Source organism: Coprococcus sp. TM115-187 (assembly GCF_027679115.1).
GTDB lineage: Bacteria > Bacillota > Clostridia > Lachnospirales > Lachnospiraceae > Allocoprococcus > Allocoprococcus comes.
The window spans coordinates 1-57671 of the sequence record NZ_JAQEKS010000008.1; the positions used below are offsets into that span (position 1 = coordinate 1).

Genomic DNA, 57671 nt, shown 5'->3' on the forward strand with positions numbered 1-57671 from the left:
CAGAAAAAGAGCAAGCAGTCGCAGCATATTTAGCCGGCGAAGGTTCTCATATGGAAATTTGTCAAAAGTTCAAAATTCTTTCGACCAGTCAACTCAGAAGCTGGATTAAGAAGTATAATGGTCATGAGGAGCTAAAAGCTTCCAGAATGGGAGATACAGGCATCATGACCAAAGGAAGAAAAACGGCATTTAATGAACGGGTAGAAATTGCGGCATATTGCATTAGCCATGATCATAATTACACTGAAACATCTGAAAAATTTAAAGTTTCTTATCAGCAGGCACGAAACTATACGGTTAAATATGAAAACGGTGGAATTAATGCACTACAAGACAATCGTGGCAAAAGGAAATCAGAGAATTCTCTTTCAGAAATTGAAAAACTTTAAGCAGAATTGAAGATGGAAAAAGCCAAGCGGAAAAAAGCTGAAATGGAGACATCATTCCTAAAAAAAAAAAAACTCGACGAAATAGAGAGGAGGCGGGGTTAAGCCTGTTGAGGCAAGGGCAGATTTATCAGGCAATTAAAGAGGAAAACGAAACATACGGTTACCCAATCAGTGCACTTTGCAAACTTGGAAATGTAAGCAGATCTGCTTATTATAAATGGCTTCATAGAGAGATTCCAGCTAATGAAATTAAAAACTTGCGTATTTCAGATGCAATCGAAAAGATACACACGGATTCTCCTGACAAAGGCTATCGAAGAATACGAGATGATCTGGAACGCTATTATGGAATAAAGGTAAATGACAAACGGGTTCTTCGTATTTGCAGAAAGAAAAATATTAAATCCACAATTAAATATGCTAACAATGGATGCACACGTCAATCCGCAAATCCACAATACATAGCGGAAAATGTATTAAACCGAGAGTTTTTTGCAGATGCACCTAATCAGAAATGGCTTACAGATGTGACGGAATTTAAATATTACATCGGTTTGGAAAAACATAAGGTTTATCTTAGTGCAATACTAGATTTGTATGATAGACGGATTGTGTCCTATGTAATTCGAGATAACAATAATAACGCATTGGTCTTTGATACTTTCGACAATGCCATTGCCAGTAATCCAGATGCACGCCCGCTGTGTCATAGTGACAGAGGATTTCAATATACAAATCGAAGCTTCCATAATAAACTGGAAGCTGCCGGAATGACGCAAAGCATGTCCAGGGTTGCAAAATGTATTGATAATGGTCCGATGGAAGGATTCTGGGGGATTATAAAAAGAGAACGTTATTATGGGAAAAGATTTACGAGTCGTACAGCACTTGTGGGCATGATTGAAAGCTACATGGAATATTACAACAATAGACGATTACAAAGGAATCTTGGAGTTTTAGCCCCAATGGAAAAACATGAACAATATATATTAGCCGCATAAAAACTGCCACCAGTTTTTCATCTAGTGGCAGAAATAAATTTTATTTTTTTAATTGTCTACTTGACGGGAAGCAGTTCAGAATATCAGTAAGGTTTCTTTGCAACTATCTCGTATACATAGTTTCTTCTTCTTCTTCATCGCCACCAGGATTTATCGTGCCGAGCTGATTCCAGTCCAAAATAACGGAATCAGTAAACGCATTGATGACAAGACCGGTTAATGTATATTGTGATCTCTTTGCCATATCCATCACATCAGAAAAGCATACTTCTCTTTGCGAAAATTTCTTTCCATATTCCTTCATTTCCGCTCTACTTGTAAACACTGGAAGATAATATCTTTCTCCATTTTTCAGAATATCCAGCTGGTTTTTTTCACTAATATATGGAACCCATACTTTGCTGTTCTTCAAAGTCTCTATCATATTATTTTCTGCAGACCAACTTTTTTCTTTTTTATAAATGTTCAGTGTTTCCTCCAGGCTTTTAGGGCTGTCAGCTGATACAAAATCATTATTTTTTTTCGCCTGCTGCCAGGAGCTTCCATTATTAGTAGTTTCGGATGTGTGAATTTCTGTATATGTATTGTTCTGTGTTGTTCTGGCTGTGGTATTCCCGGTATTGTTCCCCGGTTTGTTTCCAACAGATATTTCCTGATACTGTTTCCATTTCTTATCAATTCGGATTGCACCAGCCAAAGAGAGTGCTAAGGCTATCACCCCAACGCCTACGGATCCGCCTGATATAATTGCCAGGAGTGCATATACCAATTCTGTTATAGCAACAATATACGCCATTTTTGTTGTTTTCTTTTTTATCAGGAGGATTCCTATAACAATACTAATTACCATAAACAGCATATTAAGCTTTACTGCCCATAGCTGGTTCACTTCCTCAAGGCTTCCTCCAGCCCGAAGTACGCTTTGACATACCTTTCCATACTCTGAACAAATCAATACCCCTGATCCAATAGATACCACCCCGGCCCAGGTGAAAAAAGAACGTATCTTTTTAAAATTAGGCAAAGCTGTAAATTCTTCCTTTGTAAGTCCCTTCGGAAGTGTATTAAGATCAATTTTTTCCGCCATTCTTATCTTCTCCTTTTATACTTTTTTATATTTGGTTTTTATTACTACTCTGTCTTCAGGACATATCTGACTTCTACACGTCTGGATGCTGCGGCATCTTCTTTTCCTTCTCCATCCAGAATCAGATTATTTGCTCCATTACCGACAACCTCGATAGCATTCGCAAGTTCCGGATAACCTGCTTTGATATAATCTGCAACAGTCTTTGCTCTTTCCTCCGAGAGTTTTAAATTGTAAGCCTCGTCTCCTGCTGAATCGGTATAACCCTCCACTACGATTGTCGATACCTTTCCATCTTCTATCGCACTGGATATTACCGGTACATAGGCTGCAAGGAATTGATCCAGATAAGCTTTTCCCTCTTCTGACAAATCTGCCTTATCCCAGGCAAAAAGCACATTATTATCCATCTGTACTGTTCCCGTCGACTCGTCTATCTTCGTAGAATCAAGTCCCTGCTCTTTGAAGGCTCCCATGAGTCCGCTTGAGACTGCTGTCTGGTTTTCTTTTAACTCTCCCAGCTTATCTTCACTCATACTGCTCACATCAGCATCTGTCTCTAAATTATCACTTAATTCACCATTCCAATATGCAGTGGAATCATAAACATAAGGATACCATTTTCCATCAACACAGATGGACAAGCCTCCATCCATTCCTCCATTTGGTCGGTTAGTAATCAGGAAAATCCCTGTGATTTTTCCACCTTCGCCTTCTTCAGATTCTCCAAGATCATAATTGTAACGATAGGTGCTGTCCCAGGTAAGAGTAAACTGATTGCCATCAATCTGTGTTTTTACATTCTCACCTGTTCTTCCATCTGCCCACTCAATATAAGAATCATAACCGTCTTCCGTATTCAAAGACAAATGAACTATCCCATCATATCCGGAACTAGAATTTTTGGCATATCCCCATTCATAAAGTCCTTCATTCTTTTTTTCTGCGTAAAGTATATCCGCAGATTTAAGTCTTGTACTTTTTCCGTCCTTAGACAAAATTAAATCCAGTCCATCGAAGCCATAAGAGTATTCAACCCAATCCTTGCGATCCTGTACATGATATCCCAGATTAGTTTCATCCTCATCATCCATAATCAAAGCTTCTAATCCCATATAGAGTTTGTCTCCTACTACTTCGTAGGCAAATGTGAAGAGAGTATTTACCGAATAAGAATATTCTCCATCCTCACTATATTTTTTTCTTTCGACAAAAGAGGCATGAATGTGATTATATTGCCAATATTCATGCAATGCGCCAATCTGCTGGTCTGTCAGACCTTCCTCTTCTTTCAGTTCTTTGTCTGTTTTTCCAGACAGGTCATAAATCAGGAAATCAGTGTCTGCATATATCTGTATCGGAAGAATCTGCACCTCATATTTTTCCGAATCCTCAAGCTGGAGAGTCATATAGTCATAATCATCCGCATGCTCATTCGCATAGGAACCATCTTCATCTTTATAGTTTTCTTCATTCCGATAGGTCCCGTAAAGCATATAAGCCTGCGGATCTGATCCTAAATCCACCAGCTCTGCATTTTTAGTTTGCTTACTACCACTACTATTACTGTCACTACTATACTTAATGCCAGCTCCACATGCTGTAAACACCATTGTGGACATCAAAAGGCTAAACAATATACAAAACTTTTTCATACCTTTCTTTTTTCCCCTTCACCTTACTCCGTATATACACTAAAGAACTGATCCGCCTGATCTACTACATTCAGATCTACTCCAATTATATTGACAGCTAACATATACCGTGAATCCTGCTCATTCACCAAAAACACAGTCACACCATAATACGAAACATCATAGTTCTTAAATGTATATTGTGCCGCATAATGTTTCTCACCCAAAAATGTGATTTCTTCCACATTATTTTGAAATTCAGTAACCTGTGCATCTTCTCCCATCAATTTTTTAGCATCATCCTCAGTCATCACTGAATTTTCCGCTATTTTCTTTTCTTCATCCCATGTAGCTGTTTTATCTAAAACCGCTGCATTTTGAATGTTCGTTTCAATATATGTATTCCCATCCTCCGCCGAAAAAACTACCGCACTTCCCATCGAAATTAAAGATTTTAAATAATCATAAGTGCCTTCTGAATTAGAAGATTCTACAATGTCCGCATCGTTTAGTGCGACATTGTTTCTATTTTCCAACGTATAAGTATCTGGGAGGGAAATTGCAAATCCAAAGGAAGGATTTTCATATCCCTGGGATACATACCGCCCAATCATATCATCACTTATTTTATCCTCTTCATCGGCAGAATCTGCTTCTGATTCATCACTTTTTTCTGCTTCTTTTTTTGCAGATCCCATCAATCCGCTATCTGATTTGGACGATGTATCGTCAGTTGTCATCTTAATTCCACCGCCGCATCCTGTTAATCCAGATAAGCTCAGGCAACCTGCCAGAACAAGTGCAAAAATCTTAACTTTTCGATTCCTCATACTCTCTCTTCCTTTCTTTTCCTGTTTCTCTTATGGTTGGAAATTTTCCCAGCCACTTTAATTAAATATCTTCATTTACAAGAAGTAACAGCCCCGGTATAAATCCGATCATAGTAGCCGCTATCTTTAATCCGTCACTGATTGGCTCTCGTCTTTCGATTCTTCCTAGAATTTTCTTTCTGATAGGAATACACCATAACAACGCAATTCCAAGCGTACAGATTCCCATTATAACTGTACATATATTCAAAGCCTTCCTTATTGTTTTAAGTTCCTTCTCATCCGGATAAGCCCCTTCTAAAACAGCAGGTCCTTCTTCTATATTCCTTTTATCTTCAGTGACATGTACAGAACTCCACTCATCCTCATCATCTAAATGCTTTCCATTCTCCTTACCATCATCTACGGAAACCCATCCTCCCGTCAGCTCGCTATCATCATCCGGCAGTTTCGGTTTTCCGGGTGGTTCAGGCTTCGGCAGTTCTGGTATACTTCCACCTGATTGTAATACCTCCAACGCCTGATACATTTCTCTGGCAGAAGAGAATCTGTCTTTTGGTGCATATGCACATGCTTTCAAAACGATATTCTGTAAATCCCTGCTTCCGTATTTTGGCCGTGGCAAAGGATCCCCTTTTTCTCTCCTTGCCTGTGCCAGTTCGATTTCATCATGAGTTGGTAAATGATCCGCATCAATAAACGGACGCTTACGGTTATTCAGCATCCAGTAAAGCACCAGTCCAAGACTGTAAATATCTACCTCTTTTCCGTATTCTTCTCTTTTAATCACTTCCGGCGCCATATAACGCTCTGATCCTACTGTCGTTGCCTGGGTCGTATGATCCATAGTTCTGGCAATTCCGAAATCACCTAATTTATAATCGCCAAATTCCGATACCATAATATTTTCCGGCTTAATATCTCTATGTACGATATTTTTAGAATCACAAAGCATCAGCGCCGAACAGATATCTTTTCCGACTTTTATAACCATTTCCTCAGGAATAATTCCTGCATACTGTTTGATCAATGTAGTCAATGGGGTCAGCAGTTCCATACGGATAAAAACATCCCATCCAATTCCGTCTTTATGCGGTTTTGCTTCAAAATCATCGCAGCTGACAATATTGGTCTGCCCTTTAAATGCCAGCATGATCTGATACTCATCTACGTATCTGTGAAGCATATTTTTATACTTATTTCTTACACTGACAAGATCATATCCATCTGTAAAATCAGCTTCAATGTCTTCTTCATTTTTTGGGAAAGAAATCACCTTTACAGCAGCATCTTCCATGACACCCGCCGAATTCCGCTGTGCCAGATACACACTGCCATAACCGCCTCGTCCCAGCCTTTTTACAATCTTCCATCCCTGCCAGGGCAGAGCTGGATATCTCTCCTCATCCATTTACATCTCCTGTAATTCTATCTGTTTATTTCCAAAACAATTGCTGTAATATTGTCCTTACCGCCTGCATCTAACGCTGCTGTGAGAATTGCATCGACACACTTCGCCGTACTTTGCGTTTGCTGCATCATGGTTTCCAGAAAATCTACCGGCACCATGTCACTCACGCCATCGCTACAGATAAGAAAACGATCTCCCCTTTTCGTCTGCAGGCAATCCATATAGGGGAGTACGCGCACTTCTTCCGGATTCATTCCCATATACTGGGTCAGATAAGGCTTTCGTCCTTGAATACCGTTTTCTTTCATATAGACTTCATCTGTCTGATCTTCGGAAATCTGCCGAAGCTTCCCATCTCGCAGGAGAAAACATCTGCTATCCCCCACATTTACAGTCCAAACCTGGTTTCCTGTAAAATACAGTCCTGCCAAAGTAGATCCCATCATCTCCGCATCCAAACGAAGGGTTTCCTTAAATATCCTGTCATTTACATGCGTACACATTTTTTCCAGATAGCCTTTTTTACCTGCAATATCATCTGCTTCTTCTGCATTCAAGTATTCCTCTGTTGCCTTTGCCCCCATATAGGAAGCAATTTCACCATATTCTCCGCCTCCCATGCCATCAAAAACAGCAAAGAATCTGTCCTTTTTTAGCGGAAAATTTTTCTCTAAAATACTTCCGAGTCCATTATTACAGCTTGCCATATAGCGTCCCGCAAAGAAAAAATTGTCCTCGTTATTTTTCCTGCGTCTGCCTGTATGACAGCTGCAGGCGGCGGAGATTCTCATTATGCTCCGATTACGTGCCAAATAAATGTCGCTGATCATACTATGAATCACTTTCTTTCTCAGCATCGTTTTCATCTGTTTCTTCTAATGCAGTTCGAAAAACCTGCATTTCTGCATCTACAAAACCTACGAAAGAAACGTTCTCGATATCCTCCTGCATAAAGAGAAACATGGTTTCCGAATCGATATACCCCTCCGGATAGGGAACTGCGATATAATCGTAGGTTTTTTCATCCCCTTCCATTTCAACCTCAACGCCTATTGTCATTAACTTTTTTGTCGCACCTTTTAAGGTTACAACACTTCCATTTGGTAGTAATTGCTTTGCCATTTTATTTTCCTTTCTCGTCCTAACCAACGGCCAGATCTGCTATAGTATTGCCAAGTTTTCCTGCTGACTTTATAGATTTAATCGTACCTGTGACGACGTCATATCCAAAATTAGCTACAGAGTTGGGGTCTATATTAAGTACAGTCTTAATAATTCCATCTTTGCTGAGATATTTAAGATCATTGTCGATAACGTCATCCATGTGAATTTCTCCCCATACCTTTGACGTTTCTGCGGTGCCGCTTGTTATAGTTTGAAGCTTACCAAAAGATTTTCCAAGTTTATCTACACCATTTAAGAAAGAAACAACGTCCAATCCTGTGTAGGCCCAGCTGCCCATTTTTTCTCCCAGCTTCTCATCTCCAAAGAGGATTTCTCCTGTCTCTCCACCTTTTTTTACAAGAAACTCCTTTAATGCATTTGTATTACCAACCTTGTTATAGTCACCGGTATAGGTGTATGTTGCATCCATCATGCCATTATAAATATCATTGCAGGCACTTAAAGTAATACAAGCAGCTACAGGAAGTGCTGCACCACCGGAGCCTGCTACCAGAGCTACCGCACCGGCAATTTTGACAACACCTGCACCAACTTTTACAGCAGATTTTCCATATTGAAGTGCCTTATAAACAAATCCTTTTTCATCATAGGATTTTTTTATTTTTGCAACAGTCTTCTTTCCTTTTTTTACAATTGCTTTCGACACTCCTGCCATATCTGCTTTCAAAGAATCCAAAAAACCGTCTTTTTTCTTTTTACTTTTTGCTTTTACTTTTTTAGATTTCTTTTCCCAATTTCTGTAATCCTCTATGACATCAGTCATCCCCTGTACCTGTCCGGGACTAATTCCCTCACCAGCTTCTCCTCCGAACACCTTAAAAAGAGACTGGTCTACCGACTGCATGGTTGTAGCACTGTTTTTCGCTGCTGCCGCCCCACTGGAAAGAAGCTCTGTAATACTTGCAAAGCTTTGCTGGGCGCTGCTTATTTTCCCTGCAAAATTATGTGCTAACAGTTCACTCCAATTATTGTTGGTGTCATTCAGAGTACCCGTAACCTTCGAAAACAGGGATTCATATTCTGCTGTCAGGCTCTGCATTTCACCAGCCTGCGCCAACAGGACTTCTGGATCTAATATAATTCTGGATGCCATTCTTCTCCTCCTGTCCCTACAATTTCATACTTGCCAGATCGATTACAGAAGAAAGATTGATATCTCCTGCTCCGATTGATTTATTAATTGGCATTACACCCTCCGGGATATTGCTTGTCGTAGTCCCACTTCCGATCGGCTGGATCGTAAGCATGGAGGCAATGATGCTCTCTACGCTGGTAAACATTTCTGATATATTTTTCTCATCTGTCGTAAAATTCTCTGCAACCACCTTCATGACATTTGCAAAATTTCCGGATTTTTCACTGATTTTCAAAATCTCCTGGGCATTCGAACGGGTATAGTCATTGATAGCATCCCTCTCTTTGCAATTCCAGTTGTTATGTTCCGTGATGGATGTCAAAATTCTTACTGCCTCTTCCACTTCTCCATAGGCATTTGCAATCGTCTGGGCGATTCCCGTAATTGTCTGTGGATTCACATCTATAATCATCTTCTCATCTCCTAGCATCCCCTGATAGAGTACGAACTTTCCTGATCTCTTGACACAAATTTTGTCCTGGCAGACTCCATATAGGATATAAATTCCTGTAAAAGCTCTTTCATCTGCCCTGCTTTTTGAATTCTCTCTGTCATAATATTAATATAAGCCGTGCTTGCCTCTCCCTCCCAGGAAGAAGCAATCTGTGTCATAAGCGTCTGTGTCCGTGCATTCAAAGAATCCAGTTCATTTATATAGGCTCGCATAGATGAAATATTGTTCTGCAATCCATCTGCGTCAATTCTAATATTAGCCATGTTGGATACCTCCACTCTAATTCATGTTTTGTGCTGCTGCCATAATCTCCTTGAGCATTTCATCCTTCGCCTTATAAACAGCAAGCACATGACGAATATAATTTGTCGTTTCCTCCAAATTACTATCAAGCCTTTGAATCTGGTTAATCAGTTCCTGGGATTTATCATAAATAGCCTGGGCTGTCTCACCTTTTGAATTTGCCCCTTCTGTCTGAGCTGCTCTCAGACTCTGCAATGCATTTTGCAGGATAGACTGTGCCCGCTCGATTTTCCTGATATCCTCTCCGGCTGCGACATCATCAATTGTTATTTTTCCATTTTCATCTTTGTATGCCATTCTCTCAGTCTCCCATCAGAATCTTTTTTGCCTGCTCACAAACGACATTTTTTTCAACCAGGTGAAGTATCGTTTCTTCTTTTTGTTCCGGAGCTATCTCATAGAAAGAACCACCTTTTTCTGCATAGAAATAGAGACAGGTATCCTTTCCGATATGAGTACCTTTCAGAATGATGCTCCTTTCTGCCTGGTCAATCGCAATGTATGCTTCTCTTTCCTCTGTATGCACATCTTCCTCCAAAAGAGAATACAGCATCTTTTCTATTCCTTCTTTGTCCTGTGCCCTGACACGGTACTCCTGCGCCCGGCACTCTACAGATGTAATCTGATTCTCCATATGATGAAATTTATAATGTACAGATGCTCCTGACTCTTCCCGTAAAATCAGCTCAGATTCATACATCCCCTGATAAACCGGCTGCAACATTTCTATACATGCCGGCTCTACTTCCAGATTGCCTAAGAAATCCTCCTCGGCATATCCCTTCCTTTCAAGACCATCCAGAATTTCCTGCGCTTTTATTTTCCCCCGCTTTCCAATATCCTGCATAGCGGCAATATAATCATAATCCAGATATTTTCCGCCACTTGCTTTTCCGATATAATAGATTTCTTCCGGAGATAGTATTAGTTCTTTCATTCTTTTCATCACTCATTTCTGTCTCAGCACATCTTTGTGCGAGGACGTATCCCCGCACAAATTGCCTTTTCTTACTGTCCCATAGATGCAGCAAGTCCTCCGTCAGTTTCTTCCATAGTATTGGCAGCTGTATCCAGCTTCTGTGCAAAGCTTTCCAGAAGTTCTCCAAAAGATGTAAACTGCGCATTGTAGCTTTCGAAATTTGATACAAAAGCTGTTGCAGCCTCACCTTCGAATACGCCACTCATGCTGTTTACAATTGTGCGCATGTTGCTGATACACTGTTCAAAATTAGCCTTTTCAGTGCGGATATTTGTTGCGTTACTTCTCATTTCCTCTGGAGTTACAATAATTTTCATTTGATTTCCACCTTTCCTTAATACATCATTTCTGACTTTTTTATCTTTAAAAACATACATCGTTTTTAAGATCGTTTTATTTCGTAATCTTTTTATTTTAGATACATTCTTCTATCTATATCCCTGTATTTCCAGGATATCTCCGTTCCATACACACTCTTCCAACAAAGAATTCTCTGCGTTTAATCTTCTTCCATTCCTCTGATCCACAAGACTGACCTGTTCCGGGTCAAAGCATGCCAAAGGATCCAATCCTTCCAGAGAATCTGAAATATCCTGCATCAAGTCTTTGATCTTCTGATTTACAGGAAGTTCCAAATCATATTCTTTTTTTTGCTTTATTCTTATTGTGACTATGATTCGATTCATCTTCCCATCCTCCTAACTATCTATGCACTTGATCTTCCTGCTGCCATTGCCTGCAAAAAAGATTCCAAAGCCTTTTTCTAGCTCTGCATTTCTTTGGCTTTGCGTAAAATTATTCTTATAAAAGCCTTCATAATGCACTGCCGTATCTGACAAAGCCAGAGCAACACCGGAAGATTTGAGGTCCACACCAAGCTGATCCTGCGTATAAAAATTGAAAAGATCACCCTGACGGATTCCACAGAGGACCAGCACACCATAACCTTTTGTCTTTGTCATAATCCTGTGTAACTGCAGCTGTATATCATCCGGTAACTTGCTGCATTCTTTGATGTCATCGATAAGCAGGATCATCCAAGGCTCTTCCGTGATTTCGGCCGCAGCTTCTTTTCTTTTTCGCATGCGATCTGTCAGTTCTTTGAAGATCTGGGAAAATAAATCCTGTACTTTCTCAGTTTCTGACAGTTGCGCATAAGCAGTTCCCCTCTCTTGCAAGTCAGCCAGAGATTTTCTCTCTGAGTCCAGGCAATATAAAAGTGTATTGCCATTCACTTCCAGTACCATCCGTCCTATTCTGCGAAGCATTGCGCTCTTTCCACATCCAACTCTTCCGGTAACTGCCATTGCCGTCGTTTCTCCAGGCATTACATGAACCGCTTCTATGCTTTCTGCATCCAGTCCAACGGCAATTCCCTGCTCGTTGCTACTGAGATCTGCCATACTTTTCACAGAAATGCTTTCTGGAAGAACCGGTATTCTCAAAGCAGGTTTTCCTTTCCAGGCTCTTGTCATGCCCTCTGCTTCTGCTTTCAAAGCCATTTCACGCTCTTTATCATTTTCTCCAGGTTCATACATTGCCTTCTGGAAATTGATCAGTTCCTGATTTACTTTGATCAGAGCATTACCTACTCTATCCGGCAATCTTGCCTCTCTCACCTGTCCTATTAAAGTGCTGTATTCACTTCGGTCAGACTGCATGAAAGAAATAGCCCCGGAAACATTTGCCGTCAGCTTATAAGGCACGCCTGTATTGTTCACACCTGTATAAACAAAATAGATTCCTTTTGATGGACCCTCGCTAAAAAGACGGACAAATACGTCTTTATAATCCTGGTTCGATTCCAGAATACCACTGAAGCGATCAATCAAAACAAAAACAGCCGGCATCTCTTCACTAACCAGTTCCCGGTAAGCTTTCAGAGAATCCACTCTCTCCTGATTGAAGATTTTTCTTCTCTCGTTCAGGAAACTGATCAGCATATTTATAAGCTTACCCAGCTTCTCTTCCTGTCCGGATCCCACAACGCCTCCCACCTGCGGGAAGGCCTCCATACCTGCCATATCCGCAATGATATAAAGATGCATATCCTGCGGAGAATACATACGGCATAAAGATGTTGCAATCGTCCGGAGCAATGATGTCTTTCCTGTCTGCGAGCTTCCAAAGACACCGAAATTGCCTTCCTTCAGGAAATCCATATACTGTATTCCCTGCACCTGAAGCTCCGGTCTGTCAAAAATACCTATCGGCACTGATAACCAAGGAGCATCTGTCATCTCCCATTTTTCTCCGTCAAAGCCACCCTCAACCGGCAGTTTCTTCCAGCTAAAGAGATCTGGAAGTTCTGTTTTCCACGGCGATGGCTGCTTCTCTATACCTGCCGCTTCTGCTGTTCTTGCTATATAAGCTATCACTGCCTCAATTTCTTTCTTATCCGAAACAAATCGGGTGTGGTTTTCTTCTACTGTTTTGATACGCGATCCATCTACTTCTACATAGCGCACTTCCAAAGCACCCTGCTCTTTATTTTCCTGATAAGGAGCTCCGGACCAGGCGGATTGGATCAACGCGAAAATTTCTGCCTTTTCGGAAGTTCCGACTCTTACATAAGCTCTTCCTGCCTGTGTAATCATCGCCGCATCCGGTTCATGAATCATCACCTTGCTGGCGGCAGCATTTTGCACCTTCATACAAATCTGATATTGGGTATTATTCCAGGTTCCCTCATCTACTGCATCTGCCGGACTTTGGGTAGCCAGAATCAGATGTACGCCCAGAGAACTTCCTTTTGCAGCTATGGAGTCAACTATTTTTTTGACAACCGGTCTTTCCTTGATCAGCTCTTTAAATTCATCAAATACGATCAGAAGTCTTGGCACCGCTCCTTTAAACTCACCCTTGTGATATCCTTTTATGTATTCCTTGATATCCTTTGCACCTACCGAAGCAAAAATGGCTTCTCTTCGCCTCAGCTCATGCTCCAGCGATTGAAAACATCTGTCAATCCCACTGCCAACATCCGTAATAATTCCACAAACATGTGGAAGCTTTTCAAGCGATGTTGCCGTACTTCCGCCTTTATAATCAATCACTACAAAAGAAACATCCTCCGGATGATAATTACATGCAATAGATAAAAGCCATGAAATAAGCAGTTCACTCTTTCCCGATCCTGTCATACCTGCGACAAGACCATGAGAGCAGTGTCTGTGAAGAGATAATGAAAACAGCTTGCCGCCTTCACCTTCCCCTAACGGCGCAGTGATATTCACAGCGCTATCATTCTTTTTCCATCTTTCCAGCACGTTCAGGTCGCGTACCTTGTTTGTATCCATGCATTGCAGAAAGGTAAGCGAAACCGGGATCTGTCCCTTGACAGCATCTTCAACCTCGATAGCCGACATCTGTCTGCAAAACGCATCAAACTTTCTCTGTGGAATCGGCTGATCCATGGTAAACCACATTTTCTCATCTGCTCTGTATTTATAAAAAGCGGTGGCCGTTCTGTCATCATACGGATCATCCACATTTACAATATACTGGCAGAAATTCGGCAGATAATACTGTTCATCATATAAAAAGATTGTTGATATCCCCATAGCAGGATCATTTTCGGAAAGCATTGATAAAAAGCACTCCGTTTTTTTCCTGGAAGCGAAAAGAAAAATATAATGTGGAATCGGACTCGTCCCATTTTTCCACTTCGCCTGAAAATCCGGATCCTTTCGTTCCGCAATGATACTGTTTACTTTCTCACGGAATTTAGCATAAGAATCTACATATCCTTTTTCACTATTCAGCGAAAGACTTGCAAGAGATTCTTCTGTAAGCGGATCAAAATTCAAATATCTGGTCTGCAATTCATCGTCCCAGATATGAGGAAGCCAGCGCAAAGATTTCCATTCTTCCTCTTCTTCCGGATCAAAAACGCCTACAATACGAACATCTCTGAAAAAGTGCAATGTAGAAAGCGAAACCAGTATATTCTTTAATAAGTCTGTCACCTTGCCCCTGTTTCCGATCACGCCTACAGAACTATACTTTAAAAGATCCAGTCTGGCAGGGACATCATCTACCAAATGAGTCTCCTGTATAATACGGTCTGTCAGCTCCTCCAGTTCATCCCTTTCCATATGGAAATCGTTGACATCTGTAGGCGGCTTTACATCTACACAAAGAGGGGCATACCCGGCGCCCATTCTGACCTGCAGAAAATCAGAGTCTGTCGCTGTTCTCTCCCATAAAGAAGTCGACATCTTATTCAGAATTGTTTCGCATATTTCCGGCGAAGGATTCTCCTGGTTTATGATTTCCTTTTGTTTTTTTCCGATAGCATGAATATGCGCTTTTTCTCCTGCAATATAGTCCGCATATTTCTGGAAACGTTCTTCCTCTTCGACCATAAGCATCTTACGCGCTTTTTTATTGCTATTTCCAATCAGGCTTCCAACAGGGGAAATCATCATTGCTGCACGCATAGCAAGCATAGCAGGAGAAAAACTCGACATTGCAAGCGAAGCTCCTGCCATGGCGCCACTACTTAAAAGTGGCAAAAAGTTGGCTTTCCTGATAGAAAATCTTTGTGGTTTATTAGGTAAATGCGACAATCTCACCTCATCCACAGGCAAGGATTCTCTGATTCTCGGCGAACGATGGTATACCGGATACCCTTTCTGCATAGAAACAATATTCGTCGCCATCCCAGGATGATTTATCTCTTTCTGATATTTGAGTTCCGGTGTTTCATGAAGATTATAAAAATATAAAGTGTTTTCTTTGCAAATAATACGCAAATCACAAATATCAATTTCATCACCGGATTTCAGCATTGCCTTTTTAAGGGGACTTCCATTCAGATAAGTGCCATATTTACTCCCTAAATCCTCTATTCGTATTTTTCCTCTTTCAGATGTAATGAGCAGGTGATTTCTGCTCACATAAGAATCATTTAACACAATATCATTTTTTTTAGATCTTCCGATATGAATCTGACACTCATAAGGAATCGGATATGATTCTGAATATTCTCCGGTATCCCTGGTAAACCTTACTTCTATTTTCGGAAATTCACAAATATTAACTAACTTAGCTTCTTCTTTCATTTCCTTTACTGACAAGGGGATTTTTTTTGCATTCAACTTCAGGATTTGTTTTTTTGCATGAAAACAGATCCCAAGTTGCCCGTCTACGCCAAGCTCTGACATCGGAAATGCATCTTTTTCACCAGATCCAATGGTATATTTTGTTCCTTCTTCAATATTCACCCGATATAAATGCTTTTCAGTGAAAATTGTAACTACATAACTCATACTGTTCCTCTGATTCCTTCCTCTAAACAAATGGTTTCCGACATCTTTTATATCAGATTCAACAGAACCTCCAGCCTCCTGTTTTTTGCAAACGCCGGTGTTCCGTCTTTCTTCATAATTTGCCAGACCATGGTATAGATACCTTCTATCGGTGGCGTTGCGAATTCCACTTTGACAGAGATTTTTTCCCCCGGCATAACATGCGCTTTAAGTGGTACGCATAATTCCTTTTTCACGTAAGAAAAGTTATCTCCGTTGATACACTCCAAATAATACTCATTCCAAATAGTCATTCCTGTATTTTGAATAATCCAGGTGTGAGAATACAAATTCCCTGCAATAATCGGGACAGAAAGTCGAGGTATTTCTTCTATTACATTATAATTTTCACCCCGGATTGCTTTATCCTCTTCAAAATCCATTACCATGAAATGCAATCCTATTCCCAATTTATCCGGGAAAACAATCTTTCCTTTGCTATCCTTCATTTTCCAGTTCATAACATAAGTTCCCGGTTTGTCCGGTGCATAAAATGATACACTTGGAGACACTTTATCTCCCGGGTAAACAAATTTCGGAATCTGAAGAATTCTGTTTTTTTCATCTAATTCCATCATAGACTGATTACATTCATAATATCGATTCTCCCATAGAGTATCCCCTACATTTTTGATTACCCATGTATGATTTATTTTTTCTCCCGGCGATACAATGCTCATATCCGGTGGATATTCATATTGAAATAATGCAGCATCTTTTATTGCTGCACCATTACTCTCCTCTTCTCCCTTAAGTTGCGCACTCTGTTCTTGATTATACAAATACTGTACGTAAATCTGATTAATTTCTTCCGGTAAAATAGCCAGTAGAACATAAAACGTCAGTACGTTCCCCCATTTTGTTTTCAACTGATTTGTCTCGTCATCAAACAAATATGATCTAAGCTTCCTCGAAATCTCGATTCCTTCTTTCTCTACAATCCGTAAAAAGCTTTCATTCATAACCTTTTCGGAAATCTGACCACTCAAAAGCTCATTCGCTTTTCCTTCTATCCTCGAGATAGTCCATGGTTGTTCAAATAAAAATGTGCGTAATGATGCAATATATCGGGCTTCTCCTTTACAATTCGAAAAAAATCTGCTTCTTCGTGCTTTATCATTCCAGATTTTAAAATTGATCCATCGTATTTCCATTGGAAGAAGTTCTTCAAAAAAATCTTTTTTCGAACGGTATTTGGGGGGAACATTCCACACAGATGGATTTTCTTTACATTTGCCCGGATAAAAAATCTCATAAACTTCTTTTAAATTCATTCCGGCTGTCCCTCCTTTATTCAAGCACCATTATTTTTCAACAAATATGTTGAATATGCATGTTTATTTTAACATTATAAGGTTGTATTTACATTGATTTTTAGGTTGTAATTTTTTCCAAAAAAATTCCTACAAACTGCTTAACTTCACAGTTCGTAGGAATTTCGTCTTTTATCTCTTTTTCATTGACCCTCGAGTGCGCTTCTATGATATGATGATACCATGGTCCAAAGTATAACAATTATTATTTCTTTACTTCCGGACTTCTTCCATACTTGCTTTACGGAAAAATTCCGCGAATATCAAATCATTACAAAGGAGATTTTTATCATGAGAGAAACTATTTTGGGCAATCATCTGCAAAAAATTCCTTCCATTGCAGTCGGATGCATGCGACTTTCTGAAAAATCGAAGAAGGAAATGAACCATTTCATTCACTCTGCATTGGAACAGGGCGCATATTTCTTCGATCATGCGGATATCTATGGCGGCGGTATGAGCGAGATTGTGTTCGGCGAAGCCTTTGCCGGCGATCCATCCCTGAAACGGGAAGATATTTACCTGCAGTCAAAATGCGGCATCCGGCAAGGTTATTATGATCTCTCAAAAGAGCACATTTTGAAATCTGTCGATGGTATTTTAAAACGGCTTCAGACAGATTATCTCGATCTTCTGCTGCTTCACCGTCCGGATGCACTCGTAGAACCGGAAGAGGTTGCTGCCGCATTTGATGTTCTGTTTGAGAGCGGAAAGGTCCGCCATTTTGGTGTTTCAAACCACAAACCGATGCAGATTGCACTGCTACAGAAGTATGTCTGCCAACCGCTCGTTGTCAACCAGGTTCAATTCAGCATTCCGGTTTCCAATCTTGTTGCAAATGGCATGGAAGTCAATATGGAAACCCCCGGTTCAATTGACCACGACGGAAGTCTGCTCGACTACTGCCGCCTCCACGATATCACCCTCCAGGCCTGGTCACCATTTCAGATGCCGGCATGGAAAGGATGCTTTCTCGGAAGTGACGAATACCCGGAACTGAATCAAAAGCTTCATGTACTGGCTGAAAAATATAATGTCAGCGACACTACCATTGCGGCTGCGTGGATTTTACGCCACCCGGCAAATATGCAAATCATTACCGGAACTACAAGCGAAAGCCGCCTGAAAGAAATTATCGCAGCATGTGAGATAACACTGACTCGTGAAGAATGGTATGAGCTGTACCTGGCTGCAGGTCATCCGCTTCCATAAGGATTTTTGGCATTATATTTCTGATTTTATATTCTTGCTGACTTATGCTATTACCCGCACCGTTGGTGCGGGTAATTCTATTTCCGGAATAAACAGACAGTTAGCAAACTGAAGCTGCTTTATCAGTTGGCCACGATTTTCTAAGTGCCACATAGGAAATCACAAAATTGGCAAACCAGCCAGCCGGTACAGCAAGCCAGACAAATTCGATACCAAAACGAGGTGCAAAAATCAAAGCAACTGCCAGGCGGATTGCAAGGTTTACCATATTGGCAACGAGAAACGGGCGCATAACACCAAGTCCACGGAGTACTCCATCTGTTGCCATCTTGATACCCATAAAAATGAAAAAGTAACCAAGCCATCTCATATAATCCCCGGACACCTGATATGCCAGGGCGGTTCCGTCTTTCCCCAGGAATAACGAGGAAATCTGGGTATGCAGCGTTTCAATGACTATAAAAGCAAGAACTGCAAAACATAAATCCAATACCAGTGCCGCATGATATCCTTTTTTGATACGTTCCATTTTCTTTGCGCCAAAATTCTGGGAAACATACGGTGAAACTGCATTTCCAATGGATACAAAAATCAGTGAAAAAACGTTCTCTACCCGCATCGTTGCCGAATAACCGGCAAGTGCCTGTGTACCGAATGGATTTACAACTGCCTGTACGATCATCATGCCAATTGACACTGTAGACTGCTGAAGAACAGATGGCACAGCGATCCGAAGCATGGAATGCAATTCCTTCCCGTCAAACCAGTCAAAATGACTTTTATATCGACGCATCCGGCTAAAGAAAATCAAAAGTGAAAACACTGCCGAAATCCCCTGCGCAATGAGGGTTGCAAGAGCTGCACCAAATACCCCCAAACCAAATCCGGCTACCATCCAGAGATCCATAAAAATATTCAAAATAGAAGAAAATATCAACAGTCCCAATGGAATCTTTGATTCACCGATCGAAGTAAACATCGTTGAAAGGATGTTATACATAAACAGAAACGGAAATCCCACAAAATAAACACGAAGGTATAGTACTGCTTCATCCAGTATATCAGCAGGTGTCTGTAATAAACTCATCATCGAATGGGAAAAACAAAAGCCAAATATACCCAGAAGTACGCTTAGAATCAGGAAGCTGATCAATGATGTTGACACAATTGTTTTCATTTTACTATAATCTCTGGCTCCAAAATAACGGCTCACGAGCACTCCTGCACCTACACCGGCACCCAATGCTATACAAATGAAGACATTCGTAAGTGCGGCGCAGGCACCGACTGCCGCCAGTGCAGACGAACCAACAAACTGACCTACGATAATAGAATCAGCCATATTATATACTTGTTGAAAAAAGCTGCCTAAAATCATAGGCATTGCAAAAACAGTTAATGCTTTAAGAGGTGCATCTGTAATTAAATATTCATCTTTTGACATCCTCCAGTTCCTCCTGCTGTTTATTTTTTTCGTACTTCCTCAATTCCTCCAGTGCCTCTCCACCCATAGGATACAAAGTCACAATATTAAAAATCGTCATAAGTCCGATTCCCACATCGCCAAGATCCCATACAATATGATAAGCCGCAATTCCTCCGATAAAGAGCATCACAAGTGCGAGGATTTTATATGCTGTCTGCCAGCACCACTTATCCCCTAAAAGATATGCCACATTTCCTCTTGCATAAAACAGGATTCCAAGAAACGTTGAAAAGCTGAAAAGGAACAACGTAACCGCAATAAAGATCACGCCAAATTTACCGAGATGATAATTCATTGCTGTCTGCAAAAGTTCCATTCCTTCCAGTCCTGCTATCATCTTTTCCGGCACAAGAAGCATGATCATCGCCGTACAGCTGCAGATCACAATTGTATCTATAAATACACCCAATGCCTGTATAAATCCTGCTTTTACAGGCGTATCACATTCTGCAGCCGCAGCTGCGCATGGTGCTGATCCCGAACCCGCTTCGTTGGAAAATAACCCTCTTTTTACACCATTCATAAGAACTGCTCCGAACCCTCCGGCTGCTGCCTGACGGATTCCAAACGCTTCCTGGATAATCCGCTCAAATACACCCGGAAGGCTTCGGATATTCAACAAGATAATGACTATCGTAATCACAAAATAGCAGACTGCCATGATTGGAACCAGAATATCCAACACCTTTACTGTGGCATTTTTTCGCAGTACGATCACTGCCGCAACGGCTACCAGAATCACCGTCGTAAAAATTGGCGGAATCCCAAATGCATTTTCAAAAGAAGATGCAACCGAATTACTGATCACCTGACTGATCCCGGCCCAGCAGATAAGCCCTGAGATTGCAAAGAGCACCGCAATGCAGACATGTTTCTTTGTCTTTCCTGTCCGTCTCTCTACATAATGATGCATATAATATGCCGGACCTCCGCGGTAGCCTCCGTAAAGCGGATCTTTCTCTTTATAAAGCTGTGCAAGCGTTGCCTCGATAAAAGCGGTTGAAGAACCGATGACTGCTGTGATCCACATCCAGAATACCGCACCGGCACCGCCTGCGGAAACGGCAGCGACTACTCCTACCAGATTTCCCATTCCGACTCTTGTTGCAGTTGAGACGATCAGTGTCTGAAAAGTCGACAGACTGCCATCTTCCTTCTTTTTCCCGGTAAGCGCGCGAACCATATCTCCAAAAAGACGAACCGGCAAAAATCTTGTTCTGATCGTAAAATAGATTCCTGTGGGAATCAGTAAAATAATAAGCAATGACACACCAAAAGAGGAGCCTCCCGGAAGTGGTATCCTGAAAAGATCTCCCCATAAAAATTGGTATACTGCCTGAATCCATGTAGTTATCATTTCTCTTGTTTCCTTTTCTTTAAATTATTGTTCTCGTTTATCTTATCACAAAGCTATTCTTTAAAATACAAAAAACACGGAAATATTCCGTGTTTTTTGTATTTACATCCTCTTTTTAGATTATTCTCCCCAGCGAAGTCCTTTTCCGGCTTCTACTGCCTTATCATAAATCACTTTTGCTGCTACCAGATCTTGCGCAGCAACTCCTACAGTTTCATATACGATAATTTCTTCGTCATTTTCACGTCCTTTGATCTTTCCATTGATCACATCTCCAAGACTTCCAAGCACATCCTCTTCTGTAATGATTCCGTCTGCGATCGGAATCAGAAGATCTCCCGTTTCTGAAAGTGCCGCCTCTTTTGAATCACAGATGATCTTAGATGCTCTCGGCAGAACTGCCGGATCCAGCTCATGCTTATGAGGTTCATAAGTACCTACGCAGCTGATAGTTGCACCAGCCTTTACCTTTGTTCCGTCAAACACCGGTTTTGCGGAAGGAGTCACAGTAATAATAAGATCTGCATCTTCGATACAGTCATCTGAATCCTTAGCCGGTATGATTGTTGCACCGTATTTAGCCAGTTCCTTCTGCATTTCTTCGGCAAATGCTTTGCATCTTTCTTCATTCAGGTCAAAGATCTTTACTTCTTCCAGCTTTCTGGCTGCAAACATTGCTTCAAGCTGAGCTGCTGCCTGTCCCCCTGTACCGATCATTGCACCTTTTTTACATTCCTTTTTTCCAAGCAGATCGAATGCTGCACCGGAAGAAGCCCCCGTACGAAGCTGTGTCACATAAGTTCCATCCAGCATCGCGATCACATATCCTGTCTTTCCATCGATCAGCATGGTCTGCGCCGGTGATGTCATCAGATTGTTATCGATATTGTGTGGAAAAATGTTGATCACCTTCATGGCTGCTGCATCTAATTCCGGAGCATAGGCCGGCATAAACAGAAATGCGCCGTCATATTTTCCATTGATGACTGTACGAAGCGGTGTATCTACCGTGCCATCGACAACCATCTTAAATGCCTGCTTATCCGCTTCGATCATATCTTTCATTGTAATTACACATTTAATATCCTCTTTTGAAAGCAATAACATACCCGTTCTCTCCTTATCCATACCAATACTTTTATTCGTGATGATATCCGTAGTCTGCATCCAGTGCCCATGGCTGCATTGCACCGCCTTCTTCTGCCGGTCTGCAGTTCTGTGCGTAAATATTTAAAACACCCTTCTGCTGCTTAAGCGGCGGACGTACCCAGGATTTTCTTCTTTCTGCCAAGACCTCATCGGATACGAGAAGATTGACGGTTCCCCCTGCAATGTCCATCTCAATTTCATCACCATTTTCGATCAGGGCGATCACACCGCCGTCGTAGGCTTCCGGAGAAACATGTCCGACGATTGCTCCGTAGTTGAATCCGGAGAAACGTGCATCTGTGATAAGCCCAACCTTTTTATCAAGTCCAAGTCCGATCAGAGCATCGATACTAAGCATCAGCTCTTTCATACCCGGTGCTCCTTTACATCCTTCATAGCGGATAACAAGAATGTCCCCCGCGACAATCTCGCCTGCCATAATGGCTTTATACGCATCCTGATCGCATTCATACACTTTTGCCGCACCCTTGATGTATTTTACTTCTTCATACACTGCTGTCGGACGTACGATCGCTCCTGCCGGAGAAATATTTCCCCGCATGATTTTAAGTCCCGGTTCTTTTGCTACAGGATCTTCCAGCGAATGAATGACTTTATTTGGCGCGCTTTTCACAGAATCGAGGAGTTCACCCCAAGTTGTATCCCCGTAAATCGTTGGCGCGTCGGTGTGGATTTTACCGGCAAGCTGCTTCATAACCTGCTTTACACCGCCGGCATAATGAAAATCTACAACTGTATACGGTCCGCTTGGAATCACTGCATTGATGCAGTAAATTTTCTTCGCATACTTTTCAAAATCTGCCAGTGTAAGCTTGATACCAAGTTCATATGCGTATGCCAGGATATGCAGTACCGCATTGGTTGATCCTGCAACTGCCATATCAAACATGATCGCATTTTCCAGAACATCTTTGGTAATCAGATCCTTTGGTGTCTTTCCGGATCTGGCAAGCTGTACCATATATTTTCCTGCTGTTCTTGCAGCACGAAGTCTTGCATTATCTGATGCAGGAATCGTAGATGTTCCCGGCATAACAAGGTTCAATACCTCACCTAACATCTGCATCGTGTTCGCTGTTCCCATAGAAGGGCATGCACCAAAAGACGGGCAGACACTTTCTTCCATTTCAAATAACTCAGCTTCGGAAGCACCTGAGAATCTTGCCGCATCCAGATCTGCCTCTACAACTGTCTTACCACAGTAATTTCCGGCCTGCATTGATCCCCCGGTCACTACCAGAGCCGGAATATCCAGTCTGCACGCTGCCAGATAACATCCGGCAATGATCAGATCACAGGATGCCACACAGCAGATCGCATCGAAATTATGTATTCTGGATACAAATTCGATGGACATTGCCACGATATCTCTTCCTACCTGCTCATACTTCATCTCATCCGCACCATTTGCCACATTTCCGCAAGTAGCCGGGATTCCAAATTCTACCGGGATTCCTCCTGCTGCCCAGATTCCCTCTTTTACAGCTTCTGTCACCTGACGAAGATGCGCAGTTCCGGGAGAACCTGCCATATAAGAATTCGGTATTCCGATATGCGGTTTCTGACGGATATCTTCATCCGAATATCCTGCCGCCTTCATCATAACACGGCGGTGTGCCGCTTCTGTTCCGTTCCAGTAATTGTATCCCATTATTCTTCTCCTTTAATTCATGATACATGTTAAAAGCCTTTGAATTTCATTCCCCTGCTTCTATGCTATTCCAGTTTCCGGTCATTGAAAAGTCTGTAAAACTGATATCAGACTTCACTTTTTCTTAATACATTGTTAACTCTTTGATTTGCGCTTATATTTTCACTTTTTCTTATGTTTGATTTTAAAAAAATTTATGTAACTGTTCAGAGCCAACCTCCAAAATGCTACGCATTTTGTCGGTGTGGCGTATCCGCCAAATAAAATTTCAAAAACAGTCTTAAAAATGCAAGCATTTTACACCTGTTTTATGAAATTTTGCTTGGCTCTGAACAGTTACAAATTTATAATAAAATCCCACGGATATTGATTATCTTCCTTATATTAAGTAAGATAGTAAAAGAGCATTGTTTATCAACACCACGGGAGGTTTCATCATGTCTAAATACGATGTGATTCTTGATGTCTATGAGAATCAGAGCATCTCAAAAGCTGCTCAAAAACACAACTACACACAATCAGCTGTCAGCCAGACCATTCGCAATTATGAAAAAGAGATTGGTCTTAAGCTGTTCAAGCGTTCAAAAAACGGAATGGAAGCGCTTCCCGGAACAGAACCCATCTTTGAGGAGCTTATGCATATCCGCTCCGCCAATACACGGATCAATCAGATTGTATCAAATATCAATAATCTGGACAGTGGCTTTATCCGCATCGGAACGGTGCAGAGCATTGCCTATAACTGGCTCCCCGGAGTACTGAAAAATTTTTCTGCCGAATACCCGAATATCACCTTTCGGCTCTATGTTGACGGATTTCAGAACCTGACGGAAAAGCTTCACAAAAAAGAACTGGACTGTATTTTTGTTTCGCAATATGTCGCAAAGGATTTCCCAAATCTTCCTGTCGGCACCGACGAACTGGTTCTGGTTACTTCCCTGGACCATCCTCTTGCCGATCAGCTGACGGTATCTTTTGCCGATATTGACGGACAGGATTTTGTTCTCTCCGCCGATGATTTTGATTATGAAACCGGAAAATTATTCCGATTAAACCATATCACGCCTAACGTAAGATTTCGGATCAATGAAGACTATACCGCGATTAAAATGGTGGAACAGGGCTTTGGCATCACTGTACTTCCCAAACTTCTGCTTCATAATATTCCATTCAACGTCTGTGTCCGTTCCTTTACCGAACACTTCCGCAGGAATCTGTCCGTAGCCTATCTGGATACACCTGAACTCTCTCCTGCACTTGATAAGTTTCTTACCTTTGTCACCAAATGGGCCAAAGAATGTAAGCTGATCTGATTTCCTGTCACACACAAAACGGTACAAAGTTCTTCTATGACTTTGTACCGTTTCTGCGCGTAATTTTATTTTGTTTATTTTCTCAGACCATCTCTGAGCGCATCCAGATTATTTCTCTATAATTCCGTATTTATAACCACTTTCTTTCATTAATTCAAGGTATGGTTTCGGATCAAAATATTCCGGTGCATAGACCCCAGCTTCTTTCCAGATTCCTCTTCCGATCAGCTCCAGTGCAAGTGCTGCTCCAAATCCTGTCTGGGCGGTAACAGCCTGGGTTCCCCATCTTTCGATAGACTCCTGATTATCAAATGGCTGATACAGGAAGTATTCTTTTTCCTTTCCGTCTTTCTTTCCGACACAATGTACTCCGACCAGCATTTTTCCGGTCATCTCATCTCCGATATCTTTTGGCTGCGGTGCACAGGCTGCAACCACATCTCTTGGAACTACTTTCACATCTCCTACCTGCACCGGCTTGATACTGCGAAGTCCAAGTTTATCAAGCACTTTGAGTGCAGTGATCAGATTTTCGTCAAGGCTGATCTTGAAGGTTGCCTTTTTTAATCCATACTGGCTTAAATAACGGGCCATCGTCACAACTTCCTCATGCTCTACCTTTACCAGAGTATTCTTTCCTACTCCTTCCGGCATCTCGTAAACTTCCTGGCCTGCAAATGCTTTTTCTACGATAAATCCACCCTTATCTTTATCATACTCCACATTCGGATTCATCACCTCATCCAGCACTGTCCACACGTTGAATCCAAACATGATATCATCCGGATCTGCACCAGGAACAGACAGATTTCCGCCGTCTTTTACATGAACTTCTGTGATCTCATCCAGAAGCTCTGTCGCTGCGTATTTTGCAAATACATTTACAACTCCCGGATCAATCCCCATACAGATTACAGCCATATTCCCCTGTTTCTTCCAGGCTTCATGACGGTCAAAATTGTATTTTGTCATCGGTTCTGTATAGCTGTTCTCGATTCCCAGACCATACGCCGGATCTTCCATAGGTACAGACCAGGTTCCCATACTTCCGTAGTCTGCACCTGTTTTAAACGCAGCGTCAAAAATCATATTACTTGCAAAAGGCGGTGCCGCATCCATCACAAAATCAATCTTATGTTCCCGGATCATTTCTGCCATTTCCTCTGTATTTGTCGCATCGATCTTAGAAGCTTCAAAACGGGTATCCCCCTTCATCATAGTAACAACTTCTTCTGCCCTTTTTAGATCATAGTCACAGACCAGAACATATTTCAGCCATTCCCCCTTCCGGTCTCTCCACTGCATTACTTTTAAAATACTTTCACCGACAGCACCGGCTCCCACAAGCATCATTCTCATCTTTTTTCCTCCTGCTTTTCCTTTTCTTCTGTCAAATTTTATTCAAAAAATGCCCTTTCCCTTCTTCCTCGGATATTACTTTTGTATGCCACCACGTACCCCTGCTAACAATCCCATCTCATATAAGTGCCCATATAAAAAGGACAGAAAAACAGACGCACGAAATAAATCGTTCATCTGTTTTCTCTGTCCTTTTACCAGTTGGTTCTAGCCTCGTAGGTGGTGCTCTCTTTGCACACTCTCCAAAGATTCGTCAGGTCGCCTTCCTTTTTGCCTGTCAGTTTCCACGAAAGGAAGATGTTACCTTACGCTTTGCTTCTTCGGCCCCTTGCGGTGTCTAGGGCGTCCCTCATCCGACATATTCTTGATAAATTTAAGTTTACCCTTTTTTATCTGTCCGGTCAAATCTTTTATTTCTTTCCTCCGAAAATAGCCCCCATGAAACGAACATAAGTATAAACAACAAGTGCTGCTGCAATAATTGTCTCGATCAGAACTACATACTGAAGGAATGGCATTGGATGTCCCATATTTGCTGCACATGCCATAGTTTGTTTACTTGCGATCGCACTGATAACAAATGGGAATGTGAAGGCTGCATAGTTTGGAAACACTGCCTTCCTGTGCGATCGTCAGAAATATTTTCAAATCATGAATATCCATCTATTTTCTCCCTCTTTTACTCATATTTCTATTATAACACACTTCGTTTGTTTTTCCTAACCACCCATTCAACACTTTTAACCGAAAATTAAATCCAGTTACAGTCTCCACCGGTAATTGCAAGACTCAGAAGTCCATCCATTTTCTCTACTTCTTCTTCACCGATGATCTTTTCCAGTAATTCTGCCGTGTCCAGAGCATCTTCCATGGATTCGTCTGGTCCGATCTCATAGTCGATCTCTGCCTCACATTCCGGACATGGGATCCGGTTCATTGTCTGTAAGGATAAGAAACGGTTCCCACATTTTTTACATTCATAAAATCCACACTCTTTTGTGCCATCTGGTACGTAGTACATCGTATTTTAACTTCCTCTCCACATTTTAGTTTTTATATACAAAACATTCTCTCTTTTGTATGATCTTCCACTGCCTAGTATACACTATCTGACATATAAAAGTATAGTGTTATCCAGTTCATGCCCAAGCAAAAAAAGGACCATTTCCCATTTCTCAGGGAAACAGTCCTTTCACTTATCTTCAATTATTCTTCGACTTTCACCGGATCTGTCACACTTACCTTATGATCGTACCAGACACCTTTTGTTCCGATCAGCGCAACGTCAAATTCTTTATCCAACGCCGGGACCGGAATATCAAAGCCATAGACTTCTTCAGTAGCACCATTGCTGTATGTCACCGTATCGGTTGTAGGCTCCAGCAGTTCTGTCCCATCTTTTTTCGCATCTTTTGCTTTCCCAACAAAAAGATTGACGATATGTTTAGAATGCAGGCTGACATGGATCGTCATTTTCCCGTCTTTTACTGTGAGTGTTCCTTTTCCGTCATTCGCTTCATTTACATGAAACATTCCGCTGTCAGTCTTGAACTCTGCTGTGTAGGTTCCGTCTTCAAGCTCACACTCTGTCTGTTCCTCTGTTTCCTCTTCTTTAGCAGAAGAGCTTTCTGCTGTCTTTGCTTTCGTATCTGATGTGTCTGATTTTGCACCGCATCCGCTCATCATTCCCACTGCCATTACAGCAGATAATACCAATACTAACAGTTTCTTTTTCATCTTATAAATCCCTCTTTTTTTATTTATTCTGCATCAATTGCAGCCTGTGTATGTGCCACATAAAGCTGCTGGATCGCATCGATCTCACCAAGACCTGCAATCTGTGTATCAATACTGTCAAATACTCCGGATGCTTCAAACTGGCTCTTCCAAGAATCGTCATCATCGCCTGCCATATCGTTGTTTGCATGATCTCCTGCTACAACCATCAGTGGACGAAGGATTACTTTCTTGTATCCTGCATTTTTGAGCTTTTCAATTACTGCTTCACAAGCGGTATCTTCCGGTTCGCCTTCTACGGTTCCGATAAATACATTCTCATAACCAAGCTGTTCCATCTGTGTCTGCATCTGAGAATAGCTGATCTTTGCTGTGTGTGAAGTTCCATGTCCCATAAATACAAATGCGGTTCCCTCTTCTTTTGCCGCATCCAGGCTGTCAAATCCAGCTGTCTTTACAGCTTCTGCTGTAATTGCTTCTGCAACAGCTGCTTTATCCTCATTGATCGCTGTTTCATCCGCTCCGACTTCACCGAGAAGTGGTTCTGCAATTTTTACAGATTCAAATTTATCTTTGTAGTTCTCAACTGCTTCTGTCAGTTCATCATACTCGGCACCATGCATCAGATGTGTCGGCTGTACGACCAGGTTCTTAACCCCGTTGTCGACTGCTCTTTCCAGTGCCTGATCCATATTGTCGATCTTCTCATCATCACGGGCCTGTACATGGTTGATGATGATCTGTGCTGTAAATGCTCTTCTTACAGACCAGTCCGGATATGCTGCCTGAAGTGCTTTTTCCACACCACCGATATCCTCTGCACGGCTGTCATTAAAAGATGTACCAAAGCTTACAACCAGAATTTCATTTTCTCCGATGTTATCTTCGTTCAGCGGATCATCTTTCGATGCATCGCCTGTATCCCTTCCAAAATAATCCGGATCAGCGTTCTCGCCTTCTACCAGTTCTTTCTGTGCATCAGTAAGCTTATCCCAGGCTTCTTTTGCAGCCTTACACTGTTCATCTGTCTTGTCTGTTCTTTCCTGTACATAAATGTCATCGATCAGCTTTGCCACTTTGTCTGCTGCCTCCTGATCGCTGTCTTCGGATGTTTCTTCTGTCTTTGTAGAAGAAGTGTCCTCTGTCTTCTTGCTTCCACATCCAGTCATCATAGACACCGTAAGTGCTGTTGCCAATAATGCTACTAATACTCGTTTCTTCATCTTGATCCTCCCTGACTTTTTTGTCATACTTTCAGGAATCGGAATGATATTCATTACACTTTACAGCATATTTTTTGTAAGCAAAAAAAATCCCCCGTATCTAAATTTAACGAGGGCGTACAAAAAAGAAACTGACATTTTGCCCTCTGCAAAATCAGTCTGAAGTTTCTATCTTTCGTACTGCCAGTTACTCGTGGCATGAACTTTCCGTTCCTGTACTGCGAAAGGCAGGTCTCCCGACTGATTGCTCAGACGCTTGTGGCTTTCCTTCCCGGTCTCCCAGTGGTATGACAGCCTAAGCTTGCAAATTACGGTGACGAGTTCATACAGGACTTGCACCTGTTTCCCTTTTCACCAATCCAGACGTTCCGTCTGATTGACACCTTACGCATCTGTATTTATTTTTCTGAAACAAGCCTATTCTAGCACAGGCGTATGAATAGTGTCAAGAAAGGCTTGTCTGCTTCAGCACCGGCATCCGGAAAATCTGCACGATCAGCGGAATCACCATAACAAACCACACAATCGGCTCCGCAATGATAACCCCCGTGTATCCAAGATGTGGAACCAGTGTAAATGCAATCACAATTTTCCCAACCATTTCAAGCATGCTTGAGACAATCGGAGTAATATGATCATCCAGCCCCTGCATCGCATTTCGCACAATACAGATCACCGCTGTCACATAGTAGAACAGTGTATCAAACTTCAGGTATCGGGTTGCATTTTCAATTACATTTTTATTATCTGTTCCGGTTACCAGATAGACAAGCTTATCTCCAATCGTATAGCTTGCAATAATAGCAAATGTACACCAGATACAGGTGTATAAAATAGAAAGCCAGATTCCTCTTTTAATCCGGTCTATCTTTCCCGCTCCCAGATTCTGCCCACAATAGGTTGCCATTGTATTTCCAAACACGCCAAACATAAGCATAAACATTTCTGTCAGCTTTCTTGCCGCTGTCTGCGCCACGATATAATCTCTTCCAAGTTTATTGATCGCTGTCTGCAAAGTCAGAGAACCAATATTGACCAGAGAACTCATAAACCCCATAGACAAACCGGCACTCAGCATATTTTTCACCATTGCAGAACTCGGGTTTTTAAAATCTTCCCGACCAAGCCTCAAAAGTTCATATCGCTTTATCATATAAATCCAGCAAACAATAAATGCAATCGACTGTGCAAGTACCGTTGCGATTGCCGCACCTTTTACACCACTTTTTAATATTACAACAAAGAATAAATCTCCGATAATATTTAAGATAACCGATATTGCCAGGATCACAAGTGGTGTCACGCTGTCTCCCAGTGAACGAAGCGCTGCCGCACAGGCATCATAAAGATAAGTTACCACAAGTCCCGCGATAATTATGAAAATATAACTTTTAGCTGTTTCCAGAAGGTTTGCAGGAACATTCAGCATTTTTAAGATCGGCTGCAAAAATAACAGACCGAATATTGTAAAAAATAACGCAATTCCTGTTCCTATAAGTAGTGACATGGCAAATGATTTTTTTACATCTTTATAGTCTTTTGCCCCGAATTTCTGTGCTGTGATGATTGCAAAACCTCCGGAAAGCCCTTGCAAAAATCCAATGATCAGATTGCTTAAGGTTGAGGTCGCGCCGACTGCTGCCAGCGCATCCTCCCCTAAAAAAGTTCCGACAATTCTGGTATCCACAAGACTGTATGTAAGTTGCAGAAGATTTGCGAAAAAGATCGGCAGCGCAAAAGCCAGTATCAGTGTGGATGGTTTTCCTTTTGTTAGATCTTTCATATTTTAAATTTCATCCTGTCTAATTTTTCTTGTCCATCAATCCGAACTGTATCGTAACGCAGGTCGCAATGATCAGTCCAAACATATAGAACGAATATTTCAGTACATTAAGCGGTGATACATCAGCAAGTGCCGTAATCATCAGCATACCACCATCATGTGGCATCAGTGCAATAAATGCGCAGGCAAAGATATCCACCAGACTGGCAAGTCTCTTCGGTGCGATCTTATATTTTTCCCCGATTTCTTTTGCAATCGGACAGGTAACAATGATTGCGATCGTATTATTTACCATAGCTGCGGAAAGGATACCTGACATCAGTCCGATTCCATATTCCGCACCACGTCTGCTCTTGATCTTGCTGCTGATCGCGCCCACCAGCCATTCAACACCGCCATATTCACGTACAAGACCGATGATACCGGATACAAGAATGGCAACGATACTGATGCTGAACATATCACTCATACCACTTCCAATTGCCTGGATCCATTCAAAAAATCCACAGCTTCCGACACAAAGTCCAATGATACCGGATGCAAGTATTCCGACAAAAAGGACTACCGCAACATTAACTCCCATAAGTGCCGCAATGAGAACTATGAAATACGGAAGAACTTCAATAATATTGTAACTTCCTGCTTCAATCGCCCCACTTCCTACTCCGCCAAAAATCGAGTACAGGATTATTGCCACAATTGCCGCCGGAAGAGCAATGAAAAAGTTCATTTTAAATTTGTCTTTCATCTCAGAACCACATCCTTCTGCTGCGGAAATAGTTGTATCTGAAATCATGGAAAGATTATCACCAAAATATGAGCCTCCGATCACTGCTGCACCGACGACTGCCACATTCAGGTGTGCACCCTGTGCTACATTAATAGCAATTGGCGCCATTGCAGCAATCGTTCCCATGGATGTCCCGATTGATGTAGAAATAAAACAACACATCAAAAATACGCCCGGAACCAACAGTTTCACAGGAATAAAATGCAGACAGAGATTTACAACTGAGTCTTTTCCTCCCATTGCCGCCGCTGCTCCCTGGAATCCGCCGGCCATCAGATAGATCAGAACAATCATCATAACTCCTGAATTTCCCATATTTGTCGTCATAATATTCAGTTTATCTGCCACATTCATTTTTCTGTTCAACAACAATGCTACTGCACAGCCTGCCAAAAGGGCCACGTGACGCGGAAATTTTCCAAATGGTTCCGTGACTCCCATTAGTGTAAATGTAATTCCACACCCTACATAACATGCAAGAAATACAATCAGCGGAAGAAATGCTGCTGCTCCAAGATTTTTCTTTTGTTTATCCATCTTACTTGTCCTCTCATCCTTTTTTTCTAATTTGCCAAATGTTTATCCAATGCATCCTTAAGCTGAGTCAGTGCCTGTTCCAAAGTCACACGCGGGCAGGCAACATTGAATCTCTCGAACTGAGCGGTCTCCAGTCCGAAGATAATTCCCGAATCCAGCCACAGTTTTGCCTCTTCAAGCATCAGATGTTCCAGTTCTTCATTACTAAAACCATAACCAGAAAAATCAACCCATACCAGATAGGTTCCTTCCGGCTCAACCATCGTTGCCTTTGGGAGGTTCTCTTTCACAAACCTGCTCATATACTGTACATTTTCATAAATGTACTGCACCAGTTCATCCACCCACTCGGCACCTTTGGTATAACATACTTTTACAGCAAGCTGTCCCATCAGACTTCCCTGACTGTAAGCTGCCTGTGTATTTGCCCACTGGTATTTTTTCCGTAATTCTTCATTTGGAATAATGATATTCGCCGGCTGAAGACCAGCTACATTAAAGGTCTTTCCAGGTGAGCTGTAAAGTGCAAGGATCTCGCGGTATTTTTCATCCAGATTCATGCAACTTGTGAAGGTATGTCCCGGGAAAATGAAATCACAATGCATTTCATCCACCATCCAGATTACATTGTATTTCAGACAGATTTCTGCAACTCTTTCCAGTTCTTCTCTTGTCCAGACCCTGCCGACCGGGTTGTGCGGATTACAGAAGATCAGCGCTTTTACGCCTTCCTCCTGAATCATTTTTTCCATCTTTTCAAAGTCGATGGAATAATGGTTATTCTCATAGCGAAGCTGGCAGTTCACCAGTCTTCTTCCGTCATTTTTTATTACTTCACTGAATGGATAGTAAACCGGCTGCATAACCATCATGGCATCTCCCTCTTCGGTAAATGCTCTTACGCTGGTTCCAAGTGCATAGACAATCCCAGCACCAAGTGTTACCCACTCCGGTTCGATCGTATATCCATAACGTGTGGAGAACCAATGGTTCATTGCTGCAAAATATTCATCCAGCGGATCCGTATAACCAAAGATTCCATGGTCAATTCTCTTGTGGAATTCATCCAGAATTTCATCCGGAAGACGAAAATCCATGTCTGCCACCCAGAGCGGAAGCAGATCATCTCTTCCCTTTCGTTTCATTCCAAAATCATATTTCAGGCAGTCCGTTCCATGTCTGTCGATTACTTCATCAAAATTGTACTTTCCCATCTTATGCCTTTCTCCTTGTCGCAAAATTCTCTCGTTTTTTATACCTCTTTTTGTTAGACATGTCAATGTTTTTTCTATAGAAGTATAAAATAGAATGTACACTGACCCAATAAAAATAGCTGTGGATTGAACCGACTTCCAATCGTTAGAATTTAGGTCTAACTTTTGGGGCAGGTTTCATCCACAGCCATTTTTCCTTATGATTCTTTTATTTTATCGTATGCAAATATATGCCATATACACTGCATACATTCCAAGCATCGTAGCGCCTTCTCTTCGGTCGATCATTTTTGAAGTCCATGCAAACACCAGAACAACAAGACTCATCGCAATCAGTACAACCGTATCAATGATATTATCGGTAAGAAATTTCACTGGACTGATGGCAGCTGCAACTCCAAGTACCAACAGGATATTGAAAATATTAGAACCGATCACATTTCCGAGTGCCATATCCACTTCATTCTTTCTTGCCGCAACAATCGATGTTACAAGTTCCGGAAGACTGGTTCCCATCGCAACGATGGTAAGTCCGATAAGTGTCTGACTGAGTCCGAATGCGCTTGCAAGTGCTGAAGCACTGTCTACAACAAAATCACCGCCAAATTTGATTGCGATCATGCCACCAACAATAAATAACGCACATTTCCAAAGTGGCAGGATCTGAATTTCTTCGTCTACTAATTCTCCCTCTTCGCGCATCATCTGACTTTCCTTGTGTGCTGCTCTTGCTTTCTTGGCAGAGCCAATCATCCAGATCAGATAAGCTGCAAAAATAAGGAGAAATACACCGCCATCTAAATGTCCTAAAAGCATCCCGACATATCCAAGCACCATCAGCAAGGCCGCACAGATAATTGATAATGGAAACTCTTTTTTCAATGTATCTTTTTTTATCGTAAGAGGTGCAAATAACGCACAGGCTCCACAAACAACCATCAAGTTGAAAATATTCGATCCGACAACATTACTTACCGCAAGTGAGTTATTTCCTGTCAGGGATGCCGTTACACTGACCGCACATTCCGGAAGGCTGGTTCCCATTGCAACGATGGTCATACCGATGATCATCGATGGAACATGAAGCTGCTTCGCAACAGAAGAACTTCCTTCTACAAAATAATCTGCTCCTTTCATCAATAGAGCAAACCCTATAATCAAAATAATGATTGATTTTATAAGTGCCATGACCAAAACCTCTCTTTTAAATACTTCCTACCAAATTGCAACTCCCACTATAAAACAAGAAAGTTGGACTGTCAACTCTAAAGGCAGGGATTCGTGATATTTCACAAATCCCTGCCTTTTACTTGTTCTACCGAATAAAATTTGTCGGAATCTTTGCTTCTTTTTCCGGAAGTCCAAACTGCTCTTTTCCAAGTGCAATACTCTTCATAAGGAAAGTCATATTTCTTGCAAGTGTACGCATCGTCTGCCTTCCTTCCTCATCCTTTTCGGCCTCTCCCGGTGCTGCCCCATGGATGCTGTTCCAGTACTGGCTGGATGCAACCGGCATTCCGGAAATGGTAAAATATTTATTCAGCTCATCAAATGTCGCAGAACATCCGCCACGTCTTGCACAGGCAACGCTTGCTCCCACTTTCATCGTTTTATCAAAATGACTGCTGTAGAACAGTCTGTCAAGACAGGCGATCAGAGTTGCATTTGCAGACGCATAGTACACCGGACTTGCGATTACAAGACCATCTGCTTCTTCAAACTTCGGAGCTAACTCATTCACTACATCGTCAAAAACACATTGTCCTTTTTCGTAGCAGGAACCACAGGCGATACAGCCACGGACTGTTTTGTTACCGATAACAGCTGTCTCAACTTCTACTCCGTTTTCTTTGAAAATATTCTCCATCTCTTTTAATGCAATGGCTGTGTTTCCGTTTGCTTTCGGGCTTCCGTTGATCATAAGTACTTTTAAATTTTCTTTCATGATAATGATTCTCCTTTTCTGACAATTTACTACTTCTATTCTATCACTTTTTTTGGGTTTTGCAGAAAATGTTGTCAGGCGAATAAGAAAATAAAACGAGACAAATCCAATTGTTGTGCAATGGAGAGAAGACTCAGAAATTGTGAAAGCCTTTGCTGACACAATTTTCACTCTCAGAGGCTTCTCGGAATGCCCTGCGCAACGGATTTGTCCCGTTTTATTTTCTTATTCGCCGTCAATCCTGACAACGCTTACTTTCCTTCCCCTTCCGGGAAAATAATCTTATTTACGAAGAAGAATACCACCATCGATACCCCTCCATTCAACACTGTCGTTCCAATATTGTATAACCATCCCGGCACAAACATCCCGGCTACCGCAACCCAGATACAGTTGATCGAGTTTACGATACAGGTAACAATACAGAATGCGATCAGATACCAGAATGCCTGATACCATACTTTTCCTTTACTGCGGAATACAAAATTTCTCTGGATCGGAAAGTTAATACACTCTCCGACTACCATCGCGATCATGTACGCACAAAAATAAGGAAGTCCGCCATGTGCGGCGTCATATCCGATGATGTTCCACTTGAAAGTCTCACCGAATAAAGTAATGTCAATTCCCGGAAATCCGAAATCTACTTTTGGAAGTCCTGCAAATGCCAACGGCAGGAACAACAAGAGTAAATATTTGAGCACTGTGATCAGGTTGCTGACGATCACGAACAGACCGCCCTCCCGGATCCATTTGGAGGCTCCGGGATGCTTGTCTGCGAAGTGCTGCCATGAATTTTTAATACTGTCTATCATATGCAGTCCTCTTTCATACATTCTTATTTTTTCTTTTTCGCAAGCTTTTCCTGTTTCTTCTTTTCATAATAGCCTTCTGCTTTTAAAATTTTTCTCTTTTTCACATCTTTCCAAAGAGCATAAGCCATCCAGAGAATTAAAACAGCAGCCAGAACATAAAGTACCTTTACGATCTTCTGAACCAGATTCGTCTGCTTTGTAATCGTCGGTCTTAATATATCCGTATTTCCTGTTTTTTCTGCATAATTCATGTTTGTCACACGAGCATTCAAATAAGTATAGATAATATGTTTTGCCGTTTCACGAAGTGCTTTCTGATAAGAAGCCGACTCTGTTTCTCCATTGATCGGACTCATCATATTCATCCAGATATCTCCACCTGCACGAAGCATCTGTCCACCGTTCATATATTCTGCATGGTCAGAAAAATCTGTGACAACCGTTCCTTTGAATCCCCATTCATCACGAAGAATTCCAGTCAAAAGTGCTTCACTTCCGCCAGCCCATACAGCTCCGATACGATTATAAGAAGTCATAAGTCCGGTTGCGCCATAATCTTCAACCAGGATTCTGAATGGCTTCAGATAAACCTCACGTAATGCCTGCTCTGGCATCCACAGATATACAGAATCACGGTAAATTCCGGACTCTCCATCATTACAGATAAAGTGTTTTATATACACATACATACCTGCACTCATAACACCTTTTACTTCATTTCCGGACATCAAGCCAGAAAGTATTGAATCCTCTGAAAAATATTCATAGTTTCTACCATTAAGTGGAGAACGATGGATATTAACGGATGGACCATATAAACCACCATATCCAAAGGCTGCTCCTTCCTGTCCCATCTGTAATCCCTGATTAAATGCCAGATCTTTATTCCATGTCTGTGCCAGTACTGTTGCATTTGCGAAACCAGTTCCTGATGCATTCATTCCCTGTGTAAACGATCCAACCTGGTTCGGTCCGTCAAAATCCAACGCAATTGGCTTTCCAACACTTTCAAATGCCCCTGTATTTACATATGCATAATTTACAGCTGTCTGCATTTCTTTGATTGTCAACTGATCCAATACATCTTCCCACTTTGGATCATCATAATCAGATCCAAGTTCTATTCCAAGCTCTGTAAGCTTACCGTTTTCTTCTACCTTCAGATTATTCTTTGCACCTGTTGTGATCGGCTCATCATTTTCATCGATCCAGTCATTTGCCATCTCATCGGTATACAGATTCAGTTTTTTGACATTTTCTGCCATTTCCCTTGTTTTGGTATTTTCTTTTGGATATGTTCCTGCAAAATCCGAACGTGTTAAATATATAATTCCTGATTCACTTTCCGAACCATCCAGACTGACTCCGTCTACTGCGTCTGCACCGGTAAATTTATTCGATACCGTATTTCCGGTTGTTCCGTCTTCCTGATATTGAATGTTATCCTTAAGATCAATATTAAACTGATTTTTTACAGTATGGGAATCTGTTCTGATAGAAAAAGTATAGGTACCCTCATCCAGCTCATACCCCGCAAAACCATTCTTATTATTATCATAAGCATCATAACTTGCCATATCCTCTGCTGATACAGTTACAACAACTTCTTCTGATTCTCCCGGTCCAAGTAATTTTGTTTTTGCATAATCACCAAGCTCTACCGCGCTTTTTTCGATTCCGCCCTTCTCATATGGAGCTGTATAATAGAATTCTACAACATCTTTTCCTGCTTTATCTCCTGTATTTGTCACTTTTACTGTAGCCGATACTGATCCATCTTTAGCTATCTCTACGCTGTGATCTTTCAGCTCCCAGTCAAAAGTTGTATAAGAAAGACCATATCCAAACGGATACTGTACAACCCCTTCGTATCCTTTTCCATGATCATTCTCTACTTGGTTCCAATAGCCTTCTGCATCTGCAGTTTCATACCATTTGTATCCAACATAAATTCCTTCCGCATAATCTTCATAGGATACCTGATCATACTGAAATTCTTCTCCAAGGTTACCATTACTGGTTCCATTATACGGATAAAGTCCTTTTCCATTAGAATAACTTCCTACACCATTTTCCCCAGCATTTGCATAACTGGCTGCTGTATTAAAATCATAAGCCCATGTATCCGCTGTATGTCCACTCGGGTTTACATCTCCCCACAGGATTTCCGGCAGTACACTCGCTGCATACTGTCCTGTATATCCGGCGAGCAGGCATGCATCAATTCCATCAATCGTTTCAATCTGTCCAAGCGTCATTACATTTCCGGTATTTAACACAACGATCACATGTTCAAAATTCGCTCCTGCATAAGTAAGTAATGCTTCTTCTTCCGTTGATAAATCTAAAGAAGTTCTGGTATCGTCTACAACAACTTCTCCATCCTTTTTATTGATCTTATACTGCTTCTGCGGATTATCATTACTCTCACCAGTCGGGCGACCAATTACAACAATTGCTGTATCTGAATAATCCTTTGCATTTTGCAATAATTCTTCTGTATAGGATTCTCCATCATTGATATCCGGCTCATATAGACGGCTGAAATCTTTCGGCCAGCTTGACAGTGCATTTTTGTACTCTCTTTCACCACAGAAATCCTGATACATTTTTTCCAGTTCTTCATTATATTCAATTCCATAATTTTTAAGCGCTGTAAGAATTGTTTCATCAGTACTTATAATCTGTCCAGAGCCAGAGCCACCTCCAAGCCACTGTGTAGAAGCCCAGCCAAATACATTGACCTTGTTTACATCTTTCGCTAATGGCAATGTTTCATTTTCATTTTTCAGAAGTACTGCTCCTTCCCGTTCGATATCCATAGACAAATCTTTCCCTTGATTTAAGATATCCTGCGTCTTTTTTTCTGTAATATCAATATCCATATCACCCATAAATCCCTGGAGCATTCCATTAAAAGGCATTGTAATCTGTGGAATTACAATAGCTGCTCCCAGAAAAATCACTCCAAATGCCATTCCAAAAGAATGTCTCACAAAATGCGGTTTTCTTTTTCTTTCCGCTTTTCGCTGTTTTCTTTCTTCTTTCGTTTTCATAACCTCTTTCCTCCGTTTTATTTATCTTATGTTCTTATCCTATCACATCATTTCTCCCCTGGTAAAAATCTGCATAATCTGCACTTTTTCCGCACAAACGGTTTCTGTGCTATAACTTTTTCACAAAATAAGCGCCATGTTTTTATGCATTTTCACATAACCATGACGCTTTTTTACAAAATCTTTTTAATTCTCTTTTTTATTTTCTTTCATCGGAATCAGAATTTTCAGGTCAAACCAATGATCCTTCGTATCAATACTGACCGCACCTTCATATTTATTGACCGTATACTTAATACTCTTCAGTCCATATCCATGAGATGATTTTTCTTTTTTGGTTGTGATCAGCGAACCTTCTTTATACTGCAATTCCTCTTCATAATAATTCTCAAACCGGAGAATCAGAAAACTTTTCTGCCTTGATACCGTCACATGAATCAGGCGTTTCTCCTTTTCCGGGATCTTCATTTCGCACTCGATCGCATTGTCAAGTGCATTCCCGAAAATGCTGCAGATATCCATGACATCCATAAAATCCAGAAGTGTTCCGTCTGCCACACAGGTGAATATAATCCCATGCTTGTTGCAGTACAGGCTTTTCGTTGTAAGTACCGTATCCAGAACTTTATTTCCCGTCTTGTTCTGCGCTTCATACTGGCGGATTTCCTCCTCCATCCGGTTCAGGAATTCTTCTCTTTTCTTCGGATCTTCCTCACTTCTGAGTACTGCGATCTGGTGTTTCAGATCATGATATTTGTAATTGATCAGGTCAATGCTTTCTCTGGACTGCTTATACTGCACATACTGGTTCTGAAGGACATTCTGCACTGCTTCCAGCTCCTTTTTCACACGCAGTTCCCCACACTGGATCAGATGCGCATACAGAATCGCAATTCCTCCGATATCGACTAAAGTTCGGATATTTCCGATTTCAAAAGAATACGTTCCGGAAAATGGTGTATTACTTGTCAGGAAACTCAAATTACTCACTGCAAATACCGCAATAGCAATCAGCTGTGCAGAAAACAATTCTTTCGGACTGATATTCATTTTCCCGTCTTTCGGCAGATGTGTCTGCATGATTTTCAGCAAAACAAATGCAATGCATCCATAAATTCCAATCAACAGTAATGCCCTGATCCAAAGTGCCGGCATCTGTCCCTTCCAGATAAAACACACGACCTGCCATTCGATTGATGCCAGGAACTCCGCCACTACAAACGCGATCATCCCAAAGTAAATTGCATCTGTACTGCCAATATCACAGCATCCATAAATAAATCCGATCATCAAAATTACCGCAATGACCATACACGGAATCCAGAAATAAATCATCAGATTCCCTGTCACAACAAGGAACACGCTCTGAACCACCAGTGCCCCTGCCATCAGCGGAATCGTCTTCTTAGCCATTCTTTTCTTCAGTGGCAGAATGAAAATCATACATGCCAGCCACTCCGCAAGTGCCGTATAAAACCGTGGGATATCCGGCATTATCGTATCCATCATTTTACAATCTCTCCCCAGTATTTTGTCAGTTCTTCCATAAATTCTTTTTTCCGGGCACGGCTCAGCACCAGCTGTTCCCCTTTTACCGTCGCACATCCATCCTGGATCCCGTCCACATGCTGCAGGTTGATCAGATAGCCTTTATTTCCACGGCAGAAATTCATCCCCTTCAGTTTTTCTTCCATTTCCTTCATCGTTCCGCTGGTCTCGTAATCTCCCAGGATCGTATGCAAGATCAGAGTATGTCCCTGACTTTCGATATAGTAAATATTAGCGATATTGACGCGCACGGCACCGCCTTTGATATTCACCATGATCACTTTCTGTTCTCTCTTCTTCATTCGTCCGATCGCCCGGTTCAGACGCTGGGAAAAGGCAAAATAAGAAACCGGCTTCAACACGTAATCCAGGGCATCCACTGCATATCCACGGATCGCATACTGTGCCATGTTCGTGATAAAAATAATGACAACCTCGGTATCCATCTTGCGGATTTCTTCTGCCGCAGACATACCATCCATGAATTTCATTTCCACATCCATCAGGATCAGGTCGTACTGTGACTGATATTTGTGTACGATCTGGTCTCCATCTGTGTAAACTGTAATATCAAACAATTCTCCGTTCTCTTTTTCATACTGATGCAGAAAACCCTGTAACTGCTGCGCATACAGTGCTTCATCTTCTACGATTGCAATCTTTATCATTGGTTTCCCTTCTCCTTTCCCATTAAATACGCCAAAGGGGGACTTGCACTTAAAATTATTTTAGTACAAGTCCCTGTCTATTTCTACTTTTTTCTTTTAGTCTCGCTTTACTGCTGCCCGGATCAGATGCCCTGTTCCCTTAATCCGGTGTCCGTTCGCCATTTCGGTCAACGCTTCTGCCATTTCCATCGTCACAAATCCACCGGTCATCTTTGCGTATCCACGGATCGGCATATTATAGTTAAACAGTACATTTAAGTTTGGTTTACCCTGCCATTCGCTGATCTTCAGCAGGATTCTCAGTACACCATAGAACAGCTTTCCAAAAATCCCTTTTCCATAATACAGTTGGCACACAGCATCGTTCATTCGGATCTCGCCGCTCCAGCTTCCATCCGGAATCTCTCTTCCGTAAAGACGGGTAAATTCTTCATCCGAAATGTCTTTGATCTGTCCACTGAAATATTCCGGCATTTCTTCTTTTTTGTAGCCGCCATTTTCTACAGTTCCCACTACATCCAAAGTATCTTCCAGAAGCATATGTTCAGCGTTCTCACCGATCATGATCTGATAAGTTCCGGATTCAATTTCCCAACTGTCCGTTCTGGTATCATAGAACCGGAAGCTATTATCATCAAATAAAATCTGGACTTCTTTTTCCTCTCCCGGTTCCAGTTCCACTCGCCTGAAACCTTTCAGCTCGCGGACCGGACGGAAAATGGTATCGGATTGCTTTCCTACATAAAGTTGTGTGATCTCAGTTCCTGCCACATTTCCTGTATTCTTAACAATAAATTTCACGCCTTCGGAAGATACCTTCAGATCCTTATACTCAAAATTCGTGTAGCTGAGTCCAAATCCAAATGGGAACCGTGTCATTTTTCCAATCGTTGTATAATAACGGTATCCCACATAAAGGGATTCTCTGTATTCACTGCTCCGTTCCTTGCTCGGATAATAAGCATATGCCGGCGTATCTTTGTAATGAAGCGGATAAGTCTCATTCAGCTTTCCGGACGGATTTACCTTACCTGTCAGCACATTCATCATCGCAGAGGCGCCTGCCTGTCCACCCAGATATCCATGTACGATTCCTTTTACATATGAGTACCATGGCATTTCAATTGCAGATCCTGCGGAAAGAACAACAATTACATTAGAATTGACCGTCGTTATTTCATCCAGAAGCGTATCCTGCGCATATGGCATATCCATATGGGTACGGTCAAGTCCTTCCGATTCACTGATCTCATCCAATCCACCGAAGAAGAGAACCACATCTGCCTTTCTTGCCGCTTCAATTGCTGCTTTCATCAGCTTTTTATTCGGTTTCCTATTACGGATATACCCCTGCTCGTAAGCAATGACATCCACGCCGCTCTCACCGATCACGTCCATGATTGCCTCCGGCTGTTTGGTCGGATTCACAAGGGAAGAACCTGCTCCCTGATATCTTGGTGTCTTTGCAAAATCTCCGATCACGGCAACTTTTGTCCCCGGTTTTAATGGAAGGATCTGATCCTCATTTTTCAGAAGAACAATGCTTTCCTCCGCTGCTTTTCTTGCGAGCTTATGATGTGCTTCTATATCAAACTGCTTTCCTTTTGCATCCTCAGTTGCCTGATGGGTTGCAAAGATTACATTTAACAGCTCATCCAGTCTCTGGTCCAGCACAGATTCTTCCAGATCTCCGTTCTCCACTGCACGGATAATGTCACGCATACCGGATTTCCCGGTTCCCGGCATTTCCAGATGACTTCCGTTCTTTACACCCAGCGCATGATCGTTGCTTCCACCCCAGTCAGAAACTACAAAGCCATCAAATCCCCATTCATCCACAAGGATTTCCTGTAGCATATGGCTGTTTTCATTTGCATAAATACCATTCACTTCATTATAAGAAGACATGATCGATTTTGATTTTCCTTCTTTGACTGCAATCTCAAATCCGGTGGTATAGATTTCACGGAATGTTCTTTCATCAACTACAGAATTATTCGCCATACGGCGAAGCTCCTGGCTGTTTGCCGCAAAGTGCTTTGGACATGCGGCGATTCCTTTACTCTGGATTCCACGCACATAGGCTGCTGCCATCTTTCCTGCGTGATACGGATCCTCTGAAAAATATTCAAAGTTTCTTCCGCACAGTGGACTTCTCTTGATATTCAGTCCCGGTCCAAGGATCACATTGACTCCCATGGTAACTGCTTCTTCCGCAAGTGCCTCTCCGATTTCTTCTCCAAGTGCCTCATCCCAGCTGTTTGCAACGCCTGCTGCCGTCGGGAAACAGGTCGCCGGAAGGCTGGCGTTTAATCCAAGATGATCCCCTGCTCCTGCCTGCCTTCTCAGCCCGTGAGGCCCGTCTGACATTGTCATCGATGGAATTCCATATTTTTCAAAATCTACCGTCTCCCATGTATTTTTACCTGACATCATCCGTGCTTTTTCTGCTAATGTCATTTGTTTTATGATATTCTCATACTTCATTTTCATTTTGAAACCACCTTATTTATTCTATCTCTGTTTCTTTTCCTGCTGAAAATAGCATAACACAGAAAGCAGGCTGTAAAAGCCTGCTTGCATAAATGGTTGAAAATTCTTCACGAACTGCATTTTTAATTACATTTTTCAGTTATAACTTTTTTATATTTTGCTTTACTGCGCAGTTGAAAAATGATAATATTTATCAACATAATACATTTAACCGGGAAGCCGGGGGACGTGCTGCACCCGCTCCGAGCCTGTCGGAGGTGGTGCTAATGAGTACATATGAAGAATTACAACTCATCGTATCCGTTGCGGTACTTATTGTTGCAATACTTAATTATACACATAAAAAGTAGCCGTCCTAAACTTTTGGCGAGTTGACGACTACTTTCTAAACTAGATTATTTTCGCCGGAGTGGGTAAATTGCGGTTACCTTCCGACTTTCCTGTTAAGTGTATTATAAAGCACATATATAAATTTGTCAAATACACAAAAATAGTGCAATAGCAATGCTACTACACTATACACTAAAGTGGAGAATACGAGATTCGAACTCGTGACCTCCTGCTTGCAAGGCAGGCGCTCTCCCAACTGAGCTAATCCCCCATATGACGTTTGCGACTTAATTAAAATATCACAAACGTCCCTCTTTGTCAACTGTATCTGCTGATTTTATAACAGCTGTATCATTTCTACAGCTGTGTTTATTTTGCTCAAATATTCTCTACTATTTCTTTTCCGTATTTTTATACGCCGTCTCATAGAACACTTCCTGTGAATCCAGCTTTTCTTCATTGATATCACGATCTACATAATCGCCGTCTGCAGTCAGTTCTTTTCCTTTTTCATCATCCTTCATCATGGTGTCAAACATCCAGTCCAGTCTTTCACGCAACGTATCATCCAGAACCGGAGCTGCAACCTCCACACGTCGGAGCGTATTTCTCGTCATATAATCAGCTGATGCAATATACACTTTTTCTCTGTCCGGCGTTCCGAAACAATAAATACGGGAATGCTCCAGAAATCTTCCAACAATGCTGATTACTTTAATATTTTCTGTGTATCCTTTGATACCAGGAATCATACAGCAGATTCCACGGACGATCATTTCAATCTTCACACCCACCTGTGATGCTTCCACAAGCTTCTCAATGATCACTTTATCAGTCAGTGAATTGATCTTGATTCCGACATACGCATCTTTCCCGTTCTTTGCGTGACGTATTTCCTCATCGATCATATCGAGTACTTTATTCTGGAGACATTTCGGTGCAACCAGCAGGATGTGCGTTTCCTCTATCGTCTCACCGCGCAGCAGACATGCAAATACTTCTGCCGCTTCTTTTCCGATTTCCTGCTTTGCTGTGATCAGTGACAGGTCTGTATATAAAGTAGAAGTCTTTTCATTATAGTTACCGGTTCCGATCTGAGTAATATATTCCAGACCTTTATCTGTCTTTCTGGTGATCAGGCAAAGTTTTGAATGTACCTTGAATCCATTCAGACCATAAATTACACGGCATCCGGCTTCTTCCAGCTTTCTGGAATATTCAATGTTACTTTCTTCATCAAATCTTGCACGGAGTTCAACCAGTACCACCACTTCTTTGCCATTTTCCGCTGCCTCAACCAAAGCATCTACGATCTGGCTTCGAACTGCCAGACGGTACAAGGTCATCTTGATGGACACTACAGAATCGTCTCTTGCCGCTTCATAAAGCAGGTTGGTAAATGATTTAATATTTTCAAATGGATAAGATAACAGAACATCTTTCTGCTCAATCTGTGCGATCAGACTTTCTTTTTCTTTCAGCTGCGGTGTCATTCGCGGACTCCTCTTCTGATAGAACAGCTTTTCCTTTTCTGCTCCTTGCATTCTCAGATAATTCTGGATTGCAAATACAAATGATAAATCAAGTGGTACTCTCGACATAAATACGTGGTTTTTATCCATATGAATATATTTGCAGATCTCTGCGATCAGCTTTTTGTTGATCTTTCTGGAGAATTCCATGCGGACAGGATTCATACGTTTTCTCTGCTTTACCAGATTTTCCATGGCATCTCTGTAATCCATATCTTCATCATAAATGGTTTCTGTATCAATATCCGCATTTCTCGTAATTCTCAGGAGAGATTTTTCTTTGATTTCATATTTTTTAAATAATTTCGGCAAAAAATGAAGAATCAGTTCTTCCGAGAGCATAAAGGTTCCCGGTCTGGTCGGAATGTCGATCAGACGCTTAAATACATTGTTACTGCACGGAATGATCGCCGTTTTTGTCTTTCCACCCTTCGTTGCAAGCAGTGCAACCGCATAGATCTCTTTATTCTGTAAGAATGGAAACGGCTGCTGTTTGCTGATGATATTCGCAGACAGATATGGTGCAATTTCATTATCAAAGTAAGTTTCCAGTAATTCCCCTTCTTTTCCTGAAAGCTTGTTGAAATTGATAATCCGGATTCCCTGCGGCTCCAATTCTCCCATTAACTGCTCGTAAATAACTGCTTTCTTTATATCAAGCTCTCTTGTTGCATCAATGATCGCTTTTACCTGCTCTTTGCTGGTCATATTGGTTTTATTCTCACGGACTACTTCCGATGATTCCATCTGATCCATCAGTGTACCTACCCGCACCATATAAAATTCATCCAGATTAGATTGATAAATAGACGCAAAAGTAAGTCGTTCTGCTAAAGGTACTCTCGGATTCCCTGCTTCATTTAATACTCTCTCATTAAATTTTAACCATGACAGTTCCCTGTTCATCATATATGGTTCTGGTTTTAACTGCTTCTTTTTCATTTGTCTACTTATCTCCTTTTGCTAATTTGAATATTTTATAGCTACGCTTAAGAATTAATTATACATCTGAATACACTTTCATATCTACCTTCTTAAAGAACTGTTTTTGTAAAATCCATGTAAAATGATGCTTATACCAACTGACTTCCATATAATTCTCGGTCGGTAATCTTTGGTCATCTTCATTTCAATACTTTGCGATATCCTAAATATCCTGAAATCACACCGAACAGAATTCCTCCAAGAACATCTGTCGGATAGTGTACATACAGATATAACCTCGATATTGCGATCAGACATGCCAGCACAAGCGCAAATTTCCAAAGCTTCTTTTCACCTGCCAGGTACAAAGCTGTTACCGAAGCAAACGAAGCTGCCGTATGTCCGGACGGAAAAGAATAATCATGAAGCTTTGCTACCAGAAGGTGTACACCTGTATTCACATCATATGGTCTTGTCCGTGCTACAAGATTTTTCAAGACAATATTGCAAAGTAATACATCTACTACTAAAGCAACCACCATAACCGCACCGCTTTTTCTCGTTTTAGGAATCAGAAGCAATACTATGCTCAACACAATCCATATAATTCCTGCATCCCCAAGTCTTGTGATAAATACCATGATTTTATCCAGAAAAGGCGTATGCAACGTCTGGATCCAATCCAAAATACTTAATTCAATGTTCATAAATTTCCTCCTGCTTTCTTCATCAGTATTTTTACTTTTCTATAGAATAACATAGATTACAGTTTATATGAATTTTTAGAATTACAAATTTTTTACAAACAATCTTTTGAAAAATGACGGTTACACAGGGCGTAACTTCAATCGTCCCGGATTTCAGGCAATGCTTGCAGAAGCCGAAGCCTGGAAAATCGGCACAATTATCGTCAAGGATATGAGCCGTTTCTGCAGAAACTATCTTGAGGTCGGCTTTTATACTGAGATTCTGTTCCCCAAGAAGCAGATACGCTTTATTGCAATCAATAACAGCGTGGACAGTGACAAGCCGCAGGATAACGACTTCACCCCATTCCTCAACATAATGAACGAGTGGTATGCCAAGGACACCAGCAACAAAATAAGCCGAGCAAGAAGCGGTGGAAAAAGCCGACACCGTAACGACAAAGCTGAAGAACGATTCCAAATCTCCACAGACCGGCGATTCCAGCAATTTTGCTTTGTGGCTTGCCTTGCTGTTTATCAGCGGCGGTGCTGCCATTGGTACAACGGTTGTCAGCAGAAAGAAAAAGTACAACAAATAATTGAATAGCGTTCCCTTGCTCCATCTTCCGAGCAAGACAAAAGCGTCGTAGCAATACGGCGCTTTTTTGTTACCCGGAAGTGACAAACAGCGGCTTTTGAATGGTTGGCGGTAAAGGATACCGCCGTCAAAACAAAGCCGCTCATATCGAAAGAAAACGCCCAAAATCGCCCCGAAACCATACAACGGGAAACGGTTTTGGGCATTTCTGCGTTTCGGGAACAAATCGGCAATTAGGCAGCACAAAGGAGGTGTCCTCTATGCCCCGTATGCCGAAATACCTCAAGGAAGAATGGGCGTTCTTTCTTGATGAGCGTGGCAGGAAGAAATATAGTAAGTGAATTTTGATGCCAAAAAAGAAACTCAATCTATTTGCCAGTAAATGCAATTATCACCGCCTCATAAGGACGCAATATATTTCCTTCTCTGTCGTCCTCATAATTCCGGATCCAGACTTCCCCGGCTTTCCACTCATCAAGCAATGGGCAGCTAACTTCCTCATCCGTAAAGTTTGTACATACCAGCATCTTTGTATGCTCATCTGTTCTCGTATAGGCGAAAATTCTCTCATCTTCCGGCAGAAGAAGTTCAAATTTTCCATTCACGAATACTGGATTTTCTTTTCTTAAACGAATCAGCTTCTGATAATAGTAAAATACCGAATTTTCATCTTCCAGTGCCTCTTTGGCATTGATTCTGGTATAATTTGGATTCACGGCAAACCATGGTTCTCCTGTTGTGAATCCTCCGTTCTCATCCCCGCTCCACTGCATCGGAGTACGGGCATTATCACGGCTTCTTGCGTAGATAGACTGCATGATTTCTTCTGGCTGATATCCTTTTTCCAGACGCTCTTTGTACATATTCAATGTCTCAATATCTTCATATTCCTCAATGCTGTCAAACTGCACATTCGTCATTCCCAGCTCTTCTCCCTGGTAAATGTAAGGAGTTCCCTGCATTCCATGAAGCATTGTCGCCAGCATTGTTGCCGACTCTTTTCTGTATTTTCCGTCATTTCCCCAACGCGACACAATTCTAGGAAGATCATGGTTATTCATGAACAGACTGTTCCATCCTGTCTGATATAAAGTATTCTGCCACTTTGCAAGGCATTTTTTCAGCTTAACCAGATTCAATGGAATCGTATCCCATTTTTCTTTTCCTTCTTCCTGATCAAGCATAATGTGCTCAAACTGAAAAACCATAGAAAATTCACTGCCATCTGGATTACTATATTTCTTTGCAATTTCCGGTGTTGCTCCCCAGGCTTCTCCAACAGTGATCATATCCCCCTTCTGAAATGTTTCTCTGCTTAGTTCACGCAGAAATTCATGCAGCTTTGGTCCATTATTTGTGATCTTAAGATCTGGCTCTTTTGCAATCTGATCGATTACATCCAGACGAAATCCGCCTGCCCCTTTTTCCATCCACCAGAGAATCATATCATAGAGCTCTCTTCTCACTTTCGGATTCTCCCAGTTCAGATCCGGCTGTTTCACTGAAAATTGATGAAAATAATACTGTCCCAATTCTGGAACCCACTCCCATGCCGGTCCACCGAATACAGAATTCATATCGTTTGGATAAACGTCTTCTTCTCCGTCACGCCACACATAATAATCATGATACGGATTGTCTTTACTTTTCTTTGCTTCCAAAAACCATCTGTGTTCATCTGAAGTATGATTCAATACAAGATCCATCATAATTCGGATTCCGCGTTTCTTTGCCTCCACAAATAACTGTTCCATATCTTCCATTGTTCCGAACATTGGCTCAATATCCTGATAATCTGAAATATCATATCCATTGTCATCCTGTGGAGAACGATACACCGGCGAGAGCCAGATTGCATCTATTCCAAGTTTTTTCAAATAATCCAGTCTGCTGATAATTCCTGGAATATCACCTATTCCATCTCCGTCCGAATCTTGAAAGCTTTTCGGATAAATCTGATATACGACTGCATTTTTCCACCATTTATTCTTATTTTCCATACCCAATTTCGATATCTCTCCGGCAGATTATCTGGTTCTACCGGGACATCCTCTCCTTTCTTTACATGCTCTCTAAATTCTACGAATGAGTGTTCCGTTCACACCAAGTATCTCTCCATCAAATTTTCGGGCAAAAAGAATTTTTCCATTTCCTTTTACTTTTATTTCTTCCTCCGATGCATTTAATAGAACCTCAATTTTATTACCTTCTTCATCTAATTTTATGTATTCTACACATCGATCATTTTTGTACGTATCCGGAAAATGGAAATGCGGGCTTCTGCACATTTCCTCGTTTCTTCTAAGCATGATCAGTTTCCGCATCATTGCAATTTTTTCCTGATTCTCTTTGCTTTCGATCTCGCTCCATGGCATACATCTTCTGCAATCCGGGTCATGTGCACCTTCCATCGCAATCTCTGTTCCGTAGTAAATACAAGGACTTCCCGGAAGTGTGAAGAGAATTGCAAGCTGCTGATAGAATTTATCCAGATTATGAAAACGGTTCATAAGTCTCTCTGTATCGTGGGAATCCAGCAGATTGAAGAGTACATCGTTATTCTGCTGCATATACATAGTATAACAACGATTTACCATATATTCAAATTCCTCTTTTTTCATCGTTTTATCTAGAAAAAAGTCATGGATTCCACTGAGCAGCGGGTAATTCATAACGGAATCATATTCATCTCCTTGCAGCCACTGGCTTGCATCGTGCCAGATTTCTCCCAACAGATAAATGTCCGGTTTTATCGTTTTTAAATGTTCTCGCATCCGCTTTAAGAACCGATGTGATACTTCATTTCCCACATCAAAACGGATTCCGTCTATATCAAATTTTTGAATCCATTCCTCGCAGACCTTACAAAAATACTCAATTACTTCTTCATTATTCGTATTTAATTTTGGCATCGTATCTGCAAATGCAAAAGAGTAAAAGCGCCTGTCTCTTGTGTCTGCTCGTTTTCCGATCTCTTCCCAGTCTTCTATCATAAACCAGTCCGCATAACGGGAATCTTTCCCATGCTCCAGTACATCCATCCACGGCGCGAATTTTCTTCCGCAGTGATTAAATACTGCGTCAACCATAATACGGATTCCTTTTTCGTGCGCTTCCCTGCAAAGTGCTTTCATCATTTCTTCATTGCCGAAAGCCGGATCAATCTTTGTATAATCTGTAGTATCATATTTGTGGTTAGATTCTGCTTCCATGATCGGATTCAGATAAATTCCGGTAATTCCCAGCTCCTGAAGATACTGTAGTCTCTGACGGATTCCCTCCAGATTTCCTCCGAATTTTTCCTGATTTGTCACTGTTCCGTGATTTCTCCACGGTGTGATATCATTTCCATTCTTTTCCGGTGTCCCATTGCAGAACCTGTCCGGGAAAATCTGATACCAGATCGTATCATTCACCCATGCAGGTGTGCGGTTTATATCTGCTGGATTCATCCATGGTACAATAAAACACTGCTGCATACGGCCATCCATCTGAAGCTGTTCTTCTGTCAGGAAACCGTCTTCAAAATAATACCAGACTTCCTCTTCTGTTCTCAGCTCAAAATAATATTTGCATCTTTTATATGCAGGAAGAAGCGTTGTTGTCCACCAGATTTGATAAGGCAGACGTTTTTTATAAATAATTTCCTCTCTTTTTCCTGTCCATTTTTCATTTCCACCCAGAATCCCGGCCTCATAAGGATCTCCGTAATGGATAAACACCTGTTTTACATCATACCCGGTCTTAATATTTACAATCAGTCTGTCCTCATCCAGAGGATAACTCATCTGCCCTGATGTTTTATGATATACACCGGTAAATTCCATCTTATTCTTCCTCCAATTTTTCATAAACACGCAGGATTTCCCCTACACTCCACGCCTGTGCAAAACATCCTTTTGAAGAAACCGGAATCTCTCCATCATAAATTTCAGGGAGCTGGCCAATACATCCTTCACGCATTGCACTTTCCAACACTTCCAACTGCTTTGCCACAATCTCTTTTGCTTCTCTTGAATCTTTATTTACTTTTAGATAGGCGAGATAATATCCACCCATCGGAAAAGTCCAGACGGTTCCCTGATGATAAGCAAGATCTCTTTTTATCATCTCTCCGCCGTAGCTTGCATGAAATTCCTCGTCTTTTGGATCTAATGTCCGAAGTCCATAAGGCGTATACAACCTTTCAAACACTGTATCTACAATCTGTCTTTCTTTCTCTTCGTCCAGCATAGTAAACGGCATAGACACCGCCCATATCTGATTACAGCGAATTTGTGTATCTGCCTTTGTTTCTGAGATTACATCCTTCAGGCAGTGTTTTTCCTCCATCCAGAATTCTCGTGCAAAAGATTCTTTCACTTTCTGTGCGAGTTCTCCATATTTCTGCTTTTCATTTTTCTTCAAAACTTCTGAAAACTTTTGCATGATACAAAGCGCATTATACCAGTAAGCATTGATCTCCACCGGTTTCCCATGTCTTGGTGTCGGAAGGATTTCTCCCACACGTACATCCATCCATGTCACCTGATCCTGCCCCGCTCCGGCACTGATAAGACCATCTTCTTCCATATGGATATTGAAATTTGTTCCTCTCTCATAACCGGAAATAATCCTTTGCATTACCGGATACATTTCCTCTACAAATTTGATGTCCTGAGTTTTTTCATAATATAACCACACGCAGTTGATAAATAATAGTGCCGCATCTACAGTATTATAAAGTGGCTCATTCTCCCCCTCCGGGAACAGATTTGGCATCAATCCATCTTTTTCATAAAATGCAAATGTCCGCAAGATTGATTTTGCACTTTCAACTCTTCCTGTGGAGATGCAGATTCCCGGAAGTGCAATCATTGTATCTCTTCCCCAGTCTTCGAAAAATGGAAAGCCGGCAAGGATGGTCAATCCATCCGTAGACTCTCTTTTTGAAAGGAACTTGTCTGCACTACAAACCAGTGTCTGTGCCAGTTTATTTTTCAAACCTGAAGTCTTTATAAGCTTCTCTTGATGATGGTTCTGTTCTTCTTTCATTTTATCAAATATTTTTTTTGCGTCTATACCTTTCAGACTTTCCATCGAATAAATCACTGTTAAATCTGTCTCTTCCCCTGGATTTACTCGTTTTTTAATCTGATAAACTGCGCCTGCTGTTCCATTTTCCCGTCTTCCATCACATTCATCGTAGCTATAAAAATACGTCTCTTTCTTTTCTGTGAATCCTTCTACTTCTCCATTTGTTTCAAAGAAAAGAGCATACTTTCCATCGGTAATCTTTTGCTCTTGTCTTGAAAATATCTTATCTTCTTTCAAATCTTCCCCTTTGGGTTCAAATTGAAAAAACGGAGTTACACAGAGAGCGGCCTCTTTCTGACCACGGTTTTTCAGATGATAATTCACTGCAATCTGATTGCTGCCCTGTGCCATCACAATCTCTTTTTCTATCTCTATTCCGTTTATCAGATAACGCCACGAAGGAAGAATTTCAAAAGAAAATTCTGTAAGATAACGGTATCCTTCTTCTTTTGTTCCATCTGCAAATTCCTGGGTTGAAAGAACATATTTTGATTCTCCGATATCCAATTCTTCCTTCATCCGATGAATCATATTTATCCTATGATTTGGAGCTTTCGTACATGACATGAATACCGAATGGTCATTTCTTGCCACAGCTCCGGTCATCGTAAGCGAAGAAAAACCTCCCAGACCATTAGTTAAAAGATAGCAGTTTTCAAGTCCTCTCTCCAACGTTTTCCAATCCTGTCTGCCATAGATCCACTTCATGCATTACTCCTCCTTAATCATTATTTACGTCCAAGTATCAACACGCTCTGCGGTGCAGCTTCTATCTGTCTGTCTGCACAGATTCCTTTTTCCCAACACCAGCTATCATCTGCATCGCTTAAGATTTCCCAGCCGTCATCCAAATATTTCACTTTATAACTACTTTTTTTTGCATTGTAAATTATCTTCACCTGACTCCATCTTGATGCTTCATCATTGAGCACAGTAAAACCTACTACGTCTTTTTCTTTCCACATATCCGTGATTTGTTTATAACTGTCTTTTGATTTGTCACAAAGTCCGGAGAGCTGTTTTCGAAGTGCAATCAATCCCTGATAATAATGAACCAGTTCCCTATTTTCCCATGCCTTTTCCCAGTTGATACGATTCAGGGAAATCGGAGCCTTAAAGGTATTATCCTGTCCATCTTTTGTACGGGCAAATTCTTCTCCTGATAAGAAAAACAATGTTCCCTGACAAGTCATATAAACTGCCGCTGCCATTTTATTCAGCCTCATACATTCATTTTCCTCTACGACTGTCTCTTTTAATTTATCCCATAATGTATGATTGTCGTGTGCCGATACATAAGTAACAATCTGCGAAGGTGCTTTCACATTTTCAAAACCTTCTGCTTGATAAGGATTTGCACACCACGCTGTCACACTTGCAAGCATTTCATCTTCTTTTCCTTCTGCGCCGTTTATAAACCCTGCTTTCTTTGCACGTAGTGCAGAACCTTTGATTCCATCTCGGGTACTGTCACAAAAAGCCCCGATATTTTCATCCAAAAGTCCGATATTTTCTTTTGCTGCCAGTTTTTTATTGCCTTCTACAGCTGTCTTATCCGCCGCCCATGGCTCTCCGTAAATGATCTTCTTTCCTTTTCCGTATCTCTGATCCAGTTCACTTCGGATCCGGTTCATCAGATCTACATCCAGAAGTCCCATCAGGTCAAAGCGGAATCCGTCAATATGATATTCCTCTGTCCAGTAAAGCACTGATTCCAGAATATATTTCGCACACATCTCTCTTTCGCTTGCAACATCATTTCCACATGCAGAACCATCGGAGATCTTCCCATCCGGAAATACCCGGTAAAAATACCAAGGTACAGTTCTCTGAAACCAGGAGTCCAGTGAATAAGTATGGTTGTAGACAACATCCATGATTACACCAAAACCAGCTTCATGAATTGCCTGGATCATTTCTTTCATTTCCCGAATTCTAACTTCACCATGTCTGGCATCTGTCGCATAGGAGCCCTCCGGCACATTGTAATTGACTGGATCGTACCCCCAATTGAATTCAGTATCTTCCCCTGCTTCATTTACAGAACCATAGTCATACATCGGCATGATCTGAATGTGTGTCACCCCGAGTTCTTTTAAATAATCCAGACCGGTCGGATGAATCCCATCCTTATTCAAAGTCGTATGTCTGCACGTAAATGCTTTGTATTTCCCACGATATTCTTCCGGAAAACCACCCGCCTTATCCCATGAAAATTCTTTTACGTGAAGTTCATATACGATTCTCTCCGGTCCTTCTTCTGGTGTCTGATCTTTTTCCCATCCTTTTGGATTGGTCTTTTTCAGATTCACTGCCATGCTGCGCAATCCGTTAACTCCGCATGCCTTTGCATATGGGTCTGCTGATTGGACTTCTTCGCCATTGCGTGTAATCAGATAATCATAATAAACACCGTGAAGTTCTTCTTTGCTCTCCCAACTCCACACACCCTTTTCTTCTTTTTTCATCGGAATCTGCTTGTATGCATTTCCTCCATCTCCTGTCTGATACAGGTTTAAACTAATGCATTCCGCCTGTGGTGACCACAGGCGGAATGTCGTTCCTTCTTCTGTACATTCTACGCCAAGATTATTTTCCTCATAAATATAATTTTCAAGAAACTCTTTTGTAGAATAATATTTTTTTAATTCTATTTTATCTTTCATCATCTTTCTTATCCTTTCACTGCACCTGATACTCCATCTACATAGTATCTCTGCATGAACAAGAACAGAATCGCAATCGGAATTGAAATCAGAACTGCCCCAGCTGCAAAACTGGTGTACCAACTGTCAATATATTCTTTTTCCAACATTTTCCAAAGTCCAATTGCAATCGTATACTGGTCTGAGTTTGCTCTGCAGATTACCTTTGCAAAAATGAAATCGAGCCACGGAGCCATGAAAGATGTCAGCACTGTATATACAATGATCGGCTTACTAAGTGGCAGTGTGATCTTGCTGAAAATCTGCCATCTGGTACATCCATCCAAAAGTGCAGCTTCATCAATTGCAACCGGAATTGTATCAAAGAATCCTTTTGCAATCTGGAAACCCAGTCCTGCACCACCGGAATAACATAAGATCAGAGCCAGTTTAATCAGGTTTCCTTCTGTAAGTCCCATCGCCTTTAAGATAAAGTACACAGCGATCATGGACATAAATCCCGGGAACAATCCCAAAATCATTGCCATGTTCATATATGGTTTTCTCATTTTAAATTTCAGTCTGGACAAACAGTAGGAAACTGCCAGCACATAAAATGCTGATAAAATGCAGGAACAAATTGCAATAAACAATGTGTTCATAAACATCTGCGGGAAATTCAAAATGGATGTATCAGTAAACAGTTTTATATAGTTGTCAAGCGTAAATGCTTTCGGGAAGAAGGTTGATACGTAAGAGCCTTTTTCCGCACGGAAGCTCGTCAGAATTACCCATGCAATTGGGAAAAGCCAGATAATTGCCAACACCGCAAGAACAATATGTACGATCGTATTGTTGATCATTTTCTTCTTTTTTGCAGATTGTAATTTCTTTCCTGCCATGATTAAAATCCTCCTTCTTCTTTATAGGATTTACTGTTACGGTATGTAAGAAGGCAACCGATTGCCAGAATGATAAAGGTCATAATTCCGATTACCGCACCAATGTTATAGTACTGTTTATCAATTGTCAGTTTGTAAAGCCATGTAACCAGAAGGTCTGTCTTACCTGCAGTTGAAGAAAGGTTTGTTACCGGATCTCCTCCTGAAAGAAGATAAATGACATTGAAGTTATTGACATTTCCCGTAAAGGTTACGATCAGATACGGTGTTGTCACATACAACATATATGGCAACGTGATCTTTGTAAATGTCTGGAATGCATTTGCTCCATCCACTTTTGCGGCTTCATAAAGTTCTCCCGGGATGTTCTGAAGTACACCTGTCAGCTGAAGCAGTGTATACGGTACTCCTACCCAGACATTGATGATGATAACAGTCACTCTCGCCCATGTCGCATCTGTAAAAAACGGAAGGCTTGCATCCCTTGCGATCAATCCAATATTTCTGAGAAGTACGTTGACCGCTCCTTCCGGCTGCAACATGGTACGCATGATCAAAAGAGATACAAACATCGGCACTGCACAGGAA

At 41.4% G+C, this 57671-nt stretch carries 46 protein-coding genes, 1 tRNA gene, 1 pseudogene and 1 riboswitch (1 of these 49 running past the window's edge); of the genes and pseudogenes, 5 read left to right on the plus strand and 43 right to left on the minus strand.

The features are described 5' to 3' along the window. The coding region (locus PGW42_RS07425) for a helix-turn-helix domain-containing protein (RefSeq protein WP_270235128.1) at positions 1-389 on the plus strand (389 nt) is incomplete at its 5' end. Positions 390-496: 107 nt separating this feature from the next. Next, on the plus strand, positions 497-1390 hold the full coding sequence (locus tag PGW42_RS07430; protein ID WP_270235129.1) for an IS3 family transposase: 894 nt from the start codon (positions 497-499) through the stop codon (positions 1388-1390). Positions 1391-1493: 103 nt separating this feature from the next. Here the strand turns inward: PGW42_RS07430 and PGW42_RS07435 are convergent, their stop codons facing one another. From PGW42_RS07435 to PGW42_RS07505, 15 genes are all read right to left on the minus strand, one after another. Beyond that, a complete protein-coding gene (locus PGW42_RS07435) occupies positions 1494-2477 on the minus strand; it encodes an SseB family protein (RefSeq protein ID WP_270202978.1) in 984 nt (327 codons plus the stop codon). 44 nt (positions 2478-2521) lie between these two features. Then, on the minus strand, positions 2522-4132 hold the full coding sequence (locus tag PGW42_RS07440) for an OmpA family protein (RefSeq protein WP_270202977.1): 1611 nt from the start codon (positions 4130-4132) through the stop codon (positions 2522-2524). Positions 4133-4155: 23 nt separating this feature from the next. Continuing rightward, a complete protein-coding gene (locus PGW42_RS07445; RefSeq protein ID WP_227084667.1) occupies positions 4156-4941 on the minus strand; it encodes a hypothetical protein in 786 nt (261 codons plus the stop codon). 61 nt (positions 4942-5002) lie between these two features. After that, positions 5003-6352, minus strand: a complete 1350-nt coding sequence (locus PGW42_RS07450; RefSeq protein ID WP_270202976.1) for a serine/threonine-protein kinase — start codon at positions 6350-6352, stop codon at positions 5003-5005. Positions 6353-6369: 17 nt separating this feature from the next. Further along, on the minus strand, positions 6370-7059 hold the full coding sequence (locus PGW42_RS07455; protein WP_270202975.1) for a PP2C family protein-serine/threonine phosphatase: 690 nt from the start codon (positions 7057-7059) through the stop codon (positions 6370-6372). A 124-nt stretch (positions 7060-7183) separates the two neighbouring features. Continuing rightward, the gene (locus PGW42_RS07460) at positions 7184-7474 is read right to left on the minus strand and encodes a DUF4176 domain-containing protein (protein WP_227084665.1); all 291 of its coding nucleotides are present in this window, start codon (positions 7472-7474) and stop codon (positions 7184-7186) included. Between the two features lie 19 nt (positions 7475-7493). Next, positions 7494-8630 (minus strand): WXG100 family type VII secretion target, encoded by a 1137-nt coding sequence (locus PGW42_RS07465; protein WP_270202974.1) that lies wholly within the window; start codon positions 8628-8630, stop codon positions 7494-7496. Positions 8631-8646: 16 nt separating this feature from the next. Beyond that, positions 8647-9084 carry a hypothetical protein gene (locus PGW42_RS07470; protein ID WP_270202973.1) on the minus strand — a complete coding sequence of 146 codons (438 nt, stop codon included), beginning with the start codon at positions 9082-9084 and terminating at the stop codon, positions 8647-8649. 11 nt (positions 9085-9095) lie between these two features. Beyond that, the gene (locus PGW42_RS07475) at positions 9096-9389 is read right to left on the minus strand and encodes a WXG100 family type VII secretion target (protein ID WP_270202972.1); all 294 of its coding nucleotides are present in this window, start codon (positions 9387-9389) and stop codon (positions 9096-9098) included. A gap of 16 nt (positions 9390-9405) precedes the next feature. After that, positions 9406-9726, minus strand: coding sequence for a hypothetical protein (locus tag PGW42_RS07480; protein ID WP_008368736.1), 321 nt, complete (start codon positions 9724-9726; stop codon positions 9406-9408). A 4-nt stretch (positions 9727-9730) separates the two neighbouring features. Continuing rightward, the gene (locus tag PGW42_RS07485; protein WP_270202971.1) at positions 9731-10366 is read right to left on the minus strand and encodes a hypothetical protein; all 636 of its coding nucleotides are present in this window, start codon (positions 10364-10366) and stop codon (positions 9731-9733) included. Between the two features lie 71 nt (positions 10367-10437). Next, entirely contained in the window at positions 10438-10725 is a 288-nt protein-coding gene (locus tag PGW42_RS07490; protein WP_270202970.1) for a WXG100 family type VII secretion target, read from the minus strand. A 111-nt stretch (positions 10726-10836) separates the two neighbouring features. Further along, entirely contained in the window at positions 10837-11094 is a 258-nt protein-coding gene (locus tag PGW42_RS07495) for an EsaB/YukD family protein (protein ID WP_270202969.1), read from the minus strand. A gap of 12 nt (positions 11095-11106) precedes the next feature. Beyond that, the gene (essC, locus tag PGW42_RS07500; protein WP_270202968.1) at positions 11107-15681 is read right to left on the minus strand and encodes a type VII secretion protein EssC; all 4575 of its coding nucleotides are present in this window, start codon (positions 15679-15681) and stop codon (positions 11107-11109) included. Positions 15682-15728: 47 nt separating this feature from the next. Further along, the gene (locus PGW42_RS07505; protein WP_270202967.1) at positions 15729-16994 is read right to left on the minus strand and encodes an NBR1-Ig-like domain-containing protein; all 1266 of its coding nucleotides are present in this window, start codon (positions 16992-16994) and stop codon (positions 15729-15731) included. 330 nt (positions 16995-17324) lie between these two features. Between PGW42_RS07505 and PGW42_RS07510 the strand changes: the two genes are divergently transcribed. Then, entirely contained in the window at positions 17325-18245 is a 921-nt protein-coding gene (locus PGW42_RS07510) for an aldo/keto reductase (protein WP_270202966.1), read from the plus strand. Between the two features lie 100 nt (positions 18246-18345). Here PGW42_RS07510 and PGW42_RS07515 read toward each other — a convergent pair whose 3' ends face one another. The 4 genes from PGW42_RS07515 to ilvD form a co-directional block, all read right to left on the minus strand. After that, positions 18346-19689, minus strand: a complete 1344-nt coding sequence (locus PGW42_RS07515; protein ID WP_270202965.1) for an MATE family efflux transporter — start codon at positions 19687-19689, stop codon at positions 18346-18348. Continuing rightward, complete coding sequence (locus PGW42_RS07520; protein ID WP_270202964.1) at positions 19676-21088, minus strand: alanine/glycine:cation symporter family protein; 1413 nt, start codon at positions 21086-21088, stop codon at positions 19676-19678. The genes PGW42_RS07515 and PGW42_RS07520 overlap by 14 nt, the downstream gene beginning before the upstream one ends. Positions 21089-21208: 120 nt before the next feature. Beyond that, complete coding sequence (locus PGW42_RS07525; protein ID WP_270202963.1) at positions 21209-22195, minus strand: ornithine cyclodeaminase family protein; 987 nt, start codon at positions 22193-22195, stop codon at positions 21209-21211. Positions 22196-22226: 31 nt separating this feature from the next. Beyond that, positions 22227-23909 (minus strand): dihydroxy-acid dehydratase, encoded by a 1683-nt coding sequence (gene ilvD, locus PGW42_RS07530; protein WP_270202962.1) that lies wholly within the window; start codon positions 23907-23909, stop codon positions 22227-22229. Positions 23910-24346: 437 nt separating this feature from the next. Here ilvD and PGW42_RS07535 point away from each other — a divergent pair, with 437 nt between their 5' ends. Continuing rightward, positions 24347-25222 carry a LysR family transcriptional regulator gene (locus PGW42_RS07535; protein WP_270202961.1) on the plus strand — a complete coding sequence of 292 codons (876 nt, stop codon included), beginning with the start codon at positions 24347-24349 and terminating at the stop codon, positions 25220-25222. A 108-nt stretch (positions 25223-25330) separates the two neighbouring features. On the opposite strand, the gene PGW42_RS07540 is transcribed toward PGW42_RS07535, so the two are convergent. From PGW42_RS07540 to PGW42_RS07625, 18 genes are all read right to left on the minus strand, one after another. Then, positions 25331-26581 (minus strand): saccharopine dehydrogenase family protein, encoded by a 1251-nt coding sequence (locus tag PGW42_RS07540; protein WP_270202960.1) that lies wholly within the window; start codon positions 26579-26581, stop codon positions 25331-25333. 410 nt (positions 26582-26991) lie between these two features. Continuing rightward, entirely contained in the window at positions 26992-27195 is a 204-nt protein-coding gene (locus PGW42_RS07545; RefSeq protein ID WP_279217451.1) for a hypothetical protein, read from the minus strand. A gap of 137 nt (positions 27196-27332) precedes the next feature. Further along, the gene (locus PGW42_RS07550; RefSeq protein WP_008368773.1) at positions 27333-27602 is read right to left on the minus strand and encodes a hypothetical protein; all 270 of its coding nucleotides are present in this window, start codon (positions 27600-27602) and stop codon (positions 27333-27335) included. Between the two features lie 185 nt (positions 27603-27787). Beyond that, positions 27788-28318 carry a hypothetical protein gene (locus PGW42_RS07555; protein WP_270202959.1) on the minus strand — a complete coding sequence of 177 codons (531 nt, stop codon included), beginning with the start codon at positions 28316-28318 and terminating at the stop codon, positions 27788-27790. Positions 28319-28341: 23 nt separating this feature from the next. After that, positions 28342-29541 carry a sirohydrochlorin cobaltochelatase gene (locus PGW42_RS07560; RefSeq protein WP_022220057.1) on the minus strand — a complete coding sequence of 400 codons (1200 nt, stop codon included), beginning with the start codon at positions 29539-29541 and terminating at the stop codon, positions 28342-28344. A gap of 209 nt (positions 29542-29750) precedes the next feature. After that, a riboswitch (cobalamin riboswitch) is annotated at positions 29751-29943 on the minus strand. Between the two features lie 43 nt (positions 29944-29986). After that, positions 29987-31324, minus strand: a complete 1338-nt coding sequence (locus tag PGW42_RS07565) for an MATE family efflux transporter (protein WP_270202958.1) — start codon at positions 31322-31324, stop codon at positions 29987-29989. A gap of 19 nt (positions 31325-31343) precedes the next feature. Next, on the minus strand, positions 31344-32651 hold the full coding sequence (locus PGW42_RS07570) for a Na+/H+ antiporter NhaC family protein (RefSeq protein ID WP_118198600.1): 1308 nt from the start codon (positions 32649-32651) through the stop codon (positions 31344-31346). A 26-nt stretch (positions 32652-32677) separates the two neighbouring features. Next, positions 32678-33865 (minus strand): MalY/PatB family protein, encoded by a 1188-nt coding sequence (locus PGW42_RS07575; protein ID WP_270202957.1) that lies wholly within the window; start codon positions 33863-33865, stop codon positions 32678-32680. A gap of 213 nt (positions 33866-34078) precedes the next feature. Continuing rightward, the gene (locus PGW42_RS07580) at positions 34079-35053 is read right to left on the minus strand and encodes a calcium/sodium antiporter (protein WP_008368789.1); all 975 of its coding nucleotides are present in this window, start codon (positions 35051-35053) and stop codon (positions 34079-34081) included. A 127-nt stretch (positions 35054-35180) separates the two neighbouring features. Next, positions 35181-35810: a flavodoxin family protein gene (locus tag PGW42_RS07585; RefSeq protein WP_270202956.1), complete on the minus strand. Its 630-nt coding sequence runs from the start codon at positions 35808-35810 to the stop codon at positions 35181-35183. Positions 35811-36061: 251 nt separating this feature from the next. Then, complete coding sequence (locus PGW42_RS07590; RefSeq protein WP_117835221.1) at positions 36062-36622, minus strand: GtrA family protein; 561 nt, start codon at positions 36620-36622, stop codon at positions 36062-36064. A gap of 26 nt (positions 36623-36648) precedes the next feature. Then, positions 36649-39681: a glycoside hydrolase family 3 N-terminal domain-containing protein gene (locus PGW42_RS07595; protein ID WP_270202955.1), complete on the minus strand. Its 3033-nt coding sequence runs from the start codon at positions 39679-39681 to the stop codon at positions 36649-36651. 186 nt (positions 39682-39867) lie between these two features. Continuing rightward, positions 39868-41190, minus strand: coding sequence for an ATP-binding protein (locus PGW42_RS07600; protein WP_173825934.1), 1323 nt, complete (start codon positions 41188-41190; stop codon positions 39868-39870). Beyond that, positions 41187-41897: a LytR/AlgR family response regulator transcription factor gene (locus tag PGW42_RS07605; RefSeq protein ID WP_117557884.1), complete on the minus strand. Its 711-nt coding sequence runs from the start codon at positions 41895-41897 to the stop codon at positions 41187-41189. The genes PGW42_RS07600 and PGW42_RS07605 overlap by 4 nt, the downstream gene beginning before the upstream one ends. Before the next feature lie 96 nt (positions 41898-41993). Beyond that, on the minus strand, positions 41994-44390 hold the full coding sequence (locus tag PGW42_RS07610) for a glycoside hydrolase family 3 C-terminal domain-containing protein (protein ID WP_270202954.1): 2397 nt from the start codon (positions 44388-44390) through the stop codon (positions 41994-41996). 528 nt (positions 44391-44918) lie between these two features. After that, positions 44919-44991: transfer RNA gene (locus tag PGW42_RS07615), tRNA-Ala, on the minus strand. 121 nt (positions 44992-45112) lie between these two features. Then, a complete protein-coding gene (ppk1, locus tag PGW42_RS07620) occupies positions 45113-47194 on the minus strand; it encodes a polyphosphate kinase 1 (RefSeq protein WP_270202953.1) in 2082 nt (693 codons plus the stop codon). 182 nt (positions 47195-47376) lie between these two features. Further along, positions 47377-47883, minus strand: a complete 507-nt coding sequence (locus PGW42_RS07625) for a phosphatase PAP2 family protein (protein ID WP_117835194.1) — start codon at positions 47881-47883, stop codon at positions 47377-47379. A gap of 112 nt (positions 47884-47995) precedes the next feature. On the opposite strand from PGW42_RS07625, the pseudogene PGW42_RS07630 reads away from it, so the two are divergent. Further along, positions 47996-48292 (plus strand): annotated as a pseudogene (locus tag PGW42_RS07630) (recombinase family protein); the annotation flags it as partial. Positions 48293-48828: 536 nt separating this feature from the next. Here the strand turns inward: PGW42_RS07630 and PGW42_RS07635 are convergent. From PGW42_RS07635 to PGW42_RS07660, 6 genes are all read right to left on the minus strand, one after another. After that, on the minus strand, positions 48829-50460 hold the full coding sequence (locus PGW42_RS07635; protein ID WP_270202952.1) for a glycoside hydrolase family 13 protein: 1632 nt from the start codon (positions 50458-50460) through the stop codon (positions 48829-48831). 72 nt (positions 50461-50532) lie between these two features. Beyond that, positions 50533-52287 carry a glycoside hydrolase family 13 protein gene (locus tag PGW42_RS07640; RefSeq protein ID WP_270202951.1) on the minus strand — a complete coding sequence of 585 codons (1755 nt, stop codon included), beginning with the start codon at positions 52285-52287 and terminating at the stop codon, positions 50533-50535. 1 nt (position 52288) lies between these two features. Further along, positions 52289-54244 (minus strand): amylo-alpha-1,6-glucosidase, encoded by a 1956-nt coding sequence (locus tag PGW42_RS07645; protein WP_270202950.1) that lies wholly within the window; start codon positions 54242-54244, stop codon positions 52289-52291. A 20-nt stretch (positions 54245-54264) separates the two neighbouring features. Then, positions 54265-56202, minus strand: coding sequence for a type I pullulanase (gene pulA / locus PGW42_RS07650; RefSeq protein ID WP_270202998.1), 1938 nt, complete (start codon positions 56200-56202; stop codon positions 54265-54267). Positions 56203-56210: 8 nt separating this feature from the next. After that, positions 56211-57083: a sugar ABC transporter permease gene (locus PGW42_RS07655; protein WP_117557902.1), complete on the minus strand. Its 873-nt coding sequence runs from the start codon at positions 57081-57083 to the stop codon at positions 56211-56213. A 2-nt stretch (positions 57084-57085) separates the two neighbouring features. After that, positions 57086-57671 carry the end of a carbohydrate ABC transporter permease gene (locus PGW42_RS07660; protein WP_117557904.1) on the minus strand. 794 nt of this gene lie beyond the right edge of the window, so the window shows 586 of its 1380 coding nt (coding positions 795-1380); the start codon falls outside the window, past its right edge; its stop codon occupies positions 57086-57088.

What these genes read in the sequence shown, in the direction of transcription:
- PGW42_RS07585 (WP_270202956.1), bottom strand. Translation starts at nt 35,810, where the DNA reads ATGAAAGAAAATTTAAAAGTACTTATGATCAACGGAAGCCCGAAAGCA.
- PGW42_RS07510 (WP_270202966.1), top strand. Translation starts at nt 17,325, where the DNA reads ATGAGAGAAACTATTTTGGGCAATCATCTGCAAAAAATTCCTTCCATT.
- PGW42_RS07535 (WP_270202961.1), top strand. Translation starts at nt 24,347, where the DNA reads ATGTCTAAATACGATGTGATTCTTGATGTCTATGAGAATCAGAGCATC.
- PGW42_RS07625 (WP_117835194.1), bottom strand. Translation starts at nt 47,883, where the DNA reads ATGAACATTGAATTAAGTATTTTGGATTGGATCCAGACGTTGCATACG.
- PGW42_RS07475 (WP_270202972.1), bottom strand. Translation starts at nt 9,389, where the DNA reads ATGGCTAATATTAGAATTGACGCAGATGGATTGCAGAACAATATTTCA.
- PGW42_RS07645 (WP_270202950.1), bottom strand. Translation starts at nt 54,244, where the DNA reads ATGAAGTGGATCTATGGCAGACAGGATTGGAAAACGTTGGAGAGAGGA.
- PGW42_RS07495 (WP_270202969.1), bottom strand. Translation starts at nt 11,094, where the DNA reads ATGAATCGAATCATAGTCACAATAAGAATAAAGCAAAAAAAAGAATAT.
- ilvD (WP_270202962.1), bottom strand. Translation starts at nt 23,909, where the DNA reads ATGGGATACAATTACTGGAACGGAACAGAAGCGGCACACCGCCGTGTT.
- PGW42_RS07525 (WP_270202963.1), bottom strand. Translation starts at nt 22,195, where the DNA reads ATGTTATTGCTTTCAAAAGAGGATATTAAATGTGTAATTACAATGAAA.
- PGW42_RS07450 (WP_270202976.1), bottom strand. Translation starts at nt 6,352, where the DNA reads ATGGATGAGGAGAGATATCCAGCTCTGCCCTGGCAGGGATGGAAGATT.
- PGW42_RS07550 (WP_008368773.1), bottom strand. Translation starts at nt 27,602, where the DNA reads ATGTACTACGTACCAGATGGCACAAAAGAGTGTGGATTTTATGAATGT.
- PGW42_RS07570 (WP_118198600.1), bottom strand. Translation starts at nt 32,651, where the DNA reads ATGGATAAACAAAAGAAAAATCTTGGAGCAGCAGCATTTCTTCCGCTG.
- PGW42_RS07445 (WP_227084667.1), bottom strand. Translation starts at nt 4,941, where the DNA reads ATGAGGAATCGAAAAGTTAAGATTTTTGCACTTGTTCTGGCAGGTTGC.
- PGW42_RS07460 (WP_227084665.1), bottom strand. Translation starts at nt 7,474, where the DNA reads ATGGCAAAGCAATTACTACCAAATGGAAGTGTTGTAACCTTAAAAGGT.
- PGW42_RS07515 (WP_270202965.1), bottom strand. Translation starts at nt 19,689, where the DNA reads ATGTCAAAAGATGAATATTTAATTACAGATGCACCTCTTAAAGCATTA.
- PGW42_RS07605 (WP_117557884.1), bottom strand. Translation starts at nt 41,897, where the DNA reads ATGATAAAGATTGCAATCGTAGAAGATGAAGCACTGTATGCGCAGCAG.
- essC (WP_270202968.1), bottom strand. Translation starts at nt 15,681, where the DNA reads ATGAGTTATGTAGTTACAATTTTCACTGAAAAGCATTTATATCGGGTG.
- PGW42_RS07520 (WP_270202964.1), bottom strand. Translation starts at nt 21,088, where the DNA reads ATGATAACTACATGGATTCAGGCAGTATACCAATTTTTATGGGGAGAT.
- PGW42_RS07595 (WP_270202955.1), bottom strand. Translation starts at nt 39,681, where the DNA reads ATGAAAACGAAAGAAGAAAGAAAACAGCGAAAAGCGGAAAGAAAAAGA.
- PGW42_RS07540 (WP_270202960.1), bottom strand. Translation starts at nt 26,581, where the DNA reads ATGAGAATGATGCTTGTGGGAGCCGGTGCTGTCGGTGAAAGTATTTTA.
- PGW42_RS07640 (WP_270202951.1), bottom strand. Translation starts at nt 52,287, where the DNA reads ATGGAATTTACCGGTGTATATCATAAAACATCAGGGCAGATGAGTTAT.
- PGW42_RS07480 (WP_008368736.1), bottom strand. Translation starts at nt 9,726, where the DNA reads ATGGCATACAAAGATGAAAATGGAAAAATAACAATTGATGATGTCGCA.
- PGW42_RS07635 (WP_270202952.1), bottom strand. Translation starts at nt 50,460, where the DNA reads ATGGAAAATAAGAATAAATGGTGGAAAAATGCAGTCGTATATCAGATT.
- PGW42_RS07485 (WP_270202971.1), bottom strand. Translation starts at nt 10,366, where the DNA reads ATGAAAGAACTAATACTATCTCCGGAAGAAATCTATTATATCGGAAAA.
- PGW42_RS07470 (WP_270202973.1), bottom strand. Translation starts at nt 9,084, where the DNA reads ATGATTATAGATGTGAATCCACAGACAATTACGGGAATCGCCCAGACG.
- PGW42_RS07435 (WP_270202978.1), bottom strand. Translation starts at nt 2,477, where the DNA reads ATGGCGGAAAAAATTGATCTTAATACACTTCCGAAGGGACTTACAAAG.
- PGW42_RS07455 (WP_270202975.1), bottom strand. Translation starts at nt 7,059, where the DNA reads ATGGCAAGCTGTAATAATGGACTCGGAAGTATTTTAGAGAAAAATTTT.
- PGW42_RS07565 (WP_270202958.1), bottom strand. Translation starts at nt 31,324, where the DNA reads ATGAAAGATCTAACAAAAGGAAAACCATCCACACTGATACTGGCTTTT.
- PGW42_RS07490 (WP_270202970.1), bottom strand. Translation starts at nt 10,725, where the DNA reads ATGAAAATTATTGTAACTCCAGAGGAAATGAGAAGTAACGCAACAAAT.
- PGW42_RS07465 (WP_270202974.1), bottom strand. Translation starts at nt 8,630, where the DNA reads ATGGCATCCAGAATTATATTAGATCCAGAAGTCCTGTTGGCGCAGGCT.
- PGW42_RS07505 (WP_270202967.1), bottom strand. Translation starts at nt 16,994, where the DNA reads ATGAATTTAAAAGAAGTTTATGAGATTTTTTATCCGGGCAAATGTAAA.
- ppk1 (WP_270202953.1), bottom strand. Translation starts at nt 47,194, where the DNA reads ATGAAAAAGAAGCAGTTAAAACCAGAACCATATATGATGAACAGGGAA.
- PGW42_RS07555 (WP_270202959.1), bottom strand. Translation starts at nt 28,318, where the DNA reads ATGAAAAAGAAACTGTTAGTATTGGTATTATCTGCTGTAATGGCAGTG.
- PGW42_RS07655 (WP_117557902.1), bottom strand. Translation starts at nt 57,083, where the DNA reads ATGGCAGGAAAGAAATTACAATCTGCAAAAAAGAAGAAAATGATCAAC.
- pulA (WP_270202998.1), bottom strand. Translation starts at nt 56,202, where the DNA reads ATGAAAGATAAAATAGAATTAAAAAAATATTATTCTACAAAAGAGTTT.
- PGW42_RS07580 (WP_008368789.1), bottom strand. Translation starts at nt 35,053, where the DNA reads ATGGCACTTATAAAATCAATCATTATTTTGATTATAGGGTTTGCTCTA.
- PGW42_RS07610 (WP_270202954.1), bottom strand. Translation starts at nt 44,390, where the DNA reads ATGAAAATGAAGTATGAGAATATCATAAAACAAATGACATTAGCAGAA.
- PGW42_RS07600 (WP_173825934.1), bottom strand. Translation starts at nt 41,190, where the DNA reads ATGATGGATACGATAATGCCGGATATCCCACGGTTTTATACGGCACTT.
- PGW42_RS07560 (WP_022220057.1), bottom strand. Translation starts at nt 29,541, where the DNA reads ATGAAGAAACGAGTATTAGTAGCATTATTGGCAACAGCACTTACGGTG.
- PGW42_RS07440 (WP_270202977.1), bottom strand. Translation starts at nt 4,132, where the DNA reads ATGAAAAAGTTTTGTATATTGTTTAGCCTTTTGATGTCCACAATGGTG.
- PGW42_RS07575 (WP_270202957.1), bottom strand. Translation starts at nt 33,865, where the DNA reads ATGGGAAAGTACAATTTTGATGAAGTAATCGACAGACATGGAACGGAC.